Source organism: Kitasatospora sp. NPDC043950, assembly GCF_056435345.1.
On record NZ_JBWKER010000035.1, the window covers coordinates 57672 to 102132 of the forward strand.

The following is a 44461-nucleotide window of genomic DNA, read 5'->3' on the forward strand; positions in this document are numbered from 1 at the left end:
CGCACGGCGAGAACGCCATCGTCGTCTTCGACGAGCACGACGCGCCGACCAGGCTCGCGGTCAAGGACTTCGTCGACGACGTCAACCTCAGCGACCAGGACCTGCCCGAACTGCGCGACCTGCCCGCCGAGGTCGACGACGTCCTGCTGCGGGACGGCCCTCAGGGGCTCTGCCAGTTCCTCCACTCCGGGCTGTTCATCGGCGTCCTGCGCTACCTCGCCCCGCTGCTGGAGGCGCAGACCGGGCTGCCCGAGGCCGAGTTCTGGGCCCTGCTGCGGGCCGAGATCCGCCGCTACCAGGACCGCTTCCCCGGCCTGGGCGAGCGCTTCGAGCTGTTCGACCTGTTCCGGCCGCGGATCGACCGGCTCTGCCTCAACCGCAACCGGCTGCTGCTCGACGGCTACCAGGACCGCCCGCACCGCCCGCACGCCGCCCGGTACGGGACCGTCCCCAACGCCCTGGTGACCCTGGAGGCGGATCTTCCCGGGCGACGGAGCCGGATTGTCACCCCCGCCCCGTAGGCTGGGAGGGTCATGACGAACGACTCCGAAACCCAGCTCCCCGGCGAGACCGAGCTCCCTGGCGAGGACGGCGGCGCCGCCGCCGACGTCGAGGAAGCCGTCGCCGTCCCGCGCTCCCGCATCCCCGACCTGCTGCACGCCGCGGTGGCGGCCGTCGGCGGCGTCGAGCGCCCCGGTCAGGTCCGGATGGCCGAGGCCGTCGCCGATGCCGTCGACAACGCCGAGCACCTGCTCGTCCAGGCTGGCACCGGCACCGGGAAGTCCCTCGCCTACCTGGTGCCCGCGCTCGCCCACGGGGACCGCGTGGTGGTCGCCACCGCCACCCTGGCGCTGCAACGCCAGCTCGTCGAACGGGACTTGCCGCGCACGGTCGAGGCGCTGCACCCGGTGCTGCGCCGCCGCCCGCTGTTCGCGATGCTCAAGGGCCGCTCCAACTACCTGTGCCTGCACCGGGCCAACGAGGGCACCCCGAGCGACGAGGGCGAGGGCCTGTTCGACGCGGCCGAGGCGCTCGGCGGGCCCGCCAGCAAGCTCGGGCAGGACGTGCTGCGGCTGCGCGAGTGGGCCGACGAGACCGACACCGGGGACCGGGACGACCTCAGCCCCGGCGTCTCCGACAAGGCCTGGGCCCAGCTGGCGGTCACCTCCAAGGAGTGCCTGGGCGCCACCCGCTGCGCATACGGGCAGGAGTGCTTCGCCGAGAAGGCCCGGGAGCGGGCCAAGCTGGCCGACGTCGTGGTCACCAACCACGCGATGCTCGCGATCGACGCGATCGAGGGCGCGCCGGTGCTGCCCGAGCACGGGCTGCTGATCGTCGACGAGGCGCACGAGCTGGTCAACCGGGTCACCGGCGCGGCCACCGCCGAACTGACCGTCGGCGCGGTCAACCGGGCGGTCAAGCGCGCCGCCCGGCTCGCCAACGAGAAGGCCGTGGACGCCTTGCAGGCCGCCGCCGAGAACTACCACGGCCTGATGGAGACCGCCCAGCCCGGCCGGGTCGAGGAACTGCCCGAGTACCTGGCGTACGCGGTCACCTCGATCCGGGACGCCGCCCGCCAGGTGATCAGCTCGCTCGGCGAGACCCGCGACAAGGGGCTCAGCGACGAGGACGCCGTCCGCAAGCAGGCGATGGCCTCCGCCGAGTCGCTGCACGAGACCGCCGAGCGGCTGCTGGAGGACTCCGAGTACGACGTGGTCTGGATCGAGCGCAGCGACCGCTTCGGCATGGGCACCGGCTCGCTGCGGGTCGCGCCGCTCAGCGTCTCCGGGCTGCTGCGCGAGGGCCTCTACAAGGAGCGCTCGGTGGTGCTCACCTCGGCCACCCTCAAGCTCGGCGGGGACTTCAACGGCGTCGCCGCCTCCGTCGGCCTGCCCTCGGACTCCCGGCTGCCGGACCAGCGCACCCCCGGGGACAATCCTTCGGCCGGTTCCGGGTTCGGCGAGGACGCGGTGCCGCACTGGCGCGGCATCGACGTCGGCTCGCCGTTCAAGTACCCCAAGCAGGGCATCCTGTACGTCGCCCGGCACCTCGCAGATCCCGGCCGCGATCCCGAACGGCCGGACATGCTGGACGAGTTGGCGGAGCTGATCGGCGCGGCCGGCGGGCGCACGCTGGGCCTGTTCTCCTCGATGCGCGGCGCCCAGACGGCCGCCGAGGCGCTGCGGGAGCGGCTGGACAACCGGATCCTGCTCCAGGGGGAGGACACCCTGGGCGAGTTGATCCGGGAGTTCGCCTCGGACGCGTCCACCTGCCTGTTCGGCACGCTCTCGCTCTGGCAGGGCGTGGACGTGCCCGGCTCGGCCTGCCAGCTGGTCGTGATGGACCGCATCCCGTTCCCCCGGCCGGACGACCCGCTGATGAGCGCCCGCCAGAAGGACGTCGAACAGCGTGGCGGGAACGGCTTCATGGCCGTCGCGGCGACGCACGCGGCGCTGCTGATGGCGCAGGGCGCCGGCCGGCTGGTGCGCGCGGCCGAGGACCGGGGCGTGGTCGCGGTGCTCGACCCGCGGGTGGAGACCAAGCGGTACGGGAGCTTCTTCCGCTCCTCGATGCCGGAGTTCTGGTACACCACGGACCGCAACCAGGTGCGCCGCTCGCTGGCGGCGATCGACGCCTCGGCGCCGCCGGTCAAGCCGGTGGTGAAGCGGGGCTGAGCGGTGCGGTGATCCGGGGTTCCGTCCAGCCCGCCCCCGGGGCCGAGGCGGGGCCCGGAAGCCCCGGAGACGCCGGAGGGGCTCCCCGCGACCGCGCGGTGGAGCCCCTTCCCGCTGGGTGCGCGCGAGGCGTCAGAGGCGGCGCAGGACCGCGACCACCTTGCCCAGGATGGTGGCGTTGTCGCCGTTGATCGGCTCGTACGCCGGGTTGTGCGGCATCAGCCAGATCCGGCCGTCCTCGCGCTTGAGCCGCTTGACCGTGGCCTCGCCGTCGATCATCGCGGCCACGATGTCGCCGTTCTCGGCGACCGGCTGCCGGCGCACGGTGACCCAGTCGCCGTCGCAGATGGCCGCCTCGATCATCGAGTCGCCGCGCACGGTGAGCGCGAACAGCTCGCCCTCGCCGACCAGCTGGCGGGGCAGCGGGAAGACGTCCTCGACCGTCTGCTCGGCCAGGATCGGGCCGCCGGCGGCGATCCGGCCGACCAGCGGCACGTACGAGGTGGACGGCCGGCCGGCCGTCTCGGCGGTGTTCGGGCGGGCCACCTCGACGCCGCGGACCTCGTAGGCGCGCGGGCGGTGCGGGTCGCGGCGCAGGAAGCCCTTGCGCTCCAGGGCCATCAGCTGGTGGGCGACCGAGGAGGTGCTGGACAGGCCGACGGCCTGGCCGATCTCGCGCATGGACGGCGGGTAGCCGCGGCGCTGGACGGAGTCCCGGATGACCTCGATCACGCGGCGCTGGCGCTCGGTGAGACCGGCCTCGTCGGTGCGGATGCCGGGGGGGCGGCCGGGCAGCGCGCGGGTGGGCGCCTGGTGGGCGTCGTCGAGCGCGGGGGAGTGTTCGATCGGCTGGTCGGGAACGCGGCCCGTGCTGGAAAGGGCCGGGCCGGAGAGGCGCTGGTCTTCGCTACGGTCCATGCTGATGTCCACGCTCTGCTGATTCGTGGTGCGCTGCCCCACCTTGAACTGGGAGTGTTCCTGCACCGGGATGGTGTTGCTTTCGATGGTGTTCACGGCGGCCCCTCTCGACGGCTGTCCTCTCCCCTTTTCCAGCCCAACGCCCCTCCTATCGAAAGGTTGCGCCAAACACACGTTCGAGTGAATTATTCGAGAGTTGGCTGACTCGATCAAGGCTTTGCTGTACATCAAGGTTGTGCATCGAGTAAATGTTCGATCGGATCTCGACTTCGGCAGTCTAATCGGTGCCGACACGCCAGGGGTGGCGCTTCCCCCGGAGACCTACATCTAGTGGCTACAGTCCTCTCCGTGCCCAGTACTAGTGGTTGCGGCGCATGATCAGCTTGCCGAGGCCGGGGTCGCATCGCATAGACTCAACAGGTCCGCACGTCCTGCCAGGGAGGGATCCTCAGGTGCACTGCCCCTTCTGCCGGCACTCCGACAGCCGTGTTGTCGACAGCCGGACCAATGAGGACGGCAGCTCGATCCGCCGTCGTCGGCAGTGCCCGGACTGCGGCCGCCGCTTCACCACCGTGGAGACGGCCGCGCTGATGGTCATCAAGCGCAGCGGGGTCACCGAACCCTTCTCCCGGGAGAAGGTCATCACCGGCGTCCGCAAGGCCTGTCAGGGCCGCCCGGTCACCGAGGACGCCCTCGCCCAGCTCGGCCAGCGGGTCGAGGAGTGCGTGCGCGCCACCGGCAACGCCGAGCTGACCACCCACGACGTCGGGCTGGCCATACTCGGCCCGCTCAAGGAGCTCGACGTGGTCGCCTTCCTGCGCTTCGCCAGCGTGTACCAGGCGTACGACGGACTGGAAGACTTCGAGGCCGCCATCGCGGAACTCCGCGCCGAACGGCCCGTCCCCGAGGCGGACGGCACCTGCGTGCCCGTCGCCGCCGCCGCGCCCTAGGAGGCGCCGGCACCCGGCCCCCTGGCGGGCCTTGCTGCACCACGGGTCCCACGGGGCCCACGCATGCCCGAAAAAAGGGCACAGAACACAACAAACCGTGCGCAAGCAGGCGAGGTCTCCGCCTGCCCGCACACCGGAAGAACGAACCAGCGGTGCCCGGACTTTTCGGGGCACCTCGGGCGTTTGCCCAGGAGGAGGAAGAAGTGACAGACACCACGAGCGGTTCCGCACGCGGGTCGAAGTCCGACAAGACCACGGCCAAGGGCGGCGGCAAGGCGCCCAAGGGCGGTCTGCGGATCGGGCGCATCTACACCACTCCTGGCGTGCACCCGTACGACGAGGTGCGCTGGGAGCGCCGCGACGTCGTCATGACCAACTGGCGCGACGGGTCCATCAACTTCGAGCAGCGCGGCGTCGAGTTCCCCGACTTCTGGTCGGTCAACGCCGTCAACATCGTCACGTCCAAGTACTTCCGCGGCGCCGTCGGCACTCCCCAGCGCGAGTGGAGCCTCAAGCAGATCATCGACCGCGTGGTGCTCACCTACCGCGCCGCCGGCGAGAAGCACGGCTACTTCGCCACCAAGGACGACGCCGAGATCTTCGAGCACGAGCTGACGCACGCCCTCCTCCACCAGGTGTTCAGCTTCAACTCGCCGGTCTGGTTCAACGTCGGCACCAAGCAGCCCCAGCAGGTCAGCGCCTGCTTCATCCTGTCCGTCGACGACTCCATGGAGTCGATCCTCGACTGGTACAAGGAAGAGGGCATGATCTTCAAGGGCGGCTCCGGCGCCGGCCTCAACCTCTCCCGCATCCGCTCCTCGAAGGAACTGCTGTCCTCCGGCGGCAACGCCTCCGGCCCGGTCTCCTTCATGCGCGGCGCCGACGCCTCCGCCGGCACCATCAAGTCCGGCGGCGCCACCCGCCGCGCGGCGAAGATGGTCGTGCTCGACGTCGACCACCCCGACGTCGAGGCCTTCATCGAGACCAAGGTGAAGGAGGAGGAGAAGATCCGCGCCCTGCGCGACGCCGGCTTCGACATGGACCTCGGTGGCGACGACATCACCTCCGTCCAGTACCAGAACGCCAACAACTCCGTCCGCGTCTCCGACGAATTCATGACCGCCGTCGAGAACGGCACCGAATTCGGCCTGCGCGCCCGGATGACCGGCGAGGTCATCGAGACCGTCGACGCCAAGGAGCTGTTCCGCAAGATGGCCGAGGCCGCCTGGGCCTGCGCCGACCCCGGAATCCAGTACGACTCCACCATCAACCACTGGCACACCTGCCCGGAGTCCGGCCGCATCAACGCGTCCAACCCCTGCTCCGAGTACATGCACCTGGACAACTCCAGCTGCAACCTCGCCTCGCTGAACCTGATGAAGTTCCTGCGCGATGACGACTCCTTCGACGCGGAGACCTTCGCCAAGGTCGTCGAGCTGGTCATCACCGCGATGGACATCTCCATCTGCTTCGCCGACTTCCCCACCGAGAAGATCGGCGAGACCACCCGCGCCTACCGCCAGCTCGGCGTCGGTTACGCCAACCTCGGCGCCCTGCTGATGGCCACCGGCCACGCCTACGACAGCGAGGGCGGCCGCGCCCTGGCCGGCGCCATCACCTCGCTGATGACCGGCACCGCCTACCGCCGCGGCGCCGAACTCGCCGGCGTCGTCGGCCCGTACGACGGCTACGCCCGCAACGCCGCCCCGCACCAGCTGGTCATGAAGCAGCACGCGGACGCCTCGCTCGCCGCCGTCTCGCTCGACGACCTGGACGCCCCGGTCTGGGCCGTGGCCAACGACACCTGGCAGGACGTCCTGCGGATCGGCGCGCAGAACGGTTTCCGCAACGCCCAGGCCTCGGTGCTCGCCCCCACCGGCACCATCGGCCTGATGATGGACTGCGACACCACCGGCGTCGAGCCGGACCTGGCGCTCGTCAAGTTCAAGAAGCTCGTCGGCGGCGGCTCGATGCAGATCGTCAACGGCACCGTGCCGCGCGCCCTCAAGCGCCTCGGCTACCAGGACGAGCAGATCGAGGCGGTCGTCGCCCACATCGCCGAGCACGGCAACGTGGTGGACGCCCCGGGCCTCAAGGCCGAGCACTACGAGGTCTTCGACTGCGCGATGGGCGAGCGGGTCATCTCGGCCATGGGCCACGTCCGGATGATGGCCGCGATCCAGCCCTGGATCTCCGGTGCGATCTCCAAGACCGTGAACATGCCGGCCTCCGCGACCATCGAGGACATCGAGGAGATCTACTTCGAGGCGTGGAAGATGGGCGTCAAGGCGCTCGCCATCTACCGCGAAAACTCGAAGGTCGGCCAGCCGCTCTCGGCCAAGAAGAAGGACTCCGAGGCCAAGGCCGAGGAGGCCCCGGCCGCCGCGGTCGAGAAGGTCGTCGAGTACCGCCCGGTCCGCAAGCGCCTGCCCAAGGGCCGCCCGGGCATCACCACCTCCTTCACGGTCGGTGGCGCCGAGGGCTACATGACCGCCAACTCCTACCCGGACGACGGCCTCGGCGAGGTCTTCCTCAAGATGTCCAAGCAGGGCTCGACCCTCGCGGGCATGATGGACGCCTTTTCCATCGCCGTCTCGGTCGGCCTGCAGTACGGCGTGCCGCTGGAGACCTACGTCTCGAAGTTCACCAACATGCGCTTCGAGCCGGCCGGTCTGACCGACGACCCGGACGTGCGGATGGCGCAGTCGATCGTCGACTACATCTTCCGTCGCCTGGCGCTCGACTTCCTGCCGTTCGAGACCCGTTCGGCGCTCGGCATCCACTCCGTCGAGGAGCGCCAGCGCCACCTGGACACGGGCTCCTACGAGCCGCTGGAGGCCGAGGAGCTCGACACCGAGTCGCTCGCCCAGTCGGCGCCGGTGGTCGCCACCCCGGCCCCCGCCGTCGAGGCGCCCAAGGCCCCCAAGGCCTCCCCGGCACAGGCCCACAACTCCACGGAGCTGATCGAGATCCAGCTCGGCCTCAACGCCGACGCCCCGCTCTGCTTCTCCTGCGGAACCAAGATGCGCCGCGCCGGCAGCTGCTACCTCTGCGAGGGCTGCGGCTCCACCAGCGGCTGCAGCTGACAGCCGGTACCGACCCCGCACGGGTGAGCCACCGCTGAGGCGGGGCGAGGACTTCACGTCCTCGCCCCGCCTCTTCTCGTTTGTCCGGGCACTTCGCGGACGCCGATGTCACGGATGGGGGCGGTGGGCGGTCGGTAGGGGTGACGGCGTTCGGCGGGAGGAGTGGTGTGGTGATGGGGACGGTGTTGGTGACCGGGGCGACGGGGGTTCTGGGACGGGAGGTGGTGCGGCTGCTGGTCGCGCGCGGGGTGGCGGTGCGGGGGTTGAGCCGGCGGGTGCGGAGCGGGGGCGCGGGGGTCGAGTGGGTGGTCGGGGACCTGGTGACCGGGGAGGGGGTCGCCGGGGCGGTGGCAGGGGTCGAGGTGGTGGTGGACTGCGCGACCACGGTGGGGCGGAAGGACGTGGCCGCGGTCCGGACGCTGGTGGCGGAGGCCGGGAGGGCGGGGGTGCGGCACCTGCTGTACGTGTCGATCGTCGGGGTCGACCGGGTGCCGATCCCGTACTACCGGGCGAAGCTCGCCTGTGAGCGGGTGGTGCGGGAGTCGGGGCTGGGGTGGACGGTGCTGCGGGCGACGCAGTTCCACGACCTGTTGCTGAGGATCTTCGACGTGTCGGCGCGGCTGCCGGTGTTCCCGGTGCCGGGCGGGGCGTGGGTCCAGCCGGTGGACGTGCGGGAGGTGGCCGTGCGGGTGGCGGAGCTGGTGCGGGAGGGGCCGGCCGGGTACGCGCCGGAGGTGGGCGGGCCGCGGGTGCGGCCGTACCGGGAGCTGGCCGAGGCCTACCTGCGGGCGTCGGGTCGGCGGCGGGTGCTGCTGCCGGTGCGGGTGCCGGGGGCCTCGGGGCGGGCGCTGCGGGCGGGCGGGAACCTCACCCCGGAGCGGAAGGTGGGCCGGGGGACCTTCGAGGAGGTGCTGGCGGAGCGGTTCGGCGACCACTGATGTCAACCAGGGTTGACATCGCCGCAACTGTCAACCACAGTTGACACCATGAGTGAGAGCGGAGAACTCGCGGCCGCGGCGAGCAGCCGTGACCCCGCGGTCGGGCTCCGGGCGGTCCGCGCGCTGCGCGACCTGGCGGACCGCCTGGAAGGCCTGCAGGTGGGCAACGCCCGGTCGCGGGGCTGGTCCTGGCAGGACATCGCGGTTTGCCTCGGGGTCACCAGGCAGGCGGTGCACAAGAAGTACGCCCGGCGCGGGCCCGGCAAGGACCAGGACGGAGGCTGAACGATGTTCGAGCGTTTCACCGACCCGGCGCGGCAGGTGGTGGCTGCGGCCCAGCAGGAGGCCGGGGAGCTGCGGCACGACCGCATCGGGACGGAGCACCTGCTGCTGGCGATCCTGGCCCGGCCGGACGACCCGGCCGCCGGCGTCCTGATCGGGCTGGGGCTGGACCACGGGGCCGCCCGGCGGGCAGTGGTCCGGCTGCTCGGGCCGGGGGACGACACGCAGGCGCTGGCCTCGATCGGAGTGGACCTGGACGCCGTCCGGGCCGCGGTCGAATCGGCCTTCGGTGAGGGCGCGCTGGACGCGCCGGCCGAGGAGGAGCCGAAGCGGCGGGGCTGGTTCAGGTTGGATTCGAGGGCGGGCCGGAGTCCGTTCAGTGCCCGGGCGAAGAAGGCGCTGGAGCTGTCGCTGCGCGAATCGCTGCGGCTCAAGTCCGGTCAGATCGCGGTCGGGCACCTGCTGCTGGGGGTCCTCCGGGAGGGGGACGGCTTCGGCGCCCGGGTGATCGTCGATCACGGACTGGATCCGCAGGCCGTCCGGCGGGCTGTCGAGGGGGTGCTGGCGTGAACCGGCGGGTTCGGCGGCGCGCGGGCCGGACGGCCGCCCGGCCGGGGGCGACCGGGCGCGCCTGAGCTACCCGTACGGCGAGCACGGCTGCCCCTTCCCGGCTCAGGAGGCCGCCGAGGTGATCGCCACTACGGCGATCGAGGTGCTGCCGGTCCGGCCGTACTGACAGTCGGTCAAGATGCTTGGCCCCGTCCGGGTTTCCGGGCGGGGCCGTCGTGCTGTCGAGCGGGGGCGGAGCTCTCGGTCGGGGTGTCGACGGATGAAGGTCGACGTGGACCTTGGCGGCGGCTGGCGGCTGCGTTAACGTCATCGGATCGGTTCGTCCGTCGCCCGCTCGCGATCTCTGCACGCCCGTCTCCGGTACAGCGCGATGTTGTTCAGCCCACCGTCGGCAGCACGCCCTGGCGAGGAGGACCGCATTGACCCTCAACCCGACCGCGCCGTCCAGGAGTTCCGGTCATCGCGGTTCCGGCCGCCGCTTGGCCGTCGTACCCGCCCTGCTCGCGGCGCTGGCCCTGACCGCGGCCTGTTCCAACAGCTCCGGCGGTTCGGGCGGCGGGGGTGACGCGGCGGTCCCGTCGCTGTCCGGCGACTGTGCCAAGTACCAGCCGTACGCCGGGCATTCGGGCACCACGGTGACGATGTTCGCCTCGATCCTCAGTCCGGAGTCGGACAACCTGGAGAAGTCCTGGGCCGAGTTCGCCAAGTGCACCGGCATCAAGATCAGTTACGAGGGATCGAACGACTTCGAGTCCCAGCTGCCGGTCCGGGTGGCCGGCGGCAACGCCCCGGACTTCGCGATCATCCCGCAGCCGGGCCTGCTGGCGCAGATGGTGAAGAGCGGCAAGGTGGTCAAGCCACCCGCCCAGACGGTCACCAACGAGGACCGGTGGAGTCCGATCTGGAAGACCTACGGCTCGGTCAACGGCACCTTCTACGCGGCGCCGATGAGCGCCAACATGAAGTCGCTGGTCTGGTACTCGCCGAAGGCCTTCAAGGCGGGCGGCTACGAGGTGCCGAAGACCTGGGCGGACCTGATGGCGCTCAGCGACCGGATCGCCAAGTCCGGTGGCGCCAAGCCCTGGTGCGGCGGCATCGCCTCGGGCACGGCCACCGGCTGGCCGGCCACCGACTGGCTGGAGGAGGTGGTGCTCGGCACGTACGGCGGTGACGTGTACGACCAGTGGGTCGGCCACCAGGTGAAGTTCTCCGACGAGAAGATCACCACGGCGATGAAGACCGTCGCCGGCTGGATGCAGAACCCGGCCTGGGTCAACGGCGGTTACGGCGACGTCAAGTCGATCGCCACCACCACCTTCCAGGACGCGGGCGCGCCGGTTCTCACCGGCAAGTGCGCCATGCTCCAGCAGGCGTCGTTCTACGAGGCGCAGTGGCCCAAGGGCACCAAGGTCGGCCCGGACGGCGACGTGTTCGCCTTCCACCTGCCCGCGGTGAACCCGGCGATCCCCAACCCGGTCGAGGGCGGCGGCGAGTTCCTGGCCGCCTTCTCCGGCCGGCCCGAGGTGCAGGCGGTGCAGAACTACCTGTCCAGCTCGGACTGGGCGAGCAGCCGGGTGAAGACCGCGACGGGCTGGGTCTCGGCCAACCAGGGCGTGGACAAGAGCCTGTACACCGACCCGATCGACCGGCTGTCGGCGGACGCGCTGACCGACCCGGCGGCGACCTTCCGCTTCGACGGCTCCGACCTGATGCCGGCCGCCATCGGTTCCGGGCAGGAGTGGAAGTCGCTGACCGCCTGGTTCGCCGAGGGGCAGTCGATCCAGAAGACCGCCGCCGACATCGACGCCGCCTGGCCGCAGTAGCCGCCCGCCCGTACGAGGCGCACGCCCCCAGTGGGCGCCTGGCCGTGGTGGGTACTCGGCCGCAGTGGGCGCCTGGCTGCAGTGGGCGCCCGGCCGGACTCGTGCCGGGCCCGGCTGTGCGCCGTTCAGGACCACCTGTCGAGGGGGGGGGGGGGGCACCCACCCCCCCCCCCCGCCCCTTCCCACCAGAACAGGAGGGACGCACCGTCATGTCCGTACCCGGAACCCCTTCACCGGCCACCGCGCTCGCCACCGGCTCCTGGGGCGACGCGGCGGTCAAGTTCGGCAACAGCCTCGGCGCCGTCGCGGGCTTCCTCGGCATCCTGCTGCTGGTCTTCTTCGCCGCGGGCCGGGCCCGGGGCCGACTCTCCCGCCCGCTGTCGGTGGTGGTGTTCCTCGGCCCGGCCGCGGTGCTGCTGCTGGTGGGCCTGGTCGTGCCGCTGATCCGCACGGTCTATCTGAGCCTGCAGAACGCCGACGGCAGCGGGTTCGTCGGCGGCGAGAACTTCGGCTGGGCGTTCACCACCGACTCGGTGCAGAAGGTGCTGGTCAACACGCTGCTCTGGCTGGTGGTCGCGCCGTTGGCGGCGACCGGCCTGGGCCTGGTGCTGGCGCTGCTGGTGGACCGGATGCGCGGCCAGGCGGTGTACAAGTCGCTGATCTTCATGCCGATGGCGATCTCGCTGGTCGGCGCCTCGATCATCTTCAAGTTCGTCTACGAGTCGCGCGGACCGGGCCAGTCGCAGATCGGCCTGCTGAGCCAACTCGCCATCGCGGTGGGCTGGGACGACCCGCCGAACTGGATGCTCTCGCAGCCGCTGAACACCTTCCTGCTGATGGCGGTGATGGTCTGGGTGCAGACGGGCTTCGCGCTGGTGGTGCTGTCGGCGGCGATCAAGGCGATCCCCGACGAGGTCACCGAGGCGGCCCGGCTGGACGGCGCGCAGGGGGTGCGGCTGTTCTGGTACGTCACGGTGCCGATGATCCGCACCACGGTGGTGGTGGTGCTGACCACCATCATGATCATCACGCTGAAGGCCTTCGACATCGTCCGCACCATGACCGGCGGCAACTTCGGCACCCAGGTGCTGGCCAACGAGATGTACTCGCAGTCCTTCGTGCAGTTCGACACCGGGCGGGGCAGTGCCCTCGCGGTGATCCTCTTCCTCGCCGTGCTGCCGTTGGTGGCCTACAACATCGTCCAGCTGCGGAAGGAGCGTGGGGTCCGATGAGCGCACCGCACGACAGGCCGGCCCGCGCGATGAGCGCGCCGCACGGCAGCCCGGTCCGGAAGGCCTTCAGCAGCCCGCTGGCCTCGGTCTTCGTGATCGCGGTGACCGTCCTGTGGACGATCCCGACGGTGGGCCTGCTGGTGACCTCGCTGCGCCCCAAGCAGGACGTGACGGCGAACGGCTGGTGGAACGCCTTCCTCCACCCGGACCTGGGCCTGGGCAACTACCACACGGTGCTGTTCGAGGGCGGCTCCGGCGTCTCCACCGGGCTGATGCCGTTCCTGGTGAACTCGCTGGCGATCAGCGTCCCGGCCACCCTGTTCCCGCTGGTGCTGGCGGCGATGGCGGCGTACGGGCTGGCCTGGGTGCGGTTCCGGGGGAGCGACACGGTGTTCTTCGGGGTGTTCGCGCTCCAGGTGGTGCCGATCCAGATGGCGCTGATCCCGCTGCTGCGGCTCTTCTCCGGCGGCGCGCACCTGGGGTCGCTGACGTTGATCCCGGCGGTGGACCTGAAGGGCAGCTACGCGCCGGTGTGGCTGGCGCACACCATGTTCGCGCTGCCGCTGGCGGTGTTCCTGCTGCACAACTTCATCGCCCAGCTGCCGCGGGACCTGATGGAGGCGGCGGTGGTGGACGGGGCCTCGCACTTCAAGATCTTCCGTTCGATCGTGCTGCCGCTGTGCACCCCGGCGCTGGCCTCGTTCGCGATCTTCCAGTTCCTGTGGGTCTGGAACGACCTGCTGGTCGCGCTGACCTTCGCGGGCGGCACGCCGGAGGTGGCGCCGATGACGGTCCGGCTGGCGCAGCTGTCCGGGTCCTTCGGCGGGCGGTGGGAGCTGCTGACGGCCGGGGCGTTCCTGTCGATCATCGTCCCGCTGATCGTCTTCTTCAGCTTGCAGCGGTACTTCGTCCGGGGCTTGCTGGCGGGGTCGGTGAAGGGGTAACGGAGGGGTGGCGGAGGGGCTGCGGGAGGGCTGCGGGAGCGGTGGCGGGAAGGCGGGCCAAGAGTTCTGAACTTGTTCAGAACTGAGTTTTGAACCTGTTCAGAATGGTCTACAGTCGGCTGCAGCCGCGGCGCCGAGCGCGCCCGACGGCGGACTGCCCCAAGGGCGGCTTCCGCATGCCCGCCGACCACCGAGGGGGACTCATGTCCGGCCCGTCCACGCCCGCCCCGGCCGACCTGCCACCCGAGCCCGGACCCGCGACGCCGCCCAGCCCCCATTGGGGGTCCGGCGTAACCGTGCCGCCGCACCACGGGTGGCTGCGTCCGAGCGACCCCGAGCGCAGGGCGGCCGCCACGCCCCGGGTCCTCCTCCTGGCGCTGCTCACCGGCCTGCTGACGGCCTGGCTGCTGTTCGACGGGGTGGGCGTCAACCTGCTGATCTGCGCCGGGGCCACCGCTGCCGCGGCCGGTCTCGCCGCCCGGTCGGCGGGCCGCCGGATCCGGCCCTGGACGGTGGTGTGGAGCCTGCTCGCCGTCGCCCTGCTCGCCGTCCCGGCGCTCTGGGAGGCGGGCTGGCCGGTGACGCTGTCCATCGGGTGCGCGCTCGGCCTGGCCTCGCTCGCGCTGCACGGCGGCCGCCGCTGGGCGGGCGTCCTGCTCCCCCTGCCCGCCGTCCTCTGGCAGCTGCCGCCCGGCGCGCTCTGGCTGAGGGACGGGCTGCGCGGCCGGAGCCTGCCCCACCGGGGCCGGATCGTCCCGGTGCTCAAGGCGCTCGCGGTCGCCGCCGTCCTGCTGACCGTCTTCGGCCTGCTGTTCGCCGGTGCGGACGCCGCCATGGCGGACCTGCTGGGCAGCCTCAGCCCCAGCCTCGACCTCGGCGGGCTCCCGCTGCGCGCGGTGCTGTTCGCACTGGGGGCGTTCACCGCCCTGGGCTTCGCCCACATCGCGGCCGGGCCCCGCCGCTGGGACCGTACGGTCGTCCGGCCGGGCCGGGCCCGCCGCCGGCTGGAGTGGGCGCTGCCGCTGGTCGCGCTCAACCTGATGTTCGGCGCCTTCGCGGTGATCCAGGCCCTGGTGGTGCTCGGTGGCGCCGACGCCGTCCTGCGCAACACCGGGATGAGCCGCTCCGAGTACGCCCGGCAGGGCTTCTGGCAGCTGAGCGTGATCACCGCGCTCACCCTGGTCGTGGTGGCGGTCGCCAAGCGCTGGGCCCCGCGCAGCACGCCCGCCGACCGCCGGGTGGCGCGGATCCTGCTCGGCGCGCTCTGCGTGCTCGCCCTGGTCGTGGTCGCCTCGGCGCTCGGCCGGATGTGGTTCTACGTCGACGCCTCCGGACTGACCAGGCTGCGGCTCTGGGTGCTGGTGGTCGAGGGCTGGCTCGGCGCCGTCCTGCTGCTGCTGATCACCGCCGGGCTGACCCGCTCGGCGGGCTGGCTGCCCCGCGTCGTCGTCCTCAGCGGCATGCTCGCGGCGGCGGTGTACGGGCTGATGGGCCCGGACGCGATCATCGCCGAGCAGAACGTCGCCCGCTTCGAGCGGACCTCCCGGATCGACCTGCGCAACGTCCGCGACCTCTCGCCGGACGCCGCCCCCGCCCTGGACCGGCTCCCCGCCGCCCAGCGGACCTGCGCGTTGCAGTTGATCCGCGCCGGGCTGGAGAACCACCCCGGACAGCCCTGGTACGCGACCAGCGCCTCCGCCGCCCGGGCCCGGGAGATCCTGGCGCAACGGCCGCTGGTGGACCAGCTGGAGGAGGGGCGCACCTCCTGCGAGCGGGCCGGGATGAGGTACCAGGACCTCTGGCCCTGACGCCTGCGCCTGTCTCGGGGGGCGTGCGTTTGGGGCGGGGCTGGTGTGCGGCCCGGAAACGCGGCCGGGAAACGCGGCCGGGCCGGCCGGGAGCGTGCTGCTCCCGGTCGGCCCGGTGTGGTGCGGTGCGCCCTGGTCGGGCTCAGTGCATCGCGACGCCGGAGGCCCCGCTCGGCAGGTCGCTGGCCTTGGCCTTGATCACGAAGACCGAGACCACCAGCGCCAGCCCGGCGAGTACGGCGCCCACGATGAAGCCGTGCGAAATCCCCTGGGTGAGGACCGAGTTGGCGGCGTCGGTGCCCTTCGGGAACTCGTGGTGCTGCTGGAGGTAGGCCAGCTGGTCCGGAGTGGCCGACTGGAGGAACTTCGGCTGCTGGAGCTTGCCCTCGGCGGTGGCGTAGTGCGCGAAGACCGTGGTCAGGATCGACAGGCCGAGCGAACCGCCGATCTGCTGCATGGAGTTCAGCAGGCCGGATGCGGCACCGGTCTCCTGGCCGGGGACGCCCGCGACCGCGAGCAGCATCACCGGGACGAAGATCAGGCCCATGCCGAAGCCGAAGATGACCGTGGGGCCGAGCACCCCGTCCAGGTAGCCGCTGTCCTTGCTCATCTGGGTCAGCCAGGTGAGGCCGACGGTGACCAGCAGGGCGCCGCCCGCCATGAACGGCTTCGGGCCGTACTTGGCCTGGAGGCTGGAGGCGAGCTGCGCGGCGATGATGATCGACACGCTGATCGGGAGGAAGGACACGCCGGCCTTCAGCGGGCTGTAGCCGAGCGGGCCCTGCACGAAGAGCGTGATGTAGAAGAAGATGCCGAACATGGCCGCGGCCAGGCAGAGCATCATCACCAGGCCGCCGGTGCGGTTGCGGTTGGCGAGCAGGTGCAGCGGGGTGATCGGCTGGTCGGTGCGGTTCTCGATCACGACGAACGCGGCGAGCAGCAGCACACCGCCCGCGAAGGAACCGAGCGTGATGCTGTCCGACCAGCCGTCCGAGGCGGCCCGGATGAACCCGTAGACCAGGCCGACCAGGCCGAGCGTCGAGGTGAGTGCGCCCGGCAGGTCGAAGCGGCCCGCGTGGCGCTCGGACTCGGCGATGTAGCGCGGTGCGGCGAGCGCGATCAGCGCCGCGATCGGCACGTTGACGAAGAAGACCCAGCGCCAGTCCAGGTACTCGGTGAGCAGACCGCCGGCCAGCAGGCCGATCGCGGCACCGGACCCGGCCACCGCCGAGAAGACGCCGAACGCCTTGTTGCGTTCCGGCCCTTCCTCGAAGTTGGTGGCGATCAGGGCGAATGCCGTCGGTGAGCAGATCGCGCCGCCGATGCCCTGGAGCGCGCGGGCGGCCAGCAGCATCCCGCCGTCCTGGGCGAAGCCGCCCAGCAGGGAGGCGAAGCCGAACAGCAGGGTCCCGAAGATGAACACCCGGCGGCGGCCGAGGATGTCGCCCGCGCGCCCGCCGAGCAGCAGCAGCCCGCCGAAGGTCAGCGTGTAGGCGTTGATGACCCACGACAGGTTGGTGGTCGAGAAGTTCAGTGCGTCCCTGATCTGCGGCAACGCGATGTTCACGATGGTGGCGTCGAGCACCACCATCAACTGCGTGGCCGCGATGACGGTCAGGGTGATGCCCTTGCCCCGGCCCCGACTGCTCTGTGGTGGTGAGTTCTTGCTGATCGTGTCGGAGATAGCCACGATTGTGCCCCCTGCTGGCTATGTGCCTGGCTGCGTGCTTCGTACGCTGCGGACCGACTGGTCCGGCGTGAGCCCACGGTCTGGCGCGGGCTAGGAAGGAACGGGATCGTTCACTAATGTGGACGATATCCTGGGCCTGATTGTGAACGCAAGCGTTCCCTAAGGATGGTGGCGATGGATCGGTTGGTGCGGCGTCTGACGGCGGACCGGGCGACCGGTCGGGCGGGCGCCCGACCGCTTGCGGCGGCGGACGCGCCCCCGTCACCCGCGGCGCGACCGGGGGCGATGCCCGAGCCGGCGGCTCACTGCCCGATGCGGGTCGCCCGCGAGGCCCTCACGCGGCCGGTGCGGCGCCGGGGGAAGGAGTTGGAGAACGCGATCTTCGAGGCCACGATCGACCAGCTCACCTCCGGCGGATACGCGCGGCTGACGATGGAAGGCGTCGCCGGCGCGGCGCGGACCGGGAAGGCCGCGCTCTACCGGCGCTGGGCGTCCAAGGACGAACTGGTCATCGACGCCCTGGACGCCACTCTCCCACGCCCCTACGACACCCCCGACCTCGGGTCCGCGGATCTCGAATTGCGGCAGCTCATCGAGGTGTTCATGGGCGCGATGAACTCCCCGACGGGCGCCGCGATCCAGACGCTGATGGGCGAGATCGACCATGAACGGGCCGAGGTGTTCAAGGACTTCATCGGCCAGCGGGTGATCGAGCCGACCAAGGAGACCATCCTGGCGATCCTGCGCCGCGGCGCCGACCGCGGCGACGTCCGGCCCGGCGCGGCCACCGCGCTGGTCGCGGACGTCGTCCCGGCGATGCTGCTCTACCAGGTGAAGATCTGCGGCCGGGAGAACACGGGGCCGGACTTCGGGGCCCGGCTGCTGGACGAGGTGCTGTACCCGCTGATCCGCGCCTGAGTGCGGCCGCTGCTGTGGCTCCGCGGGCGGGGCTGTCGGCAGCCGGCCCGGGCGGCTGAGCGGCGGGGCTTAGGCTGGATGCTGCCCAGCTGAACGGGCTGCCCCTCCGCCGAACGGAACTCGCGATGCCCATCGTCCCGCCGACGCACTCCGTCGAGCGCTCGCTCCGCCGGGCCGGCGCCAAGATCGTCGTCGGCCTGGACGAGGTCGGGCGCGGCGCCTGGGCCGGCCCGGTCACCGTGGGCGCGGCCGTCACCGGCCTGCGCAAGGCTCCGGAGGGGCTGACCGACTCCAAGCTGCTCACCGAACTGCGCCGCCGCGCGCTCGCCCCGGTCCTCGCCGACTGGGTCACCGCCTACGCGCTCGGCCATGCCTCGCCGCAGGAGTGCGACGAACTCGGCATGACGGCGGCGCTGCGGCTGGCCGCCGTCCGCGCGTTGGAGGCGCTGCCGGTCGAGCCCGACGCGGTGATCCTGGACGGCAAGCACGACTACCTGGGCGGCCCCTGGCGGGTGCGCACGGTGATCAAGGGTGACCAGTCCTGCATCTGCGTCTCCGCCGCCTCGGTGCTCGCCAAGGTCCACCGCGACGGGCTGATGGCCGAACTCGGCGAGGAATGCCCGGAATACGGCTTCGCGGACAACGCCGGCTACCCGTCCCCGGTGCACCGCGCCGCGCTGGAGGAGTTCGGCCCCACCGGGCATCACCGGCTCTCCTGGGCATACCTGGACGCGCTGCCGAAGTGGCGGCACCTGAAGCGCGTCCGGGACGTCGCGGGTGCGGTCGAAGGCTCCGCCGACGAACAGTTGACGCTCGGTTTCTGACGGTCCGTCTGGAATTGCCTGGGTGGGGCGGTGGGTGTGCGGTGCCCAATGGGTGGGGTGCGCGTGCGTGTTCGAGCGGCATTTGATAGATATCCGGGTATGCCTGTCTTCCCCGAGGAGTCGGAGATTCACGAGAGCCTCCCGGGCCCCGGCGTTCCCTTCCCCCGCGAGTCGGACGCACAAGCCCTCCGCGCGCCTGCCAACGGCGGCGCTTCTTCCACCGCACCCACCACCGTCGCCGCCGTTCCGGTGCCCGGCCCCCGTCCGGCACCGCCGCGCCCGGCACCCCCGCGCGCCGACCGTTCCGGTTCGCCACGACTGATCCCCAAGCCCTCGCCGGCGCAGCGCCGTTCGGGCGGCGCCGAACCGCAGGTCGAGATCCAGCGCGTCGCCGCCACCCCGGCGCGGGCGCTGGAACGCGCGGACGCCGCGGTCGACCGACTGCTGGACGCCGGCCGCGACCCGGGCGACATCCTGGTGCTGACGGTCGGCGAGGCGCACCCGTGGCAGCAGCACGAACTCTCCTTCGGTGAGGAGCGCTACTGGGCGCAGCTCGCCGAGGGCGGCGACGTGTTCTACGCGGACGTCGCGCTGACCCGCCCGGTGCACCGGGAGGTGGTCGTCCTGGTGGTCAACGGCGGGACGGCCGTCCGGGCCGCCGAGGCCCACGCCAAGGCGCTCGGCCACACGACCGCGCTGCTCGTGGTCTGCGGTGACGCCGGCCCGGTCGCCACCGGGGCGGCCGGAACCGCGCCCGGCCGTTCGATCGGCGCCTGACCACGACGGAGCCACCCCGGGGCCGGCGCCGTACGGTGCCGGGCCCGGGTCCGTCGTGCCCCGGTGGCGGCGAGGGCGTACGGTCCGGGGCGCGGGCCGACCCGTGGCTGGTCTCGCGCCCGTGCCTGGTCTCGCGCCCGTGCCTGGTCCTGGTGTCGGCTGTCGGGCCTTGGGGTCGGCTCCGGCCGTGGCATCGTCTGCGATCGTGGCGTCGCCCGTGGCCGCGGCCCGTGGGTGTCGGCGGGACCAGTGGGGTCAGCAGGTGCCGGTGCGCCGGGCCGGCTGGACGGCGGCGACCCGCGCCGGGGGCCACGGGTGCTCGGACTGCCGGGCGTGCTGGGCCCGTTCGGCCGCCTGGTGCCGGGCGCGCTGGCCGCGCGGGGCGTCCAGCGCCGAGCGCGGCGGCAGTTCCGTGACGGTGTGCACCACCCCGTCCGCCCACGAGCCCGCGTGCGGATCGCGTCCGCTCCGGCCGTCCCCGAGGACGTGCCAGCCCGCCGGGGTGAGCCCGATGTACGAGCCGCAGCGCAGGCCGTGCAGGACGGCCGCGTCCCGCAGCGCCCACATCCAGGCGCCGTCCTGTTCGGTCCAGCCGGGTGCGCCCTCGCGGCAGCGCAACAGCACGGCCGTGCGGGTCGGTTCGGCCAGCCGCAGGTCGTGCGGGGTGATCTGGCGCAGGTGCGTGAGCACGGCGTTGCGGTGCTGCCAGCCGTCGGTGTCGTGTGGCCAGGGCGTGAACGAGGCCGAGGCGGACACGTGGTGCAGCGCATTGAGGACGGCGATCACGACCGTGCCCGGCTGGGGCAGGTGGCGCTGGTGCAGTTCCACGACGAACTCGCGCGGGTCGCGCAGCAACGGGATCCCCGAGGCGGTCCAGGTCTCCAGGTCCAGCAGCCGTCTGGGCGCCGAACTCCGGGCGAGGGGATGCTGACCTCGGCCGATACCGTTGATCACGATCCTCCTTCCTGACCCACTGGCACGCGGGTACGTGGGTACGCCGAAGGCCGGGTCCAGCGGACAGGGTTTCGGGTACGCGCCAATTCTCGCGGTATCCGGGGTGGAGCGGCAACGATGAAACGATGAACGCCACCCGAAAGCCCACGTTCCGCCGGATATGTTCCACCGTGTTCCGAGCGTCGTTCGGGCGGCGTTGGACCTTGATCCAGACCGTGTGCGGGGTCCGGTGAACCGCTATCGGCACGGTGACCACTCCTTTCCCCGCTCCGGCGTCCCGCGTGTTCGCGAGTGGGCTGCCTTCTCCCTTCGTTAGGCCATTCGAGTGATGGGTGGAGTGGCGGCCCGCTGCCGCCCGGTCACCCCTGCACGGCCAGCACCAGGGGCAACACCGCGCTCGCCCCGGCACGGCGCAGCAGCCTGGCGGCCACGGTGACCGTCCAGCCCGAGTCGACGAGGTCGTCCACCAGCAGCACCGGCCCGCCGGCCTCGGCCACCGCCTGCGCCACCTCCGGCGGCAGCGTCAGTGCGCCGGCCAGCGAGTGCAGTCGCTGGGCGCTGTTGCTGCGCGCGCCGTGCGGGGGCCGACCGTCGGCGTACTCGATCCGGCCGAGCAGCGGCAGCCGGCCGATCTCGGCGATCCGCGCACCGAGGCTGCCCACCAGCTGGGGGCGGGTCGAGGAGGCCATGACCACCACGCCGACCGGCCGCTCCAACCGGGCGCCGTCCGCCGTCGCGGGCCCGGCCCAGCCGCCGGGGCCGCGGGCCCAGTCGGCGAGCACCGCGACCAGGGCGTCCACGGCCTCTCCGGGGACCGGTACGTCCGGGGCCTGGTCGGCCAGCAGGGTGCGCAGCCGGTTGCCCCAGCCGATGTCGGACAGCCGGCCGAGCGCCCGCCCGTTCTCGGCCTGCTCGCCCGCCGGGATCCGGCCCTTGAGGGGCACGCCGAGGGAGTCCATCCCGGTGGGCCAGAGCCGGCGAGGCTCGAAGCTGATGCCCGGGCGGCCGAGGGCGGCCCGGGCCGCGTCCAGCGCCTCGGCGGAGACCTCGGTGGTGTGCAGCGGCCCCGCGCAGTTGTCGCACCGGCCGCACGGACGGGCCTGCTCGTCGTCCAGCTGGCGGCGCAGGAACTCCATCCGGCAGCCGGTGGTCGCCGCGTACTCGCGCATCGCCCGCTGTTCGGCCTCGCGGGAGGCCGCGACCTTGGCGTACCGGGCGGTGTCGTACGCCCAGCTCTGCCCGGTGGCCGTCCAGCCGCCCTTGACCCGGCGGACGGCGCCGTCCACGTCGAGCACCTTGAGCATGGTCTCCAGCCGGGTGCGGCGCAGGTCCACCCGGGGCTCCAGCGCGGCGGTGGACAGCGGGCGGCCGGCCTCGGCCAGTGCGTCGATGGTGCGGCGCACCTGTTCCTCCGGCGGGAAGGCCAGCGAGGCGAAGTAGCGCCAGATCGCCTCGTCCTCGCGCCCGGGCAGCAGCAGCACCTCGGCCCGGTCGACGCCGCGCCCGGCCCGGCCGACCTGCTGGTAGTAGGCGATCGGCGAGCTGGGCGAGCCCAGGTGCACCACGAAGCCCAGGTCGGGCTTGTCGAAGCCCATGCCCAGCGCGGAGGTGGCGACCAGCGCCTTGACCCGGTTGGCCAGCAGGTCGGCCTCGGCGGTGCGGCGCTCGGCGTCCTCGGTGCGGCCGGAGTAGGAGGCCACCGGGAAGCCCCGCTCGCGGAGGAAGGCCGTCACCTCCTCGGTGGCGGCCACCGTCAGGGTGTAGACGATGCCCGAGCCCGGCAGCCGGTCGAGGTGGTCGGCGAGCCAGGCCAGCCGGTGCGCCGGGTCGGGCAGGGGCAGCACGCCCAGGGTGAGGCTCTCCCGGTCGAGGGGTCCGCGCAGCACCAGGGCGTGCTCGTCGGTGCTGCCGGTGCCGAGCTGCTCGGCGACGTCCGCGGTGACCCGGGCGTTGGCGGTGGCGGTGGTGGCCAGCACCGGGACGCCGGGCGGGAGCTCGGCGAGCATCGTGCGCAGCCGGCGGTAGTCGGGGCGGAAGTCGTGGCCCCAGTCCGAGATGCAGTGGGCCTCGTCGACCACGAGCAGGCCGGTGGAGGCGGCGAGCTTGGGCAGCACCTGGTCGCGGAAGTCGGGGTTGTTCAGCCGCTCGGGGCTGACCAGCAGGACGTCGACCTTCCCGGCGGAGACCTCGGCCTGGATCTCGTCCCACTCGTCGGTGTTGGCCGAGTTGATGGTCCGGGCGTGGATGCCGGCCCGGGCCGCCGACTCGACCTGGTTGCGCATCAGGGCGAGCAGCGGGGAGACGATCACCGTCGGCCCGGCGCCCCGGGCCCGGAGCAGGGCGGTGGAGATGAAGTAGACCGCGGACTTCCCCCAGCCGGTGCGCTGCACGACCAGGGCGCGGCGGTGGTCGACCACGAGGGCCTCGATGGCCGTCCACTGGTCCTCGCGCAGGGCGGCACCGGGCCCGGCGAGCTCGCGCAGGACGGCCTCGGCCCGCGCCCGGACCTCGGCGCGGTCGGCGGTAGCGGTGGTGTGGTTCTCGGACTGCTGCATGGCGTCCATGTAACCCCGAGCCGCTGACATGGGGCGAATGCCGGGGCTGCGGAGAGGTGGAGGCCGGATGTATTTCATCAGCTCCTCAGCTGAACGGCCGCCGACTAATCACCCGGGGGAGTGGGCGCGGTGTGCTCCGAATGAGGGAAGCGGAAAACGAGGGCGGGGTTATCCACAGGAAAAGAGAAAAATCCGGTGTGTCTCTCGGATTGCGTCACGCTTCCGGTCATGAACGCCGCGAACAACCGGAGCGTCATGAACAACGGGAGCGTCATGAACAACGAGCGCGTCACCCTGACCCTCGGCCCGTCCTCCGGCCACCGGCCGGTCACCATGCGCGGCCCGGCCGACATGGCCGAGCTGCTGCCCTACCTCCTGGGGTTCTACCCCGACGACAGCATCGTCGCGGTCGGCCTCCAGGGCCCCGACCTGCACCAGGGCGGAGTGATCCGGGCGGACGTCCCGGAGTCGCCCGAGCAGTGGCCGGCTGCGGCGGAGGAGACGGCCGCCCTGCTGGTCGCCCTCTCCGAGAGGCACGGCGAGCGGCCGGTCCAAGTGCTCCTCTACCTCTGCCAGGATCGGACCACGGCGCACGCCCCTCCGGTGGTGGACGGCCTGCGGCCGCTGGCGGGCGACCTCCGCGCGGCCTTCGGGCGCAGGGGGGTGGCCGTCAAAGAGTCGCTCTGCGTCTCGGACGGCCGCTGGTGGTCCTTCCTCTGTCGCCGCGCCGGGTGCTGCGATCCGGCGGGCAACCCGATCCGCCGTGCCCCCGGCCCGGGCCCGGCGGCCGCCGCCGCGGCGTTCGCCGGCCTCGCGCCGCGTGGCAGCCGGAAGGCGATCATCGGCGGGCTGGCCCCGATCGGCCCGCCGGGGGCGGACGCCCAGCGCGCGGCGCTCGCCCGGGCCGAGGCCGCTGAGGCCGCCAACGGCGCTGACGGCGCTGGGGGCTCCGGGGGCGCGTCCGTCCAGGAGCAGGGTGCCGACCTGCTCGACCAGGCCTTCGCCGAGTTCGCGGCCGGGGCCCGGGAGCTCGACGAGGAGCGGGCGGCCCGGCTGCTGGTCGCCCTGCGGGACCGCCTCACCCGGGATCGCGGAGTCGAGTACGCCCGGCCCGCCGAGCTCGCGCCCGCCGAGCGGCTCTGGCGCTTCCTCGCCCGGCGCGCCGTGTCGCCCTACGAGGGCTGTGCGGTGGCCCCGCTCACCCTGCTGGCCTGGGCCTCCTGGGTGGCGGGGGACACCGCGACGGCCCGCGTCGTGCTGGGCCACGTCCTCCGGCTCGACCCGTCCTACCTGCTGGCCGAGCTGCTGTACGAGTCGTTGAACGACGGTATGACGCCCGACGCGCTGCTCGCGGCGGTCGAGGCGCAGCGTCGGCGGCGCGAGGCGGGTGGGCCCGTGCCGGCGCCCGGTGGCGAACCGGGGCCGGCGCCCACCGAGGGCCCGGGTGGTAACCAGGCCGGCCGCGGTGGGTCGTCGGGGCTGCCCGGGCCGGCGGGGGCCTCACGCCGCCGCCGGCCCGCCCGCCGGAAGGCCTCGAAGGCGGCTCAGGCCACAGCGGCGGCGGCCGAGCACGGCCCCGTCGGCCCGGCCGGCCCCGCCGAGCCGGCTCCGCGTCCGGACGGTCCGGGCCCGCTCGCCCTGCTACCGGTGCCCGGGTGCGCTCCGGTGCCCCGGCAGCGGTCCGCCCGGGGTCTGCGGCTCGGCCGGACAGCGGTGTCCCGGGCGGCCGCCGCACCGTCGGCCGTCGGGCGCCACCGGTGCCGGGGCGTCCGTCGGGCGGCGAGGGGAGCCCACCATGCGCGCTGACCTCGCCGGGCGTCCGTCAGGGGCCGTCCGGAGCCTCGCCGCCCGGCCCGGGCGGGCTTCGCTAGGCCTCGCCGTGCGCAAGCTTGATCAGGCGGTCGAGCACCTTGCCGCCGCTCGCCCGAAGGCCGTCGTGCTCCCACTCGTTGGTGATCCAGGTCCGCAGACCGCGCACCGCGCGGGCGGTCGCCAGCGAGTCGGCGGTGTTCACGTACATGTCGTCGTGGTAGACCGCCGCCACGACAGGGACGGTGTTGGCGGCCAGCCGCGCCGGGTCGTACAGGTCGGGCCAGTCGGTGCGGGCGGCCAGCAGGTCCGCGGTCTCCTTCAGCGGGCGCAGCGCCGGGTCGGTGTCGAACATCCAGGGGTAGATCATCTCCCCGGTGAACAGCACCGGTGCGCCGGAGTCCAGCGCCGCCCGGGCGTCGAACTGCGGGAACTCCTTGCGGACCCGATCGGCAGACCAGGCGGTGCCGCCCTGGTCCACCGAGCGCTGGCCGTAGATCGACTCGTGCAGCACGGCGTACAGCGGGCCCTCCGCGAAGGAGAGCTTGGCCTGGACACCGGCCAGGAAGGTGTCGGACAGCTCGGGGCCGGTCGCGCCGTCCACCCAGGCCTCCTCCAGCAGGTAGTGCAGGGTGCCGGAGCCGCTGCCGCCGCCGAGCATCAGCCCGAGGGCCTGGAACGCCTCGACGGTCAGCAGTCCGCCGTCGGGCAGCGTCGCGGGGGCGGCGGCGAGGTGCGCGGCGATCCGCCGTACCGCCTCGACGTCCTGCGGGAACCTGGCGTAGTGGTCCTCGTTCTTGTGGACCACCCGCGGGTAGGCGGCACGGTAGACGTCGTCCGCCGAACTGCCGAGGCCGGACAGACCGCCGGTGATGAAGGCCTCGGCCAGGCCCTCGGGGGCGAAGGAGAGGTAGGTGAGGGTGCAGAAGCCGCCGAAGCTCTGGCCGAGCACGCTCCAGCGCCGGTCCGCGCCGAGCAGCTGGTGGCGGATCAGCTCGGCGTCCCGCACGATCGAGTCCGCGCGGAAGTGCGCCAGGTAGTCCGCCTGCTCCTGGGCACCGCCGCGCCGGGCGAGGGTCTGCCGGGTCGCGGGCGTGGAGCGACCGGTGCCGCGCTGGTCGAGCAGGAGCACCCGGTAGTCGTCGAGGGCGCGTTCCAGCCAGGCGTCGCGGCCGAGCGGGCGGGCGGCCTTGCCGCCGGGCCCGCCCTGGAGGAAGACCAGCCAGGGCAGGTCGGCCTGCTCGCGGCCGGCGGCCACCACCTCGCGGGCGTACACCTCGATCTGCTCGCCCTGCGGGTCGGCGTGGTCGAGGGGGGCCTGGAAGACGTGGTCGGTCGTAACAATCCCGGGCAGTCGGCTGACGGTGGACATGCAACTCCTCGGTCTCTGCTGGTCACAGCGGTCAGGTCGCGGCTCACGGGGTCACCGGGTGCGGGCGCCGCGACCCCCGCACCGTATCCTGACCGCGGTCGGGCACCGGTTCGACGGTCACCGCCCACTCGGCCAGGCATACGATGCCGGGCCGGGGCGGGTTGCACGGCAGGCCGCGGGCCGGGACGCTGCCGCCGCCACCCGACGGCGAGACCGCGCCGCCCTGGTGGCAGCCCGGTGACGGCCCGACCGTGACGGCTCGACGGCTGCGGCACGACCGCCCGGCGGGCCGGGCTCGACGGGCCGCACCCGTCGCCGGGCGTGACCTGGAGGCGGTGCGCGGCGTTCACCCCGGGGGCCCGGCGACCGGCCGACGGCCGTCCGGCGGCAGGTTCCGGGCGGACCGCCCGCCGAGCGGGGCGGCCACGGCGCCGGGGCACCGGAGCGTGCGGGGCCCGCTCGGGTCACCTGGCTCGGCCGCTGCCGCGGACCACGGGTCGGGCGCCACCGGCGGTCCGGGCCACCGGACCTGACGACGCGCCGGGCACCGCGGCGGGCCCGACGCGAAGGTGCGGTGGGCCGGTACCGGCCCGGTACCGCGCACCGCATGGCACGGCCCGGCACCGGGTACGGCCAGACACGGCACACCCGCCGACGGGGCACCCCGCCGGCCCGGCACCATCAGCACGCGATCGAGCGTGCTCGCGGCCCACCGGCCTGACCAGGCCACCGGACCGCCGAGGGGAGGAGAGTCCGGTGACCGCCATGAGGCCACCACAGGCCATGCCGGCCGAGAGCGTGGTCGGCGCGCCGAGACCGGTCGGCCGTCCCGACCAGGTCCAGACGGCCGGACCGGCGGGGGCACCCGTCGGCCCGAGTCGGCTCACGGCCCCGCCAAGGCCGCAGCCCCCCGCCGTCCACCATGCGGTGCTCTGCGTCAACGCCCCCGCGATGGCCGCCTCCGGACCGGACGGCCAGCTGCGCGGCCACGGCCTGCACGGCTTCTACCGCAACGGCGTCCGGGTGCTCGCCCGGATGGAGCTGCGTCTGGGCGGCATGGAGCCGCTGCCGCTCCAGGGCGCCCTGACCAGCACCGCGCAGGCCCGCTTCCTCGGCGCCGTCCGGCTCCCCGGCGACCTCGACCCGGACCCGGCGCTCACCGTCGAGCGGCTGCGCCACGCGGACGGAGTGGAGACCGTCATCGTGCGCAACACCGGCGGCCGGCCCGCCCGGCTGCCGATGGAGATCGCCCTCGGCACCGACCTCGGCCCGGTCGCCGAGATCGCCGCCGGGCACCGCCCGGCCGACCTGCCGGGCCAGGTGCAGTCCGCCGGGCTGCGCTGGGCCGGCCCGGCGCACAGCGCGGTGGTCAGCGCCAAGCCCTCCCCGCACGCGGTGCTGGCCGGGGCCGGGGTGCTCCGGTGGGACTTGGAGGTGCAACCCGGCGCCCGCTGGTCGGTCGAGCTGCGCGCCGAACTGGAGAGCACCGCCCCCGGCCCGCGGCCGCCCGGCGGGCGGGGCACGGGCGTGCCGCTGCCCTGGGCCCAACCGGAGGTCCGCAGCGACGACGCCCGGGCCGCCCTGCTGGTCACCCGCTCCCTGGACGCCCTCGGCGGGCTGCTGTTCGCCGACCCGGACCGCCCGACCGACCTCTACCCGGCTTCCGGCGCGCCCTGGCGCTTCGGCCTCGCCCCGGCCGACGCGCTCTGGGCCGCCCGGCTCACCCTGCCGCTCGGCACCCGGCTCGCCGCCGGCACCCTCCGGGCGCTGGCCCGCCGTCAGCAGCCCGCCGCCGCCCCGGGCCGCACCGAAGGCCTGCTGCCCGGCGCCCTCCGGCACGGCGGCCCCGAGCTGCCGCCCACCTGCACCGCCACCGAGGCCACCCTGCTGTTCGTCACCGTGCTGGCCGAGGCCTGGCGCTGGGGCCTGCCCCGTGCGGAGACCGCCGACCTGCTCCCGGCCGCGGAGCGGGCCCTGGCCGCCCTCCGCGAGGGCCTGGTCGACGGCTTCGTCACCGACCTCAGCCGCCCGGCGGAGGACCGCGCCGCCCACCCGGTGGCTGCCCGGGCCGAGGTCCAGGCGCAGGCCCACCGCGCCGCCCTGCACGGCGCCGAACTGCTGGAGGCCTTCGGCCGCCCCGGCGCCGAGGAGTGGCGCGGTTGGGCCGCCGAACTGCGCGGGTGCTTCCGCGAGCGGTTCTGGATCGACGACCTCTCCGGCGGACGCCCCGCCGCCGCGCTGGCGCCGGGCGGCCAGCCGCTGCCGGCCGTCGCCTCCTGCCTGGTGCACCTGCTGGACACCGGGCTCGCCGCCGACGGCGGCCGGCACGAGAGCCTGCTGGACCGGGAACAGACCCGACTGCTGGCCCAGCGCCTGGCCGCGCCGGAGCTGGACAGCGGCTGGGGCCTGCGCACGCTCAGCGCCAAGTCCCCCCGCTTCAACCCGTTGGGCCACCGCGGCGGCGCGGTGCGGGTCCACGAGACCGCGCTGGCGATCGCCGGGCTGGCCGAAGCCGGCCATGAGAACGAGGCCGGCGCCCTGCTGGAGGGCCTGCTCGCCGCGGCCGCCCACTACGAGGGGCGGCTGCCCGAGATGTACGCGGGGGAGCAGCGGATCCCCGGCTGCCCGCCGGTGCCGCACCCGGCCGCCTGCCGCCCGGCAGCGGTCTCGGCGGCCGGCGCCGCGCACGCGGTGTTCGCGCTCGCCGGGGTCCGCCCCGACGTGCCGGGCGGCCGGGTCCTGGTCCGCCCGGCCAGCACCGCTCCGCTCGGCGAGCTGGAGCTGACCGGCCTGCGGGTCGCCGGCGAGCCCTTCTCGGTCCGGGTGAGCCGGATCGGCGTGGCGATGGTCGAGGAGGCCTCCGCGGAGCTGCAACTGGGCGCCCGCTGACACCCCTGCCCGGGCCCGCCCGGCTCCGGCGACACCTCAGGAGGGCCGGGCGCGGTCCGTGTACAGGCCTGTGCTTATCGTCAGAGAGACGACTATGATCGTCGCCATGTCGCGCTACGATCCGTCGGCCTTCCCCCCGTTCGCTGTCACGGTTGACCTGGTGGTGCTGACGGTGCGCGACCACGCGCTCTGCGCCCTGCTGGTCAGACGCGGCGAGCCGCCGTTCCAGGGGTACTGGGCACTGCCCGGCGGCTTCGTCCGCCCGGACGAGGGCCTGGCCGAGGCCGCCTCCCGGGAGCTGGCCGAGGAGACCGGCCTGCGCGCACACTCCGCCCCCGGCCACGAGGCGGTCGGCCCCGGCGCGGCCGGTGCCCACCTGGAGCAGCTCGCCACCTACGGCCACCCGCAGCGCGACCCCCGGATGCGGGTGGTCAGCGTCGCCTACCTGGTCCTCGCCCCCGACCTGCCGACCCCCCGGGCCGGCGGCGACGCCAGCAGTGCCCGCTGGGCCCCGGTCGGCGAACTGCTCGGCCGGAGCCCGGTCGACGGCGTCCCGCTCGCCTTCGACCACGGGCTGATCCTCGCCGACGGCGTGGAACGCGCCCGCTCCAAGATCGAATACTCCTCCCTCGCCACCGCCTTCTGCCCCACCGAGTTCACCGTCGGCGAGCTGCGCCGGGTCTACGAGGCGGTCTGGGGCGTGGTCCTGGACCCGCGGAACTTCCACCGCAAGGTCACCGGCACCCCCGGCTTCCTGCTGCCCTCCGGTGGCACGACGACCCGTCAGGGCGGCCGCCCCGCCCAGCTGTTCACCGCGGGCGGCGCGACCGTCCTCAACCCGCCCATGCTGCGCCCGGAGTCCTGACCCGGCCCGGGCCCGCCGCCGACTCCCCCCGACCCGGGAATCGCAGGATCGGATTGTCCCCTGATCGGGTGAGGTGGGTGGCCGACGGGCCCGCGCCGCTCCCGTAATGCCCGGAATCTCCGCCACCGGCCCCTAATGTGCTGGCGCGGGGCCGTGCTGGCACGCGCCAACACACCAGGGGGCGCCCCGCGTCGGGCAGGTCGGCCGAGGGCATGGGAGCAGGCAGCGATGATCCAGATCACCGGACTGACCAAGGTCTACCGCAAGGGCGCGCCGCCCGCGGTGCTCGATCTGACCTTCGACGCCCGGCCCGGCATGGTGACCGCGCTGCTCGGCGCCGAGGGCGCGGGCAAGTCCACCGCGCTGCGGCTGATGCTCGAACTCGAACGCGGCCAGGGCATCACGCTCTTCGACGGTCGCACCTACCGCCGGCTGCGCCGCCCCGAGCGCGAGGTCGGCGTGCTGCTGCCCGGCCCCGGGCCGGGCGCGGCCGCCGTGGCGGGCCACCCGGGCCGCAAGGCGCACGGCCACCTGCGGATGCTGGCCGCGGCGGTCGGCGCCCCCGCACGGCGGGCCGACGAACTGCTGGAGCAGACCCGGCTGGCCGCCGTCGCCGGGCAGCGGCTGCGCAGTTTCTCGCCCGGCATGCACCGCCGGCTGGCCCTGGCCGCGGCCCTGCTCGGCGACCCCGGCACGCTGCTGCTGGACGCGCCGACCGAGGGCCTGTCCCCGCGCAACGTCGAGTGGTTCCACTCCTTCCTGCACTCGTTCGGCGTCGCCGGCGGGACGGTCCTGGTGACCACCCGCACCCCGCAGGAGGCCGCGCAGCTCGCCGACCGGGTCATCACGCTGGACCGCGGCCGGCTGGTGGCGGACCAGCCGGTGGCGGAGTTCCGCCGGACCAGGCTCAGCCCCGAAGTGGCCGTCCGCGGGCCGCAGATGGCGCGGCTGGCCGACCTGCTGGTCAGTCAGGGCGCCGAGGTGCGGCGGGACGGCGGCGCGGGCCTCGCGGTGGCGGGCGTCGACCGTACCGAGATCGGTGAACTCGCCTATCGCCACGGCATCCTGCTGCACGAGCTGGCCGACCGGGTGGTCGAGCAGCCGGCGCCCCGGGTCGCCCTGCCGGTCGCATCGGGCCGCTCCGGCCACCTCCGTGTCCAGTCGGGCCCCACCGCTGCCGAGCCGGGTCCCGAACCCGGCCCCGAACCCGGCCCTGAGCCCGCTCAGGAACCGGCCTCCGACGTCCAGGCCGTCACCGTCCCGCGCCACCGGGGCGCCCGCCGCCCGGAAGCCCGCCCGGTGGCCGCCCACCACCGGGACGAGGCGGCGCTGCCCACCCGCGCCCTGCCGGCCGCCTCGGCCGCGACCGCCCTCTCCGCCCTCGGCGCCACCCCCCGCCAGGCCGAGCCCGCCGAGCCCACCCCGACCGTCGTCGTGGAGCGGCTGTTCCGTGACGGCCCCGGCGCCCTGGCCAGATCCGCGTCGGCCCTCGCCCCGGCCCCCGACCCCGACCCCGGCCCCGCTGTCGGCGACGGGAGGCCCGCGCCCGACCCGACCAGGGGCCGCCGCGAGAGCGCCGCCGACCTGCTGACCGACGACACCGTCCGGCTCGGCCGCCCGGCCGGGGCCCAGGTTCCGGCCGCGACCCCGGCCCCCGGCGGTCCCGTCAGCCCCGCCACCCCCGACGACCACCGGAGCGAGTGAACCGTGCGTGTCCTGGCCTACGAGCTGCGCCGCCTGCGCGGCCTGCGTTCCACCTGGCTGCTGCTCGCCGCCGTGCTGCTGTGCGACGCCGTCACGGCCGCCGTCCTGGCGAGCCAGGCCCCGGCCGGCCCGCTGGCCGTCCCGGCCGGGGTGCGGCTGCTGACCGCCGCCGTACCGCTGATCCCGCTACCGTTCGCCGCGTTCGGGGCCGGCGTGCTGGGCGCGCTCTCGTACGGGCACGAGGTGCGACACCCGGGGCTGCCGGCCTCCCAGGTGTCGTACCCGCGGCGGGTGCGACTGCTGCTGGCCAAGCTGCTGGTGGTCGGTCCCGTCGCGGGGCTGCTGGCGCTGGCGACCCTGCTCCTCGACGCGGTGGCGGTGCAGCTGGCGCTGCCGGGAGGGGTGACGGTGGCCGCCTGGGCGGAGCCCTCGGCCTTGTCGGACCAGGTGTCGCAGGCGCTGGCCGCCACCGGGCTGTCCGGCCTGGCCGACCTGCCGGGCCTGACCGACCTGCCGGGCGTGTTCGCTCCGGTGGCGCTGGCGGCCGGCCACGGGGCGCCGGCGGCCCTGCTGGCCTTCGTCCTGCTGACCGTCGTGGCGGGCTGGACCGGGGTGCTGACGACGTCACTGACCCGCAGCGCCTCGGTCGGGGTGCTGCTGTTGTGCGCGCTGCCGCCGCTGCTGGAGTCCGGTGTGGCGCTGCTGCTGCGGGAGACCGGCAGGCCGTGGCCGACCCGTGCGGCCGAGCTGCTGCCGTTCCAGTCCGGCGTCGAATGGGCCTACGGCTGGGTTTACCGCGGGGAGCACGAGGCGGTGGCTGGGAGCGCGGCGCTGACGGATCCGGCTCTGCTCGCGGCGGTGGCGGCGCCCGCGGCCGTCCTGCTGCTCGCGGCGCTCCTGGTGCAGGTCCGGCGGCGCGCGCTCTGACGCCGGGCGCCGAGGGGGCGGCCGCGCCGAAGCATCAAGATCGACCAGCAGTGACCGTAATGCGCGGTTCTTCCTGATAAGAAGTCAATTATCCAGTCGCGGTCGATCACCCTTTCGTGTGCTTTTCACGAGAATTCTCAAGCTGCGCCCGCCGATCGCCGACAAAGGAGCTGTGAGTACCCTTGCGCACCCCACCATGACCCCCGCCCGTTCCGCCGACGGACCCATCCACGGCCCCGGCGATCTGGACCGCTTCTCGTACGCCGACCGGCCGACTCCGCCGGCGCCCCGTTGGGAGGGCGCCGAGTCCGATCTCGCCCGGGTCGGCCGCAAGACCACCAGTAGCCGCGGCCGCGGTCTGCACGGCCAGCTGGTCCAGCAGCTCGGCCAGATGATCGTCTCCGGCGACCTGGGCGCCGACCGTCCGCTCGTGCCCGAGGAGATCGGCCAGCGGTTCGAGGTGTCCCGCACAGTCGTCCGCGAGTCGCTGCGCGTCCTGGAGGCCAAGGGCCTGGTCAGCGCCCGGCCGAACGTCGGCACCCGGGTCCGTCCGGTCGCCGACTGGAACCTGCTGGACCCGGACATCATCGAGTGGCGCGCCTTCGGCCCGCAGCGGGACGAGCAGCGCCGGGAGCTGTTCGAGCTCCGCTGGGCGATCGAGCCGCTGGCCGCCCGGCTCGCCGCCGGCCACGGCCGGGAGGACGTCCAGCAGCGGCTGGTCGAGCTGGTCGAGATCATGGGCCACGCCGCCGCCCAGGCCGACCTCTCCACCTACGCCCGGGCCGACGCCGAGCTGCACGGCCTGATCCTCCAGATGGCCGGCAACCGGATGCTGGAGCACCTGTCCGGGATCGTCGCCGGCGCGCTGCAGGTGTCGGGCGGGCCGGCCATCTCCTGCGAGCGCGCCTCCGAGTCCTCGGTCAGCCTGCACGCCAGGCTGGTGGATGCGCTGGGCACCGGCGACGGCACCGCGGGGGAGGCCGCGATGCGGGCGCTGCTCACCGTCCACCCCGAGATCGAGCCGTCCGTCCCCGCCCCTCGGGAGCACTGAGCGGGCCGTTCCGGTGAGCGGGCGCCCCGTCCGTCCTCCGTTCCTCCAGGGCCCTCCGGCCGCACCCGCGCGGCGCAGCCGGAGGGCTTCTGCATGTCGGCGGTCCGACCCGAACGTTTGATGCCCCGTCCATGACAACGGGTTTCGGTGCGAGTGCGCGATGATGGATTCCGGCCCCGTGGCCGCGGGCGCCGAGTGGTGTGACCCGCGACACGAAGGCCATGCGTAACACTTGACGAGTAGCAGCGATGTCTCCTGAGCGGGAGCAGCTCCGGAATACTTCAACATGTCACAATGCTGTGTTGGTCCGCGGCGCTGCTGCCGTCCTGCAAACCCAGTCCTCAAGCCCGAGTCGGTCGGAATCGACACCGCGCGCCCGACGCGCGATTTCCTTCCCCGCCCGCTCGGGCGGCCGGTACGGGTTCGAGTCCACTCATCGTCCGAGAGGTTGTTCGTGTCGGCCAGCACATCCCGTTCGCTTCCCCCCGAGATCGCCGAGTCCGCAGCTCTGCTGGCGCTCATCGAGCGGGGCAAGGCCCAGGGGCAGATCGCCGGTGACGACGTGCGCCAGGCGTTCGAGGCGGACCAGATCCCGGTCACCAAGTGGAAGAACGTCATGCGCAGCCTCAACCAGGTGCTGATTGAGGAGGGGGTGGACCTCATGGTCAGCGCGGCCGAACCGGCCGGCGCCAAGCGCAAGAGCGTTGCTGCCAAGAGCCCCACCAAGCGCACCGCCACCAAGGCTGTCACCACCCGGAGCCCGGCCGCCCCCACGGCCCCGACCAAGCCGCCCGTGCGGATCGCGCCCGGTGCGCCCGTCGCGGCCCCGGCCGTGGCGGCCGCCACGGCGTCCGCCCCCACGGTGTCCGCCGAGATCACCTCGGAGACGACCGGGGTCGCCTCCGGGCTGAAGGCGGTCGCGGCGAAGAAGGCCGCCCCGGCCAAGAAGGCCGCGGCCAAGAAGACCGCCGCGCCGGCCAAGAAGACCGCCGCCAAGAAGACCGCCGCCAAGGCGGGCAAGGGCGACGAGGAGCTCATCGGCGAGGAGGAGCTGCTCGAGGACGTCGCGCTGCCCGGCGACAAGGCGGGCGAGGAGGCGGAGCCCGAGGAGGAGTCGCAGGGCTTCGTGCTCTCCGACGACGACGAGGACGACGCGCCGGCCCAGCAGGTCGCCGTCGCCGGTGCCACCGCCGACCCGGTCAAGGACTACCTGAAGCAGATCGGCAAGGTCCCGCTGCTCAACGCCGAGCAGGAGGTCGAGCTCGCCAAGCGCATCGAGGCCGGTCTGTTCGCCGAGGACAAGCTCTCGGCCGCCGACAAGCTCGCCCCCAAGCTCAAGCGCGAGCTGGAGATCATCGCCGAGGACGGCCGCCGCGCCAAGAACCACCTGCTGGAGGCCAACCTCCGCCTGGTGGTCTCGCTGGCCAAGCGCTACACCGGCCGCGGCATGCTCTTCCTGGACCTGATCCAGGAGGGCAACCTCGGTCTGATCCGTGCGGTCGAGAAGTTCGACTACACCAAGGGCTACAAGTTCTCCACCTACGCCACCTGGTGGATCCGCCAGGCGATCACCCGCGCCATGGCCGACCAGGCCCGCACCATCCGCATCCCGGTGCACATGGTCGAGGTCATCAACAAGCTGGCCCGGGTCCAGCGCCAGATGCTCCAGGACCTGGGCCGCGAGCCCACCCCGGAGGAGCTGGCCAAGGAACTCGACATGACCCCCGAGAAGGTCATCGAGGTCCAGAAGTACGGCCGTGAGCCGATCTCGCTGCACACCCCGCTCGGCGAGGACGGCGACAGTGAGTTCGGTGACCTGATCGAGGACTCCGAGGCGGTCGTCCCGGCCGACGCGGTCTCCTTCACCCTGCTCCAGGAGCAGCTGCACTCCGTGCTGGACACCCTCTCCGAGCGCGAGGCCGGCGTGGTCTCGATGCGCTTCGGCCTGACGGACGGTCAGCCGAAGACGCTCGACGAGATCGGCAAGGTGTACGGGGTCACCCGTGAGCGCATCCGCCAGATCGAGTCGAAGACCATGTCGAAGCTGCGCCACCCGTCGCGTTCCCAGGTGCTGCGTGACTACCTGGACTGATCAGGCCGGTACGGCAAGCGTGTGACGAAGGCCCGGAGCCCCACGGCTCCGGGCCTTCGCCGCTGTCCGGGCCCGGGCGGGTCAGCGTCCGGGTGGCCGTTGTCCCTCGTCCGGGTGGCGGTGCGACGGGAATCGGTCGCACCGTGTAGTCGATCACCTACGCTGTGGCGGTTGCCTGCTGCCGAGCCGACTGGAGTCACGGTGCTGCCCAACCCGGACCGCGCTGCCCTGCCGACCCCCGCCCCGCCCCCGGCGAGCCCGGCGGCCGCCCGTGCGGGCCGCCGCCGACGGGCCGCCGTGCTGGCACTGCTGGCCGCCGTCCCCGTCCCGCTGGTCGCGCTCGGCGCGGCCGGTCCGGCCGGGGCGCAGCGCCGGGTGGTCGGCGGCACCGCCGAGACCACCGTCGACCACCCGTGGGTGGTGGCGCTGTCCAGCCGCCAGCAGTTCGGCAGCGGCCGCTCCGGCCAGTTCTGCGGGGGAGCGCTGGTCACGCCGACCAAGGTGGTGACGGCCGCGCACTGCTTCTACGACGAGTCCAGGGGCGCCAAGGTGGACCGGCCGGGCCTCAAGGCCGTCATCGGCCGGGACGACATGCGCAGCTCGGCCGGCCGCGAGGTGCCCGTCCGGTCGGTGTGGATCCACCCCGACTACTCCTTCACCGCCAACCTGAACGACGTCGCCGTGCTCACCCTCGCCGACCCCCAGGACTCCCGGCCGGTGATCGACCTGGTCGGCCAGGGCGAGACCGAGCCGTACGCGGCCGGGACCGCCGCGCGGGTCTTCGGCTGGGGCGACACCACCGGGCGCGGTGACTACTCGCCCACGCTGCGCGGGGTGGAGGTGCCGATCATCGCGGACCAGACCTGTGCGCAGGCCTACCCGGGCGGGCCGGACGGCAAGTTCGACGCCCGGGGCATGGTGTGCGCGGGTGAGGAGAAGGGCGGCAAGGACGCCTGCCAGGGCGACAGCGGCGGCCCGCTGGTCGTCGGCGGCCGACTGGTCGGCCTGGTCTCCTGGGGGACGGGTTGCGCCGAGGCGGCCCACCCGGGCGTCTACACCAGGGTGGCGTCCGTCGCGGACGCGGTGCGCTCGGTGCTGTGAGGGCCGCCCGGGCCGTTGCCGGTGACCAACTGGTCACGTTCTGACGTCACATCGCTGCGGAGCGTGCCGGTCTCCGTGAACAGCAGAGCCGGGCGACCGGTTCCCGAGGGGACCTGTCGCCCGGCTCACCGGTCGCGCGGAGTGCGCGACCGGATACACAGCTCGACGCCGACTGCTGGTGTGGCGCCTTGGATCAGCGCTCTTCTTCGGCGGCCGTGGCGTTGGCGGTGCCGCTGAGACGGCCGCTCTCGTCCTGTATCTCCACGGCGATCTTCTTGAGCTCGGGCTCGAACTTCCGGCCGTGGTGGGCGCAGAAGAGCAGCTCTCCGCCGCTGGCGAGTACGACGCGCAGGTAGGCCTGGGCGCCGCAGCGGTCGCAGCGGTCAGCCGCGGTGAGCGGGCTCGCAGGTGTCAGAACAGTAGTCACGTCGCCTCTTCTCTAGCTCGACGAGCTGTCGTACCAGGGTCAACATCCAACCAGGCCGAAAACGTTCCCGCTCGTGGCTTTTCTTCTCTGAGGATTCTGCTGTGTTGATGAGGACGTGCCCCGGGGGCCGGTGGTTCATGCGTACCGAATCCCAGGATCCGCCCGTCCCTCGAACGCCCGATCGGGACCGGGTGCGAGGTCCGCGTAGCATAATCCTCTGCCGGGTTGGAGCATAAGCCCCGCCCCGGGCCCCGGTAGCCTGCATAACGGCAGTTCCGGAGCCTGTGCCAGGCCCCACGATCCGCCAGGACCGGTGGTACCGGGAGGAGATGGCGCCCCGGGGTCCGGATACCGGAGCGGTCCTTGTTCGCGCAGCGCGTACAAGCTGCGCGGGAGCGGCCCGCCGTGCTGTGCACCCAGCGGAGGGGTGCGAGCACACCGGGCGACGACTGTCGGTGCGGCGTGCTGCACTGGCGGATGGTCCGGATGCGTCCGGATGTGACCGATGAGACAGAACTTCACCGAGGAGAGTGCCGCGTGAGTGCCGAAACGACCGTGCCGTCCGCACTGCTGGCCGGCGACGACGGTTCCAACTACACCGCTCGGCACCTGCTCGTCCTGGAGGGCCTGGAGGCGGTCCGCAAGCGCCCCGGCATGTACATCGGCTCGACGGACAGCCGCGGCCTGATGCACTGCCTCTGGGAGATCATCGACAACTCCGTCGACGAGGCGCTGGGCGGTTACTGCGACCGCATCGAGGTCCTGCTGCACCCGGACTCCTCGGTCGAGGTCCGCGACAACGGGCGCGGCATCCCGGTCGACGTCGAGCCCAAGACCGGGCTGTCCGGCGTCGAGGTCGTGATGACCAAGCTGCACGCCGGCGGCAAGTTCGGCGGCGGCTCCTACGCGGCCTCCGGCGGCCTGCACGGCGTCGGCGCCTCCGTGGTCAACGCCCTCTCCGCCCGGCTGGACGTCGAGGTCGACCGCAGCGGACACACCCACGCGATCAGCTTCCGCCGCGGCACCCCCGGCATCTTCACCGAGGCCAGCCCCGACGCGCCCTTCGAGCCCGCCAACGGCCTGACCAGAGCCCGCAAGGTGCCCAAGGCCCGCACCGGCACCAGGATCCGCTACTGGGCCGACCGGCAGATCTTCCTCAAGGACGCCCGGCTCTCCCTGGAGCACCTGCACAGCCGCGCCCGGCAGACCGCCTTCCTCGTCCCCGGCCTGACCATCGTCGTGCGTGACGAGCGGCTCACCGAGAGCGAGCAGGTCGAGGAGTCGGTCTTCCGCTTCGACGGCGGCATCGCCGAGTTCTGCGAGTTCCTGGCGCCCGACAAGCCGGTCTGCGACGTGCTGCGGCTGCGCGGAGAGGGCACCTTCAAGGAGACCGTGCCCGTCCTGGACGAACTCGGCCACATGACCCCCACCGAGGTCACCCGGCAGCTCGGCGTGGACATCGCGCTGCGCTGGGGCGCCGGTTACGACACCACCCTGCGCTCCTTCGTCAACATCATCGCCACCCCCAAGGGCGGCACCCACATGACCGGCTTCGAGCGCTCGCTGGCCAAGACCGTCAACGAGGCGCTGCGCGCGGCCAAGCTGCTGCGCGTCGCCGAGGACGACATCACCAAGGACGACGCCACCGAGGGCCTCACCGCGGTGGTCACCGTCCGGCTCGCCGAGCCGCAGTTCGAGGGCCAGACCAAGGAGGTGCTCGGCACCTCGGCGGCCAACCGGATCGTCGCCGCCGTCGTCGCCAAGGAGCTCAAGGCCTTCCTCACCTCGGCCAAGAAGGACCAGAAGCTCCAGGCCCGGGCCGTGCTGGACAAGGTCGTCGCGGCCGCCCGCACCCGGGTCGCGGCCCGCCAGCACAAGGAGGCCCAGCGCCGCAAGACCGCGCTGGAGACCAGCTCGCTGCCGGCCAAGCTGGCCGACTGCCGCAGTGACGACGTCGACCGCAGCGAGCTCTTCATCGTCGAGGGCGACTCCGCGCTCGGCACCGCCAAGCTCGCCCGCAACTCCGAGTTCCAGGCGCTGCTGCCGATCCGCGGCAAGATCCTCAACGTGCAGAAGGCCTCGGTGAGCGACATGCTCAAGAACACCGAGTGCGCCGCGATCATCCAGGTGATAGGGGCCGGTTCGGGCCGCACCTTCGACATCGACCAGGCCCGTTACGGCCGGGTCATCTTCATGGCCGACGCCGACGTCGACGGCTCGCACATCCGCACCCTGCTGCTGACGCTGTTCCACCGCTACATGCGGCCGATGGTCGAGCAGGGCCGGGTTTTCGCCGCCGTGCCGCCGCTGCACCGGATCGAGCTCACCAGCCCCAAGCGCGGCCAGGAGAAGTACCACTACACCTACTCCGACGCCGAACTGCGCTCCACCCTGCTGGAGTTCCAGCGCAAGGGGCAGCGCTGGAAGGAGCCGGTGCAGCGGTACAAGGGCCTGGGCGAGATGGACGCCGACCAGCTGGCCGAGACCACCATGGACCCGCGCCACCGCACGCTGCGCCGGATCAACCTGGGCGACCTGGAGCAGGCCGAGCGGATCTTCGACCTGCTGATGGGCAACGACGTCGCCCCGCGCAAGGAGTTCATCGTGGACTCGGCGGCCACCCTGGACCGCTCCCGCATCGACGCCTGAGGCCTTCGGATCCTTCCGGCACGAGGGCCCTCCACCCACGGGTGGAGGGCCCTCGTGCTGCCGGTTCCACCTGTGGTCCACCCCGGCGCCGATCAACCGGGGGCGCCGGATCCGTAGCGTCGGAGAGGTCAGTACAAGCCTCCTGTCGGGACGGAGAAGTCCGATGACCGCCCTCGTCAACATCGTCGTGATCATCGCGGTGATGGTCCTCGTGGTCCAGCGCCAGATGCGCGCCCAGCGCCTGGACACCGAGCGTCGTTTCTGGCTGCTGCCGCTGATCCTCGGCGTGCTCGCACTGCGCGACCCGCAGCTCATCGACCACCAGCACACCGCGCTGTCCGCCACCCTGGTCGGGTGCGGCCTGGCGGCGGTGGTCGCGATGGGCTCCGTCTGGGGCTGGACCGTGCGGCTGTGGCGGGCCGGGGACGGCTCGGTCTGGGCCAAGGGCACCAAGGCCACGGTGGCCGCCTGGGTCGGCATGCTCGCCATCCGGCTCGCCCTGTACGGCATCGGCGCGGCACTGCACGTCCACCAGGCGGGCAGCGCGCTGCTGCTGGGACTGGCGGTCCTGCTGCTGACCCGCTCGTTCGTGGTGAACTGGCGGGCACGGGCCCTGGACCTGCCGCAACAGGCCGCCGTACCGCGCTGACCGCCCTGTCGGGGCCTGCCGGGCCCGCTGTCCGAGAACGTCGAGGAGGCACCTGTGGTCGAGTGGTACTGGACCCGCTGGCCGTCCCGCGAGGGGCTGGAGCGCGAGGTCGGGAGATGGCCGCGGCGGGCCCTCTCCCTGCTCGGCCGCACCGTCCTGCTGGTCGTCGTCTGCTGGGGGACGTTCTCCGGCGGCAAGTACGCGGGCTGGGCGGTGGTGGTCGTGGCGGCCGGACTGCTCGGGGTCGCCGCCCTGGCCACCGGCTACCTCTACGCCACCCGGGAACAGCGCCTGGCGCTCTCGCTGGGCCTGGCCGTCGCCCTGCTCGGCAGCGCCTGGCTGGCCAACTGGGGGCAGGCCTACCTGCTGGCCGACTTCGTCTGGTGCGGGCTGGCCGTGGTCGGGGTGGTCCGGCTGCCGCCCGCGCCCGGCCTGCTCACCGCGGCGGCCGCGCTGGGCTCGTACACTGCCGCCAGCTGGGCGAGCTGGGTGAGCATCTTCGCCACCATCGGCGGGCTCGGCCTGCTCGGCTACCTGCTGCGGCTGGACGTCGAGGCCCGCGGCACCGCCCGCCAGCTGCTCACCCAGGAGCGCGCCGCCCGGGCCGCCGAGGCGGAGAGCGCGGCGCTCGCCGAACGGGCCAGGATCGCCCGGGAGATCCACGACGTGCTCGCGCACAGCCTCTCCGCGCAGCTCGTCCACCTGGAGGCGGCCCGGCTGATGCTGGACGCCGGCACCGACCGCGGGCAGATCCGCGAGCGGGTCGTCGCCGCCCGGCGGATGGCCCAGGACGGGCTGGTCGAGACCCGGCAGGCGCTGTCCGCGCTGCGCGGCGAGCTCACCCCGGTCGGTGAGTTCCTGGTGGAGCTGACCGGGCGGGAGCGGGCCGCGCTCACCGTCACCGGCACGCCCCGACCGCTCGCCGCCGAGGCCGCCCTTGCGGTGCGGCGCACCGCGCAGGAGGCGGTGACCAACGTCCGCAAGCACGCGCCCGGCGCCCGGTGCACCGTCGAACTGCGCTACCTGACGGAGGCGGTGGAGCTGGAGGTGCGCAACTCCCGCCCTCCGCGCGGCGAACCGTCCGGGGAGCTGGCGGCCAGCGGCAGCGGGTACGGTCTGCTGGGGATGCGCGAACGCGCGGAACTGCTCGGCGGCACCCTGCTGGCGGGCCCCGAGGACGGAGGGTGGCGCGTGCTGCTGCAGGTGCCGGCATGAGCGAGCGCGGCGAGCTCATCATCAGCAGGTGCGGATTTCGCGAAGCGACTGCCGAGCGAAGCGGGGCGGGCGCATGAGCGAGGCAGAAGTCACCAGGGTGCTGGTGGTGGACGACCAGACGGTGGTGCGCGAGGGCATCGTGATGCTGCTGGGGCTGCTGCCCGGCATCGAGGTGGTCGGCGCGGCGGCGGATGGGGAGGAGGCCGTCGCCCTGGTGGAACGGTGTCACCCGGACGTGGTGCTGATGGATCTGCGGATGCCGCGCGTCGACGGCGTCGAGGCGACCCGGCGGATCCGGGCCGCGCACCCGCAGACCGAGGTCGTGGTGCTCACCACCTACGCCGACGACGACTCGCTCTTCCCCGCTCTGCAGGCCGGGGCGCGCGGCTACCTCACCAAGGACGCCGGTGGCGAGGAGATCGCCCGGGCGATCGCGGACGTCCGCGCGGGGGCGGCCGGGCTCTCGCCGCAGATCCAACTCCGTTTGCTGGAAAGGCTTTCAGGGCCTGCGGCCGGATCCGCGCCGGGGGCCGGGAAGCCGGCCGGGCGGCCGGGGGAGCTCCCGGACGGGCTGACCGCCCGGGAGGCGGAGGTGCTGGCGCTGATCGCGGAGGGGCTCTCCAACGCCGAGATCGCCCAGCGGCTGTTCGTCAGCCAGGCCACCGTGAAGACGCACATCAACAACCTGTTCGCCAAGACCGCGGTACGGGACCGGGCGCAGGCGGTCTCGTACGCCTTTCGACACGGGATCACCGGTACGCAGCAGTAGTCGGATGAGTGTCTGTCGGATGATCGATCACCTCATCGAGTGAAGGTATCGGCAATGGTCAGAGGGGCTGTCCGGCGGCCACCATCATGGTTGGGGTCAGAGTGCCCGCCGGTCCAGGAGCAGTTGTGCCACAGCAGCAGACGAGCAGTCCCGGACAGGGGCAGCGATTTGACTGGTGGGCCGCTCCGGCCGCCGCCACCGCCGCCGACCGGCCGGACGTGCCCGGCCAACCGGCGGTACCGGCCCAGTCGGCCCCCACCCGCGCGGTCCAGCCGGTACCGGCCGAGCGGGCGCCCGTCCGGGCCGCCGTTGCCCCCGCCGCCCAGCCCGCCGTCGAACCGGCGACCGCCCCCCGGGCCCTGGTGCCCGCCACCGACAGCACCGAGGTGTACCGGGCCGTCCAGCGCAGCGACGCCTTCCAGGACATCCGCCGCAGCTACCGGTCGTTCGTCTTCCCGGTCAGCGGAGCCTTCCTCGGCTGGTTCCTGATGTACGTCGCCGCGCAGGCCGCCGCCCCCGGCCTGATGCGCAGCCAGGTGGCCGGCCCGCTCAACGTGGCCTGGCTGCTCGGCCTGCTGCAGTTCGCCTCCACCTTCCTGCTCACCTGGCTCTACGCCCGCAACGCCCGGACCAAGCGCGACCGCGCCGCCCTGGGCCTGCGCTGGGACACCCAGGACCAGCTGCGATGACGACCACGATCACGACCGCGGTGACGACCGCGATGACGACCGCCACCCCGCCCCCCGTCGCCCCCACCGGCGACCACCACGACCTCGCGATCGCGCTGTTCGCCGTCGTCGTCCTGGTCACCCTGGCGATCACCCTCTGGGTCGGCCGCCGGGGCAGCGCCACCGAGGACTTCTACGCCGGCGGCCGCGACTTCACCCCGCTGCAGAACGGCTTCGCGCTCTCCGGCGACTACCTCTCCGCCGCCTCCTTCCTCGGCGTCGCCGGGCTGATCGCGCTGTACGGCTACGACGGCGTGCTCTACAGCATCGGCTTCCTGGTCGCCTGGCTGGTGGTGCTGATGCTGGTCGCCGAACTGGTCCGCAACGCCGGCCGGTACACCCTCGCCGACGTGCTCGCCCTGCGGCTGCGCCGCCGCAAGGTCCGGGCCGCGGCCGGTGGCGCCAGCGTCGTCGTCACCCTGCTCTACCTGGTCGCCCAGATGGTCGGCGCGGGCTCGCTGGTCGCCCTGCTGCTCGGCACCAACAGTGCCCAGGCCCGGACCTGGACCATCGTCGCCGTCGGCGGACTGATGATCGTCTACGTCACGATCGGCGGGATGCGGGCCACCACCTGGATCCAGATCGTCAAGGCCTTCCTGCTGATCGCCGGCTCGGTGCTGCTCACCGTGCTGCTGATGGTCCGCTTCCACGGCGACGTCGGCGAGCTGATGCGCCAGGCCGCCCAGCACAGCGGCGCCGGGCGGCGCTACCTCGAACCCGGCCTCAAGTACGGCGCCACCTTCACCAGCCGGCTCGACTTCTTCAGCCTGGGCCTCGCCCTGGTGCTCGGCACCGCCGGACTGCCGCACATCCTGTCCCGCTTCTACACCGTGCCCACCGCGCGGGCCGCCCGCCGCTCCACGATGTGGGCGATCGGCCTGGTCGGCGGCTTCTACCTGATGGCCATCGCGCTCGGCCTGGGCGCGACCGCGCTGGTCGGCTCGGCGGAGGTGCGGCACGCCAACTCGGCCGGGAACACCGCCGTCCCGCTGCTCGCCCTGGTGCTCGGCGGCGGCAACGGCAGCACCGGCGGGGTGGTGCTGTTCGCGCTGATCTCGGCGATCGCCTTCGCCACCATCCTCGCCGTGGTCGCCGGGCTCACCCTGGCCTCCTCGGCGGCCTTCGCCCACGACATCTGGGCCGGTGCCTGGGGGGGGGGGGGGGGGAGGGGCGCCCTCCCGCGGCGGGTCGACGCGCCGGCCTCCCCGACCGGGGGGGCGGGGGGGGGGGGGGAAATGGCGGGGGACAAACAGAAAGGAGGAGGAAAAAA

Annotated in this window: 34 protein-coding genes (1 of these 34 running past the window's edge); 28 read left to right on the forward strand and 6 right to left on the reverse strand. The window is 73.2% G+C overall.

Annotation, left to right across the window (positions count from 1 at the left end):
- Both AC07BF_RS23350 and AC07BF_RS23355 read left to right on the forward strand, forming a co-directional pair.
- Window positions 1-521: the end of an IucA/IucC family protein gene (locus tag AC07BF_RS23350; protein ID WP_400335081.1), read on the forward strand. It extends 1303 nt beyond the left edge of the window; 521 of the gene's 1824 nt are visible here — the last part of the coding sequence; the start codon falls outside the window, past its left edge; the stop codon is at window positions 519-521.
- A 12-nt stretch (window positions 522-533) separates the two neighbouring features.
- Window positions 534-2675, forward strand: coding sequence for an ATP-dependent DNA helicase (locus AC07BF_RS23355; protein WP_363630347.1), 2142 nt, complete (start codon window positions 534-536; stop codon window positions 2673-2675).
- 132 nt (window positions 2676-2807) lie between these two features.
- On the opposite strand, the gene lexA is transcribed toward AC07BF_RS23355, so the two are convergent.
- Window positions 2808-3593 (reverse strand): transcriptional repressor LexA, encoded by a 786-nt coding sequence (gene lexA / locus AC07BF_RS23360; protein WP_371522837.1) that lies wholly within the window; start codon window positions 3591-3593, stop codon window positions 2808-2810.
- 452 nt (window positions 3594-4045) lie between these two features.
- Here lexA and nrdR point away from each other — a divergent pair, with 452 nt between their 5' ends.
- The 9 genes from nrdR to AC07BF_RS23405 all read left to right on the forward strand — a co-directional run bounded on the left by nrdR (window position 4046) and on the right by AC07BF_RS23405 (window position 15226).
- Complete coding sequence (nrdR, locus tag AC07BF_RS23365) at window positions 4046-4543, forward strand: transcriptional regulator NrdR (RefSeq protein ID WP_063349343.1); 498 nt, start codon at window positions 4046-4048, stop codon at window positions 4541-4543.
- Window positions 4544-4746: 203 nt separating this feature from the next.
- Entirely contained in the window at window positions 4747-7629 is a 2883-nt protein-coding gene (locus AC07BF_RS23370; protein ID WP_400988750.1) for a vitamin B12-dependent ribonucleotide reductase, read from the forward strand.
- A gap of 173 nt (window positions 7630-7802) precedes the next feature.
- The gene (locus AC07BF_RS23375) at window positions 7803-8567 is read left to right on the forward strand and encodes an SDR family oxidoreductase (protein WP_400988752.1); all 765 of its coding nucleotides are present in this window, start codon (window positions 7803-7805) and stop codon (window positions 8565-8567) included.
- A gap of 48 nt (window positions 8568-8615) precedes the next feature.
- The gene (locus tag AC07BF_RS23380; protein WP_363584548.1) at window positions 8616-8852 is read left to right on the forward strand and encodes an RNA polymerase subunit sigma-70; all 237 of its coding nucleotides are present in this window, start codon (window positions 8616-8618) and stop codon (window positions 8850-8852) included.
- A 3-nt stretch (window positions 8853-8855) separates the two neighbouring features.
- Entirely contained in the window at window positions 8856-9419 is a 564-nt protein-coding gene (locus AC07BF_RS23385) for a Clp protease N-terminal domain-containing protein (RefSeq protein ID WP_363584546.1), read from the forward strand.
- Window positions 9420-9838: 419 nt separating this feature from the next.
- A complete protein-coding gene (locus AC07BF_RS23390) occupies window positions 9839-11242 on the forward strand; it encodes an ABC transporter substrate-binding protein (RefSeq protein ID WP_363623216.1) in 1404 nt (467 codons plus the stop codon).
- A 209-nt stretch (window positions 11243-11451) separates the two neighbouring features.
- Window positions 11452-12474 carry a carbohydrate ABC transporter permease gene (locus AC07BF_RS23395; RefSeq protein ID WP_363630341.1) on the forward strand — a complete coding sequence of 341 codons (1023 nt, stop codon included), beginning with the start codon at window positions 11452-11454 and terminating at the stop codon, window positions 12472-12474.
- A complete protein-coding gene (locus tag AC07BF_RS23400) occupies window positions 12471-13418 on the forward strand; it encodes a carbohydrate ABC transporter permease (RefSeq protein WP_350880131.1) in 948 nt (315 codons plus the stop codon). The genes AC07BF_RS23395 and AC07BF_RS23400 overlap by 4 nt, the downstream gene beginning before the upstream one ends.
- A gap of 296 nt (window positions 13419-13714) precedes the next feature.
- Window positions 13715-15226 (forward strand): DUF4153 domain-containing protein, encoded by a 1512-nt coding sequence (locus AC07BF_RS23405; RefSeq protein ID WP_400988754.1) that lies wholly within the window; start codon window positions 13715-13717, stop codon window positions 15224-15226.
- Window positions 15227-15368: 142 nt separating this feature from the next.
- Here AC07BF_RS23405 and AC07BF_RS23410 read toward each other — a convergent pair whose 3' ends face one another.
- Complete coding sequence (locus tag AC07BF_RS23410) at window positions 15369-16916, reverse strand: MFS transporter (protein WP_400808539.1); 1548 nt, start codon at window positions 16914-16916, stop codon at window positions 15369-15371.
- Between the two features lie 366 nt (window positions 16917-17282).
- Between AC07BF_RS23410 and AC07BF_RS23415 the strand changes: the two genes are divergently transcribed.
- From AC07BF_RS23415 to AC07BF_RS23425, 3 genes are all read left to right on the forward strand, one after another.
- Window positions 17283-17834, forward strand: a complete 552-nt coding sequence (locus AC07BF_RS23415; protein WP_363584536.1) for a TetR/AcrR family transcriptional regulator — start codon at window positions 17283-17285, stop codon at window positions 17832-17834.
- A 125-nt stretch (window positions 17835-17959) separates the two neighbouring features.
- On the forward strand, window positions 17960-18658 hold the full coding sequence (locus AC07BF_RS23420; RefSeq protein ID WP_363584534.1) for a ribonuclease HII: 699 nt from the start codon (window positions 17960-17962) through the stop codon (window positions 18656-18658).
- Between the two features lie 99 nt (window positions 18659-18757).
- Complete coding sequence (locus tag AC07BF_RS23425; RefSeq protein ID WP_363584532.1) at window positions 18758-19435, forward strand: hypothetical protein; 678 nt, start codon at window positions 18758-18760, stop codon at window positions 19433-19435.
- Window positions 19436-19690: 255 nt separating this feature from the next.
- Here the strand turns inward: AC07BF_RS23425 and AC07BF_RS23430 are convergent, their stop codons facing one another.
- Window positions 19691-20389, reverse strand: coding sequence for a hypothetical protein (locus AC07BF_RS23430; protein ID WP_363584530.1), 699 nt, complete (start codon window positions 20387-20389; stop codon window positions 19691-19693).
- Window positions 20390-20748: 359 nt separating this feature from the next.
- Complete coding sequence (locus tag AC07BF_RS23435) at window positions 20749-22944, reverse strand: RecQ family ATP-dependent DNA helicase (RefSeq protein ID WP_363630335.1); 2196 nt, start codon at window positions 22942-22944, stop codon at window positions 20749-20751.
- 228 nt (window positions 22945-23172) lie between these two features.
- On the opposite strand from AC07BF_RS23435, the gene AC07BF_RS23440 reads away from it, so the two are divergent.
- Complete coding sequence (locus AC07BF_RS23440; RefSeq protein ID WP_400988756.1) at window positions 23173-24750, forward strand: DUF4192 domain-containing protein; 1578 nt, start codon at window positions 23173-23175, stop codon at window positions 24748-24750.
- A 61-nt stretch (window positions 24751-24811) separates the two neighbouring features.
- On the opposite strand, the gene AC07BF_RS23445 is transcribed toward AC07BF_RS23440, so the two are convergent.
- A complete protein-coding gene (locus AC07BF_RS23445) occupies window positions 24812-26125 on the reverse strand; it encodes an alpha/beta fold hydrolase (protein WP_400988757.1) in 1314 nt (437 codons plus the stop codon).
- 765 nt (window positions 26126-26890) lie between these two features.
- On the opposite strand from AC07BF_RS23445, the gene AC07BF_RS23450 reads away from it, so the two are divergent.
- The 7 genes from AC07BF_RS23450 (at window position 26891) to AC07BF_RS23480 (ending at window position 36754) form a co-directional block, all read left to right on the forward strand.
- A complete protein-coding gene (locus AC07BF_RS23450; RefSeq protein ID WP_363630379.1) occupies window positions 26891-29014 on the forward strand; it encodes an amylo-alpha-1,6-glucosidase in 2124 nt (707 codons plus the stop codon).
- A 106-nt stretch (window positions 29015-29120) separates the two neighbouring features.
- Window positions 29121-29879: an NUDIX hydrolase gene (locus AC07BF_RS23455; RefSeq protein WP_350880113.1), complete on the forward strand. Its 759-nt coding sequence runs from the start codon at window positions 29121-29123 to the stop codon at window positions 29877-29879.
- Window positions 29880-30107: 228 nt separating this feature from the next.
- On the forward strand, window positions 30108-31583 hold the full coding sequence (locus AC07BF_RS23460) for an ATP-binding cassette domain-containing protein (RefSeq protein ID WP_400808528.1): 1476 nt from the start codon (window positions 30108-30110) through the stop codon (window positions 31581-31583).
- Between the two features lie 3 nt (window positions 31584-31586).
- A complete protein-coding gene (locus tag AC07BF_RS23465) occupies window positions 31587-32510 on the forward strand; it encodes a hypothetical protein (protein WP_400808525.1) in 924 nt (307 codons plus the stop codon).
- 118 nt (window positions 32511-32628) lie between these two features.
- Entirely contained in the window at window positions 32629-33561 is a 933-nt protein-coding gene (locus tag AC07BF_RS23470) for a FadR/GntR family transcriptional regulator (RefSeq protein WP_363584519.1), read from the forward strand.
- 454 nt (window positions 33562-34015) lie between these two features.
- A complete protein-coding gene (locus AC07BF_RS23475; protein ID WP_363584517.1) occupies window positions 34016-35653 on the forward strand; it encodes an RNA polymerase sigma factor in 1638 nt (545 codons plus the stop codon).
- Between the two features lie 297 nt (window positions 35654-35950).
- On the forward strand, window positions 35951-36754 hold the full coding sequence (locus AC07BF_RS23480; protein ID WP_478333876.1) for a S1 family peptidase: 804 nt from the start codon (window positions 35951-35953) through the stop codon (window positions 36752-36754).
- 193 nt (window positions 36755-36947) lie between these two features.
- Here the strand turns inward: AC07BF_RS23480 and AC07BF_RS23485 are convergent, their stop codons facing one another.
- A complete protein-coding gene (locus tag AC07BF_RS23485; RefSeq protein ID WP_363584513.1) occupies window positions 36948-37181 on the reverse strand; it encodes a DUF7455 domain-containing protein in 234 nt (77 codons plus the stop codon).
- Between the two features lie 537 nt (window positions 37182-37718).
- On the opposite strand from AC07BF_RS23485, the gene AC07BF_RS23490 reads away from it, so the two are divergent.
- From AC07BF_RS23490 to AC07BF_RS23515, 6 genes are all read left to right on the forward strand, one after another.
- Window positions 37719-39830 (forward strand): DNA gyrase/topoisomerase IV subunit B, encoded by a 2112-nt coding sequence (locus AC07BF_RS23490; protein ID WP_363584511.1) that lies wholly within the window; start codon window positions 37719-37721, stop codon window positions 39828-39830.
- Window positions 39831-39993: 163 nt separating this feature from the next.
- On the forward strand, window positions 39994-40479 hold the full coding sequence (locus tag AC07BF_RS23495; RefSeq protein WP_400988761.1) for a CcdC protein domain-containing protein: 486 nt from the start codon (window positions 39994-39996) through the stop codon (window positions 40477-40479).
- Window positions 40480-40533: 54 nt separating this feature from the next.
- Complete coding sequence (locus AC07BF_RS23500; RefSeq protein ID WP_363584507.1) at window positions 40534-41694, forward strand: sensor histidine kinase; 1161 nt, start codon at window positions 40534-40536, stop codon at window positions 41692-41694.
- Window positions 41695-41767: 73 nt separating this feature from the next.
- Window positions 41768-42463 (forward strand): response regulator, encoded by a 696-nt coding sequence (locus tag AC07BF_RS23505; RefSeq protein ID WP_400988762.1) that lies wholly within the window; start codon window positions 41768-41770, stop codon window positions 42461-42463.
- A gap of 125 nt (window positions 42464-42588) precedes the next feature.
- Entirely contained in the window at window positions 42589-43152 is a 564-nt protein-coding gene (locus AC07BF_RS23510) for a DUF485 domain-containing protein (protein WP_478333874.1), read from the forward strand.
- 32 nt (window positions 43153-43184) lie between these two features.
- Window positions 43185-44461, forward strand: a 1277-nt coding sequence (locus AC07BF_RS23515; protein ID WP_478333877.1) for a solute symporter family protein, incomplete at its 3' end; no start/stop codon positions are given.

Excerpts from the sequence above, each read along its gene's own strand:
- AC07BF_RS23355 (WP_363630347.1), top strand. The coding sequence starts at position 534 with ATGACGAACGACTCCGAAACCCAGCTCCCCGGCGAGACCGAGCTCCCT.
- lexA (WP_371522837.1), bottom strand. The coding sequence starts at position 3,593 with ATGGACCGTAGCGAAGACCAGCGCCTCTCCGGCCCGGCCCTTTCCAGC.
- AC07BF_RS23375 (WP_400988752.1), top strand. The coding sequence starts at position 7,803 with ATGGGGACGGTGTTGGTGACCGGGGCGACGGGGGTTCTGGGACGGGAG.
- AC07BF_RS23380 (WP_363584548.1), top strand. The coding sequence starts at position 8,616 with ATGAGTGAGAGCGGAGAACTCGCGGCCGCGGCGAGCAGCCGTGACCCC.
- AC07BF_RS23385 (WP_363584546.1), top strand. The coding sequence starts at position 8,856 with ATGTTCGAGCGTTTCACCGACCCGGCGCGGCAGGTGGTGGCTGCGGCC.
- AC07BF_RS23395 (WP_363630341.1), top strand. The coding sequence starts at position 11,452 with ATGTCCGTACCCGGAACCCCTTCACCGGCCACCGCGCTCGCCACCGGC.
- AC07BF_RS23400 (WP_350880131.1), top strand. The coding sequence starts at position 12,471 with ATGAGCGCACCGCACGACAGGCCGGCCCGCGCGATGAGCGCGCCGCAC.
- AC07BF_RS23420 (WP_363584534.1), top strand. The coding sequence starts at position 17,960 with ATGCCCATCGTCCCGCCGACGCACTCCGTCGAGCGCTCGCTCCGCCGG.
- AC07BF_RS23425 (WP_363584532.1), top strand. The coding sequence starts at position 18,758 with ATGCCTGTCTTCCCCGAGGAGTCGGAGATTCACGAGAGCCTCCCGGGC.
- AC07BF_RS23435 (WP_363630335.1), bottom strand. The coding sequence starts at position 22,944 with ATGCAGCAGTCCGAGAACCACACCACCGCTACCGCCGACCGCGCCGAG.
- AC07BF_RS23440 (WP_400988756.1), top strand. The coding sequence starts at position 23,173 with ATGAACGCCGCGAACAACCGGAGCGTCATGAACAACGGGAGCGTCATG.
- AC07BF_RS23445 (WP_400988757.1), bottom strand. The coding sequence starts at position 26,125 with ATGTCCACCGTCAGCCGACTGCCCGGGATTGTTACGACCGACCACGTC.
- AC07BF_RS23450 (WP_363630379.1), top strand. The coding sequence starts at position 26,891 with ATGAGGCCACCACAGGCCATGCCGGCCGAGAGCGTGGTCGGCGCGCCG.
- AC07BF_RS23455 (WP_350880113.1), top strand. The coding sequence starts at position 29,121 with ATGTCGCGCTACGATCCGTCGGCCTTCCCCCCGTTCGCTGTCACGGTT.
- AC07BF_RS23460 (WP_400808528.1), top strand. The coding sequence starts at position 30,108 with ATGATCCAGATCACCGGACTGACCAAGGTCTACCGCAAGGGCGCGCCG.
- AC07BF_RS23495 (WP_400988761.1), top strand. The coding sequence starts at position 39,994 with ATGACCGCCCTCGTCAACATCGTCGTGATCATCGCGGTGATGGTCCTC.
- AC07BF_RS23505 (WP_400988762.1), top strand. The coding sequence starts at position 41,768 with ATGAGCGAGGCAGAAGTCACCAGGGTGCTGGTGGTGGACGACCAGACG.